40 protein-coding genes, 3 tRNA genes and 1 pseudogene (1 of these 44 only partly in view) are annotated in these 54,464 nt (G+C 74.7%); 18 read left to right on the plus strand and 26 right to left on the minus strand.

The genetic code is table 11. The features are described 5' to 3' along the window. Positions 1-2,446, minus strand: the 5' portion of a protein-coding gene (locus AMK13_RS31595; protein ID WP_241853112.1) for a S41 family peptidase. The gene continues 773 nt to the left of window position 1, outside the view; only the first 2,446 of its 3,219 coding nucleotides appear in the window; its start codon is at positions 2,444-2,446; the stop codon falls past the left edge of the window. A gap of 244 nt (positions 2,447-2,690) precedes the next feature. Between AMK13_RS31595 and AMK13_RS31600 the strand changes: the two genes are divergently transcribed. Next, positions 2,691-4,382: a chitinase gene (locus AMK13_RS31600; protein ID WP_074005106.1), complete on the plus strand. Its 1,692-nt coding sequence runs from the start codon at positions 2,691-2,693 to the stop codon at positions 4,380-4,382. 94 nt (positions 4,383-4,476) lie between these two features. Next, positions 4,477-5,667: an MFS transporter gene (locus AMK13_RS31605; RefSeq protein ID WP_079272666.1), complete on the plus strand. Its 1,191-nt coding sequence runs from the start codon at positions 4,477-4,479 to the stop codon at positions 5,665-5,667. On the opposite strand, the gene AMK13_RS31610 is transcribed toward AMK13_RS31605, so the two are convergent. The 4 genes from AMK13_RS31610 to AMK13_RS31625 form a co-directional block, all read right to left on the minus strand. After that, positions 5,664-6,293: a DJ-1/PfpI family protein gene (locus AMK13_RS31610; protein WP_049651943.1), complete on the minus strand. Its 630-nt coding sequence runs from the start codon at positions 6,291-6,293 to the stop codon at positions 5,664-5,666. The genes AMK13_RS31605 and AMK13_RS31610 overlap by 4 nt on opposite strands. After that, positions 6,293-7,264: a GlxA family transcriptional regulator gene (locus AMK13_RS31615; RefSeq protein WP_049651944.1), complete on the minus strand. Its 972-nt coding sequence runs from the start codon at positions 7,262-7,264 to the stop codon at positions 6,293-6,295. Before AMK13_RS31615 ends, AMK13_RS31610 begins: the two co-directional genes overlap by 1 nt. Positions 7,265-7,479: 215 nt before the next feature. Next, positions 7,480-7,553: transfer RNA gene (locus tag AMK13_RS31620), tRNA-Lys, on the minus strand. A gap of 74 nt (positions 7,554-7,627) precedes the next feature. Further along, positions 7,628-8,536, minus strand: coding sequence for an NADP-dependent oxidoreductase (locus AMK13_RS31625; RefSeq protein ID WP_074005108.1), 909 nt, complete (start codon positions 8,534-8,536; stop codon positions 7,628-7,630). A 190-nt stretch (positions 8,537-8,726) separates the two neighbouring features. On the opposite strand from AMK13_RS31625, the gene AMK13_RS31630 reads away from it, so the two are divergent. Further along, positions 8,727-10,310, plus strand: a complete 1,584-nt coding sequence (locus AMK13_RS31630; protein WP_074005109.1) for a Na+/H+ antiporter — start codon at positions 8,727-8,729, stop codon at positions 10,308-10,310. A gap of 174 nt (positions 10,311-10,484) precedes the next feature. After that, positions 10,485-12,146: a glucose-6-phosphate isomerase gene (gene pgi, locus AMK13_RS31635; protein WP_074005110.1), complete on the plus strand. Its 1,662-nt coding sequence runs from the start codon at positions 10,485-10,487 to the stop codon at positions 12,144-12,146. A 140-nt stretch (positions 12,147-12,286) separates the two neighbouring features. Here pgi and AMK13_RS31640 read toward each other — a convergent pair. The 3 genes from AMK13_RS31640 to AMK13_RS31650 all read right to left on the minus strand — a co-directional run bounded on the left by AMK13_RS31640 (position 12,287) and on the right by AMK13_RS31650 (position 13,513). Then, positions 12,287-12,360, minus strand: a tRNA-Lys gene (locus tag AMK13_RS31640). A gap of 68 nt (positions 12,361-12,428) precedes the next feature. Further along, a complete protein-coding gene (locus AMK13_RS31645; protein WP_380719919.1) occupies positions 12,429-13,031 on the minus strand; it encodes a bifunctional DNA primase/polymerase in 603 nt (200 codons plus the stop codon). Between the two features lie 128 nt (positions 13,032-13,159). Then, a complete protein-coding gene (locus tag AMK13_RS31650; RefSeq protein WP_074005111.1) occupies positions 13,160-13,513 on the minus strand; it encodes a hypothetical protein in 354 nt (117 codons plus the stop codon). A 272-nt stretch (positions 13,514-13,785) separates the two neighbouring features. Here AMK13_RS31650 and AMK13_RS31655 point away from each other — a divergent pair, with 272 nt between their 5' ends. Further along, positions 13,786-14,112 (plus strand): hypothetical protein, encoded by a 327-nt coding sequence (locus tag AMK13_RS31655; protein ID WP_049651948.1) that lies wholly within the window; start codon positions 13,786-13,788, stop codon positions 14,110-14,112. 24 nt (positions 14,113-14,136) lie between these two features. On the opposite strand, the gene AMK13_RS31660 is transcribed toward AMK13_RS31655, so the two are convergent. Genes AMK13_RS31660 through AMK13_RS31670 form a run of 3 tightly spaced genes read right to left on the minus strand, consistent with a single transcriptional unit; the run spans position 14,137 to position 18,322 of the window. Further along, positions 14,137-15,498: an AAA family ATPase gene (locus AMK13_RS31660; RefSeq protein WP_074005112.1), complete on the minus strand. Its 1,362-nt coding sequence runs from the start codon at positions 15,496-15,498 to the stop codon at positions 14,137-14,139. Next, positions 15,498-17,096, minus strand: coding sequence for a hypothetical protein (locus AMK13_RS31665; RefSeq protein ID WP_074005113.1), 1,599 nt, complete (start codon positions 17,094-17,096; stop codon positions 15,498-15,500). Before AMK13_RS31665 ends, AMK13_RS31660 begins: the two co-directional genes overlap by 1 nt. Then, positions 17,093-18,322, minus strand: coding sequence for a hypothetical protein (locus tag AMK13_RS31670; protein WP_074005114.1), 1,230 nt, complete (start codon positions 18,320-18,322; stop codon positions 17,093-17,095). Before AMK13_RS31670 ends, AMK13_RS31665 begins: the two co-directional genes overlap by 4 nt. A 287-nt stretch (positions 18,323-18,609) precedes the next feature. Here AMK13_RS31670 and AMK13_RS31675 point away from each other — a divergent pair, with 287 nt between their 5' ends. Next, complete coding sequence (locus tag AMK13_RS31675; protein WP_074005115.1) at positions 18,610-19,266, plus strand: histidine phosphatase family protein; 657 nt, start codon at positions 18,610-18,612, stop codon at positions 19,264-19,266. A 55-nt stretch (positions 19,267-19,321) separates the two neighbouring features. Here AMK13_RS31675 and AMK13_RS31680 read toward each other — a convergent pair whose 3' ends face one another. Beyond that, complete coding sequence (locus AMK13_RS31680) at positions 19,322-20,944, minus strand: transcriptional regulator (RefSeq protein WP_074005116.1); 1,623 nt, start codon at positions 20,942-20,944, stop codon at positions 19,322-19,324. A 262-nt stretch (positions 20,945-21,206) separates the two neighbouring features. Here AMK13_RS31680 and AMK13_RS45340 point away from each other — a divergent pair, with 262 nt between their 5' ends. From AMK13_RS45340 to AMK13_RS31695, 3 genes are all read left to right on the plus strand, one after another. Further along, positions 21,207-21,722, plus strand: a complete 516-nt coding sequence (locus AMK13_RS45340) for a hypothetical protein (RefSeq protein WP_241853113.1) — start codon at positions 21,207-21,209, stop codon at positions 21,720-21,722. Positions 21,723-21,827: 105 nt separating this feature from the next. Next, positions 21,828-22,733, plus strand: coding sequence for a spermidine synthase (locus tag AMK13_RS31690; protein WP_074005154.1), 906 nt, complete (start codon positions 21,828-21,830; stop codon positions 22,731-22,733). A gap of 155 nt (positions 22,734-22,888) precedes the next feature. Next, positions 22,889-23,347 carry a GNAT family N-acetyltransferase gene (locus tag AMK13_RS31695; protein WP_074005117.1) on the plus strand — a complete coding sequence of 153 codons (459 nt, stop codon included), beginning with the start codon at positions 22,889-22,891 and terminating at the stop codon, positions 23,345-23,347. Positions 23,348-23,465: 118 nt separating this feature from the next. On the opposite strand, the gene AMK13_RS43775 is transcribed toward AMK13_RS31695, so the two are convergent. The 5 genes and pseudogenes from AMK13_RS43775 to AMK13_RS31720 all read right to left on the minus strand — a co-directional run. After that, positions 23,466-24,374, minus strand: coding sequence for a hypothetical protein (locus AMK13_RS43775; protein ID WP_158077767.1), 909 nt, complete (start codon positions 24,372-24,374; stop codon positions 23,466-23,468). A gap of 109 nt (positions 24,375-24,483) precedes the next feature. Beyond that, positions 24,484-24,930 carry a DUF4442 domain-containing protein gene (locus AMK13_RS31705; RefSeq protein ID WP_074005119.1) on the minus strand — a complete coding sequence of 149 codons (447 nt, stop codon included), beginning with the start codon at positions 24,928-24,930 and terminating at the stop codon, positions 24,484-24,486. Positions 24,931-25,147: 217 nt separating this feature from the next. Further along, positions 25,148-25,223: transfer RNA gene (locus tag AMK13_RS31710), tRNA-His, on the minus strand. 186 nt (positions 25,224-25,409) lie between these two features. Then, on the minus strand, positions 25,410-26,012 hold the full coding sequence (orn, locus tag AMK13_RS31715) for an oligoribonuclease (RefSeq protein WP_049660762.1): 603 nt from the start codon (positions 26,010-26,012) through the stop codon (positions 25,410-25,412). Positions 26,013-26,859: 847 nt separating this feature from the next. Beyond that, positions 26,860-27,865: pseudogene (locus AMK13_RS31720) on the minus strand (helix-turn-helix domain-containing protein); the annotation flags it as partial. Positions 27,866-28,899: 1,034 nt separating this feature from the next. Between AMK13_RS31720 and AMK13_RS43780 the strand changes: the two are divergent. Further along, positions 28,900-29,706, plus strand: a complete 807-nt coding sequence (locus AMK13_RS43780) for a GNAT family N-acetyltransferase (RefSeq protein WP_074005120.1) — start codon at positions 28,900-28,902, stop codon at positions 29,704-29,706. Between the two features lie 159 nt (positions 29,707-29,865). On the opposite strand, the gene AMK13_RS46105 is transcribed toward AMK13_RS43780, so the two are convergent. Next, complete coding sequence (locus AMK13_RS46105) at positions 29,866-31,002, minus strand: HAD family hydrolase (protein WP_158077768.1); 1,137 nt, start codon at positions 31,000-31,002, stop codon at positions 29,866-29,868. 434 nt (positions 31,003-31,436) lie between these two features. After that, positions 31,437-31,757: a hypothetical protein gene (locus tag AMK13_RS43105; RefSeq protein ID WP_143204682.1), complete on the minus strand. Its 321-nt coding sequence runs from the start codon at positions 31,755-31,757 to the stop codon at positions 31,437-31,439. A 456-nt stretch (positions 31,758-32,213) separates the two neighbouring features. Here AMK13_RS43105 and AMK13_RS31735 point away from each other — a divergent pair, with 456 nt between their 5' ends. After that, complete coding sequence (locus AMK13_RS31735) at positions 32,214-32,690, plus strand: universal stress protein (protein WP_049653914.1); 477 nt, start codon at positions 32,214-32,216, stop codon at positions 32,688-32,690. Positions 32,691-32,885: 195 nt separating this feature from the next. Here AMK13_RS31735 and AMK13_RS31740 read toward each other — a convergent pair whose 3' ends face one another. The 4 genes from AMK13_RS31740 to AMK13_RS31755 form a co-directional block, all read right to left on the minus strand. Beyond that, positions 32,886-34,076 carry an acyl-CoA dehydrogenase family protein gene (locus tag AMK13_RS31740; protein ID WP_074005122.1) on the minus strand — a complete coding sequence of 397 codons (1,191 nt, stop codon included), beginning with the start codon at positions 34,074-34,076 and terminating at the stop codon, positions 32,886-32,888. Positions 34,077-34,306: 230 nt separating this feature from the next. Continuing rightward, entirely contained in the window at positions 34,307-35,305 is a 999-nt protein-coding gene (locus tag AMK13_RS31745) for a hydroxymethylglutaryl-CoA lyase (protein WP_049653905.1), read from the minus strand. After that, positions 35,302-37,581: an ATP-binding protein gene (locus AMK13_RS31750; protein WP_074005123.1), complete on the minus strand. Its 2,280-nt coding sequence runs from the start codon at positions 37,579-37,581 to the stop codon at positions 35,302-35,304. Before AMK13_RS31750 ends, AMK13_RS31745 begins: the two co-directional genes overlap by 4 nt. A 142-nt stretch (positions 37,582-37,723) precedes the next feature. Beyond that, positions 37,724-39,436 carry a carboxyl transferase domain-containing protein gene (locus tag AMK13_RS31755; RefSeq protein ID WP_241853114.1) on the minus strand — a complete coding sequence of 571 codons (1,713 nt, stop codon included), beginning with the start codon at positions 39,434-39,436 and terminating at the stop codon, positions 37,724-37,726. 131 nt (positions 39,437-39,567) lie between these two features. Between AMK13_RS31755 and AMK13_RS31760 the strand changes: the two genes are divergently transcribed. Both AMK13_RS31760 and AMK13_RS31765 read left to right on the plus strand, forming a co-directional pair. Next, complete coding sequence (locus AMK13_RS31760; RefSeq protein ID WP_074005156.1) at positions 39,568-40,269, plus strand: SACE_7040 family transcriptional regulator; 702 nt, start codon at positions 39,568-39,570, stop codon at positions 40,267-40,269. A gap of 463 nt (positions 40,270-40,732) precedes the next feature. Further along, positions 40,733-44,791, plus strand: a complete 4,059-nt coding sequence (locus AMK13_RS31765; protein WP_079272667.1) for an ABC transporter ATP-binding protein — start codon at positions 40,733-40,735, stop codon at positions 44,789-44,791. A 99-nt stretch (positions 44,792-44,890) separates the two neighbouring features. Here the strand turns inward: AMK13_RS31765 and AMK13_RS43785 are convergent, their stop codons facing one another. Next, complete coding sequence (locus AMK13_RS43785) at positions 44,891-45,898, minus strand: ATP-grasp domain-containing protein (protein ID WP_074005124.1); 1,008 nt, start codon at positions 45,896-45,898, stop codon at positions 44,891-44,893. Between the two features lie 124 nt (positions 45,899-46,022). Here AMK13_RS43785 and AMK13_RS31775 point away from each other — a divergent pair, with 124 nt between their 5' ends. Further along, on the plus strand, positions 46,023-46,556 hold the full coding sequence (locus AMK13_RS31775) for an NUDIX hydrolase (RefSeq protein ID WP_049660777.1): 534 nt from the start codon (positions 46,023-46,025) through the stop codon (positions 46,554-46,556). Positions 46,557-46,667: 111 nt separating this feature from the next. On the opposite strand, the gene AMK13_RS31780 is transcribed toward AMK13_RS31775, so the two are convergent. Beyond that, positions 46,668-47,840, minus strand: a complete 1,173-nt coding sequence (locus tag AMK13_RS31780) for a hypothetical protein (protein WP_074005125.1) — start codon at positions 47,838-47,840, stop codon at positions 46,668-46,670. Positions 47,841-48,160: 320 nt separating this feature from the next. Then, positions 48,161-49,276, minus strand: coding sequence for an ABC transporter substrate-binding protein (locus AMK13_RS31785; RefSeq protein ID WP_074005126.1), 1,116 nt, complete (start codon positions 49,274-49,276; stop codon positions 48,161-48,163). Between the two features lie 325 nt (positions 49,277-49,601). On the opposite strand from AMK13_RS31785, the gene AMK13_RS31790 reads away from it, so the two are divergent. From AMK13_RS31790 to AMK13_RS31805, 4 genes are all read left to right on the plus strand, one after another. After that, positions 49,602-51,176 (plus strand): APC family permease, encoded by a 1,575-nt coding sequence (locus AMK13_RS31790; RefSeq protein ID WP_049657998.1) that lies wholly within the window; start codon positions 49,602-49,604, stop codon positions 51,174-51,176. Between the two features lie 266 nt (positions 51,177-51,442). Next, a complete protein-coding gene (gene trpS, locus AMK13_RS31795) occupies positions 51,443-52,459 on the plus strand; it encodes a tryptophan--tRNA ligase (RefSeq protein WP_074005158.1) in 1,017 nt (338 codons plus the stop codon). Between the two features lie 122 nt (positions 52,460-52,581). Further along, positions 52,582-53,538: a S66 peptidase family protein gene (locus tag AMK13_RS31800; RefSeq protein WP_074005127.1), complete on the plus strand. Its 957-nt coding sequence runs from the start codon at positions 52,582-52,584 to the stop codon at positions 53,536-53,538. 99 nt (positions 53,539-53,637) lie between these two features. Next, positions 53,638-54,312, plus strand: a complete 675-nt coding sequence (locus tag AMK13_RS31805; protein WP_074005128.1) for a nucleoside/nucleotide kinase family protein — start codon at positions 53,638-53,640, stop codon at positions 54,310-54,312. Positions 54,313-54,464: the final 152 nt, after the last annotated feature.

Below are 54,464 nucleotides of genomic sequence, written 5' to 3' on the forward strand. Positions count from 1 at the left end.
GCGTCGTGCCGCCGGTGCCGGCCAGCAGCGGCAGCGGTCCGCGCAGCGGGTCCACCGGGCGGCCGCCGACCTCCAGGAACTCGTCGCCGTCCCGCACGCCCTGGGCGGCGAGCGGGGCGCGGGCGCGCGGGTCGGAGGTCTCGCCGGGCAGCACCCGGTCGACCAGCCAGCGGCCGTCGGGGGAGCGGTGGGCGTTGGCGCCGAGCAGGCCGAGCGGCTGCTGGGCGAGCACCGGGCCCTCGGCGCGCCGGGAGGGGGTGACGTAGGCGTGCGAGGTGCCGAGTTCGCCGAGGAGTTCGCGCAGCAGGTCGGCGAAGTCGTCGGGGGAGCAGACCCGGTCCAGCAGCGGCTCGTACTGGGCGACCAGCGCGGGCCAGTCCAGGCCGGACATCCGCTCGTCCCAGAACTGGTCCCGGACGATCCGGGCCGCCTCGTGGTAGGCCTGGCGCCACTCGGCGGCCGGGTGCACGGTGTGGGTGATCCGGCGCAGGTCGACGGTGGTGCCGGCGGCGGGGGCGGCGACCGGGACCACCCGCAGCGTCCCGGCCGAGTACACCGCGATCGAGCCGCCGTCCCCGGAGACCGCGTAGCCGTCCAGCTTGTCGACCAGCGTGCTGCGGGTGCCCCGGGCCAGGTCGAAGTGCTCCAGCGAGGGGCGCCCCGAGGTGTCCTCCGGGCTGGCGAAGGTCTGCCCGAGGGTGCCGGAGATCGGCCAGCGCAGCCAGACCAGGCCGCCGCGCACCGCGTCGGTGGCCGAGTACTTGGAGGCGATCACCGGGAACTGGAGCAGCCGCTCGCCGATGCCCTCCGGGTCGACCCGGACGGTGCCGTCGCCGCCTTCGCCGTGCGCGGCGCCGTCCTCGGGCGGGGCGGTGAACGGTGAGGGGGTGTCGGCGGCGAGCGGGACGAGGTACGGGCGGCAGCCGACCGGGAAGGAGAGGTCGCCGGTGTGCACGTCGTGGACCGGGTCGAAGCCGCGCCAGGACAGGAAGGCCAGGTAGCGGCCGTCCCGGGTGAACACCGGCTGCTCGTCCTCGAACCGGCCGTCGGTGACGTCGGTGGTCGCCGCGGACGCGTCGGCGCGGGTGAGCCGGATGCGGCGCAGCGAGCGCCCGGCGACCGGCTCGGACCAGGCGGTCCAGTGCGAGTCGGGGGAGAAGCGGGCGCCGGTGACCGGCCCGTAGCCGGAGGCGGCCAGTTCGCGCACCCCGCCGTCGGCGGCGGAGACCAGCAGCAGCCGCCCGTCCGAGGTGGTGGCGGCGAGCCGGCTGCCGTCGGGGGAGGCGGTGAGCTCCAGGACGCGGCCGATCCGCCCGGCGGCGAGCACCCGGTGGCGGTGCTGCTCCGAGCGGGGGTGCCCCGGCAGCGGCACCACCTCGATCGCGTCGGCGCCCTCGGCGTCGGTGACCCAGGCCGCCTCACCGGTGTGCCCGAGCACCACCGGCAGCCGGGTGCGCACCCCGGGGGTGTCGGCGAGCGCCCGGGCCGGGCCGTCCTTGTGGGTGAGCCAGTACTGGCTGCCGCGCACGGTGACCACCCCGGCCCGGCCGGTCTGGTCGCAGGCGAGGTCCTTGACCTGGCCGGCGGCGCTGACCTGGTACGGGCGGCGGCCGGCCCGGGCGCCGCCGAGCGGGACGTGCAGCCGGCGCGGGGCGGGGGCGGCCAGGTCGTCCAGCAGCCAGAGGTCGCCGGCGTGCTGGTAGACGATCCGGGTGCCGTCGGTGGCGGCCTCACGGGCGTAGTAGGAGGCGTGGTCGGTGTGCCGGCGCAGGTCGGTGCCGTCCGGGCGGCAGGAGTAGACGTTGCCGATGCCCTCGTGGTCGGAGAGGAAGGCGATCCGGTCGCCGAGCGGGCCGCCGACCGGCATCGGCGCGGCGAGGTGCCCGGTGTGCCCGGGAAGGATCCGGTCGCCGTCCACCCAGAGCCGGCCGGTGGCGCCGCCCCGGTAGCGCTTCCAGGCGGCCGGCCCGTGCGGGGCGGCGCCGGTGAGCAGCACGGTCCGCTCGCGGCTCATCTGGGCGTCGCCGACCGGCCCCCAGGGCATCCGGCGGCCGGGGGAGCCGTCCGGCGGCAGGGCGTGCGCCCAGGTGTAGTGGCCGAAGGGCTCGTGGTAGGAGGTGACGGCCAGCACCTCGCCGTCCGGCAGCCAGCCGCGCACCCGGGTGTCCTGGCTGCCCCAGAAGCTGAGCCGGTCCGCCGGGCCGCCCTCGACCGGGGCGGTCCACACCTCGGGGGTCAGGGCGAGCCAGCTGGTCCAGGCGAGGGTGGTGCCGTCGGGGGAGAAGCGGGGGTGGCTGACCCGGGTGCGGTCGCAGCCGACCCGCCAGGCCCGGCCGGTGCCGCCGCCGTCGGCGTCCAGCGGGGCGATCCAGACGTCGTCCTCGGCGGTGAAGGTGAGCAGGCCGCCGTGCAGGTGGGGGTGGCGGAGGTAGCCGGGCGGGGTCACGCCTCCATCCTTCGACGGGGTGTCACCTCCGGCAACCGGAGGCAACCGGGGGTGGCCGGGGGCGGCCGGGCGCCGGTGGGCCGGGGCCGTCCGAACCGGTCTGGACCATTGACACCTCACGGCCGGATCCACTTCAGTGGTCTAGTCCAACTTGGGTGCCAGGCCGGGCCGTTCCCCCCACTGGCCCGTGCTCCGGCGTGCCCTCGGACGTCCCCCACGACCGCGCCATCGCAGGAGCACCCGCATGCGCAGAACCCTTCCCGGACAACGCCGCGCCACCATCGCGGCCGGCACCGCCTCCGCCGTCGCCGCGGCCACGCTGGTCGGCGTCACACTCGGCCTGGCGCCCACCGCCTCGGCCGGCGAGTTCCTGGTCAACGGCGGCTTCGAGTCCGGCTCACTCGGCCCCTGGAGCTGCTCCGGCAACTCCGGCAGCGTCGTCACCAGCCCGGTGCACGGCGGCAGTCGCGCGCTCGCCGCGGCCGCCACGGCCGGCGACACCGCCCAGTGCGGCCAGACCGTCACCGTCGCCCCGAACACCACCTACACGCTCAGCGCCTACGTCAACGGCTCGTACGTCTACCTGGGCGTGGACGGCGGCGGCCCGAGCACCTGGACCCCGGGCACCGGCGGCTCGTACCAGAAGCTCAGCCTCAGCTTCACCACCGGCGCCACCCAGACCAGTGCCACCGTCTACACCCACGGCTGGTACGGCCAGGGCACCTACTACGCGGACGACATCTCGCTGGACGGGCCGGGCGCGCCCAGCCCGACGCCCACGCCGACGCCCACCGGGACGGCCTCGCCGACCGCCTCGCCGACCGCGACCCCGACGGGCACACCGACCGGAACGCCCACCGGCACCCCGACCGGCACGCCCACGGGCACCCCCACGGGGACGCCCACCAGCCCGCCCGCCGGCAGCCACGCCCTGGTCGGCTACCTGCACGCGAGCTTCGCCAACGGCGCCGGCTACACCCGGATGGCCGACGTCCCGAACTCCTGGGACTTCATCAACCTGTCCTTCGGCGAGCCCACCTCCGTCACCTCCGGCGACATCCGCTTCAACCGCTGCCCGGCCACCGAGTGCCCGACCGTCGAGTCGGACGACGAGTTCAAGGCCGCCATCGCCGCCAAGCGGGCCCAGGGCAAGAAGGTGCTGATCTCGATCGGCGGCCAGAACGGCCAGGTCCAGCTGACCAGCACCGCCGCCCGGGACACCTTCGTCAGCTCGGTCTCGGCGATCATCGACAAGTGGGGCCTGGACGGCCTGGACATCGACTTCGAGGGCCACTCGCTCTCCCTCAACACCGGTGACACCGACTTCAGGAACCCGACCAGCCCGGTCATCGTCAACCTGATCTCCGCGGTGAAGACCCTCAAGGCCAAGTACGGCCCGGGCTTCGTGCTGACCATGGCGCCGGAGACCTTCTTCGTCCAACTCGGCTACCAGTACTACGGATCCGGCCCCTGGGGCGGCCAGGACCCGCGCGCCGGGGCGTACCTGCCGGTCATCCACGCGCTGCGCGACGACCTCACCCTGCTGCACGTCCAGGACTACAACTCCGGCTCCATCATGGGCCTGGACAACCAGTACCACTCGATGGGCGGCGCCGACTTCCACGTCGCGATGACCGACATGCTGCTCAAGGGCTTCCCGGTGGCGGGCAACGCGAACAACGTGTTCCCGGCGCTGCCGGCCTCCAAGGTCGCCATCGGCATGCCGGCCACCACCAACGCGGGCAACGGCTACGTCGCCCCGGCCGAGGTGAACAAGGCGCTCGACTGCCTCACCAAGCTGGCCAACTGCGGGACCTACGTGCCGCGTTCGGGCGCGCAGTCGAACCTGCGCGGGCTGATGACCTGGTCGATCAACTGGGACCGGTTCGGCGGCCAGGAGTTCTCCAAGAACTTCAACGGCTACTTCGGCCGCTGAGCAGCCGAGTCCCGGGCCGGCTGATCAGCTGACCCGACCGCCCGTGGGACCGTGCTTGAACCTGACACCGGTGTGAGGTCCAAGCATGGTCCCCATGGCGACCACACAGCTCACCACCCCGGTACCCCCCAAGCCCTTCCCGCTCCCCGCCCTGCTCGCCCTGGCCACCGCCGTCTTCGTCACCGGTCTCACCGAGAACCTGCCGGCCGGGGTGCTGCCCGGGATGAGCGAGGCACTCGGGGTCAGCGAGTCCGCGGCCGGGCAGACCGTCACCGTCTACGCGATCGGCTCCGCCGTCACCGCGATCCCGCTCAGCGCGGCCACCGCCGGCTGGGGCCGCAAGCGGCTGCTGCTCACCGCGATGGCGGGCTTCGCGGTGGCCAACACCGTCACCGCGGTCTCCACCAACTACCCGCTCACGCTCGCCGCCCGCTTCCTCGCGGGCGTCGCGGCCGGCCTCGCCTGGGCCCTGCTGGCGGGGTACGCGCGCCGGCTGGTGCCGGTCGACCAGCAGGGCCGGGCCATGGCGGTGGCGATGGCGGGCGTGCCGGTCGCGCTGTCGCTGGGAGTGCCGGTCGGCACCTTCCTCGGGCAGGTGCTCGCCTGGTGGGTGCCCTTCCTGGCCATGACGGCACTGGCGGTCGCCGTGATCGGCTGGATCGCGGCACTGCTGCCGGACCAGCCCGGGCAGCCGGCCGGTGAGCGCGTTCCGGTCCGGGACGCGCTCACCGTGCCCGGCGTCCGGCCGGTGCTCACCGTGACGGTGCTCTGGGTGCTCGCGCACACCATCCTGTTCACCTACATCGCGCCCTTCCTGGACCGGGCCGGCCTCGGCGGCGCCACCGGCACCGTGCTGCTGGTCTTCGGGCTGGCCTCGCTGGCGAGCGTCTGGCTGGTCGGCGCCCACATCCACCGCCGGCTGCGGCAGCTGACGATCGGCGGCGCGCTGCTGGTCGCCGTGACCGCGGCCGTCCTCGCGGTGGCGTCCGGCAGCACGCCGCTGGTGTACGCCGCGGCGCTGTTCTGGGGCCTCGGCTGGGGCGGCGCCCCGACCCTGCTCCAGACCGCCCTCGGCGACGCGGGCGGGGAGCGGGCGGACGCCGCCCAGGCCGTCCTGGTGACCCTGTGGAACGCCGCGATGGCGGGCGGCGGCGTGCTCGGCGGCCTGGTCCTGAGCGGCCTGGGCACCGGCGCCCTGCCCTGGACGGTGCTCGCGCTGATGCTCCCCGTCCTCGCCGTGGCCACCGCCGCCCGCCGGCACGCCTTCCCGTCGGTGCGGGGTTAGCCCCGCATCAGCCGGTTCACCTCCTCGACCACCTCGGGGGACGCCTTCGCGAGCGCGCCGGAGTCGTACGGCGGCTGGGGGTCGTACTCGATCAGCAGCTGGATCGCCTGGGCGACGGTGTCCCCGGCGATCCGGCCGGCCAGCGTCAGCGCGAGGTCGATCCCGGCCGAGACCCCGGCGGCGATGGCGTACTTGCCGTCGATGACGACCCGCTCCGTCCCGGTCGGCTCCGCCCCGTACCCGGGCAGCCGGTCGAGGACGCCCCAGTGGGAGGTGGCCCGGCGGCCCTCCAGCAGCCCGGCGGCGCCCAGGATCAGCGAGCCGGAGCAGACCGAGGTGGTCCAGGTGGTGGTCGCGTCGATCCGGCGCACCCAGTCGAGCACGGCCCGGTCCTTCAGCTGGGCCTCCGTCCCGGGCCCGCCGGGCACCAGCAGCAGGTCGGCCGAGTCCACCTCGTCCAGGGCGGCGTCCGCGGTGAGCGCCAGGCTGTGCACGTCGTTGCGGACCGGCCCCCGTTCGGCGGCGGCGAACACCACCTCGGCGCCGGGGAGCCGGGACAGCACCTCGTACGGGCCGACCGCGTCCAGGGTGGTGAACTCGGGGTAGAGCAGGATGGCGATGCGCATCAGTGACCTCCAGTGGGTTCGGGTCGGAAGCGGCGTCGGTACTCGGCGGGCGGGGCGGCCAGGGCCCGGACGAAGGCGCGCCGCATCGCCTCCGGGGTGCCGTAGCCGCAGGAGCGCGCGATCTCCTCGATGCCGTGGTCGGTGTCCTCCAGCAGCCGCCGGGCGGCCTCCAGCCGGACCCCGTCCACGTACCGGCCCGGGGTCACCCCCACCTCGGCGGCGAAGGCCCGGGCGAAGTGCCGCGGCGACAGCGCCGACCGGTCGGCCAGCGCCTCGACCGAGAGGTCGGCCTCCGGGTGCTCGGCGATCCACCGCTGCACCTCGCGCAGCGGCTGCCGGGCCGCCACCTGGGCGGCCAGCTGGGTGCTGAACTGGGCCTGGTTGCCCGGCCGGCGCAGGAAGACCACCAGGTGGCGGGCGACCAGCAGGGCCGTCTCGCGCCCGAGGTCCTCCTCGACCAGGGCCAGCGCCAGGTCGATCCCGGCGGTGACCCCGGCCGAGGTGGCGATCCGGCCGTCCCGGACGTGGATCGGGTCCGGGTCCACCTCGACGTCCGGGAACCGCCGGGCCAGCTCCTCGCCGTAGGCCCAGTGGGTGGTCGCCCGGCGCCCGGCCAGCAGTCCGGCCTCGGCGAGCAGGAAGGCCCCGGTGCACACCGACACCACCCGCTCGGCCGCTCCGGCCAGCTCCCGGATCCGCTCCACCAGGGCCGGGTCCGGGCGCCCGGTGTCCATCCCGCCGGGAACCAGCAGGGTGTCCACCGGCCCGACCCCGGCCAGGTCCGCGTCCGGCAGCAGCCGCAGTCCGCTGTGGCTGCGCACCGGCCCGCCGCCGGGGGAGGCGGTGGTGACCCGGTAGGCCGCGGGCTGCCCGGCGGCCCGGCCCGCCCCCGCGAACACCTCCAGGGGGCCGGTCACATCGAGGCTCTGCACGCCCTCGAAGAGGACGATGACCACGCTGTGCGCTCTCATACGGCCAGCCTCCCAACGGGGAGCGGTGGCAGCAATGACCTGCTTCCCACCTTTCCTGCCATCCGGCGCGTGCGGGGGCGCGTGCGGCGGCGCGGGACCGGAGGGGCGCGCGGGCGGACGGCGGGACCCGTACGGGCGTACGGCGGAAACCGCGCGGGCGTACGCCGAAACGCCGGAAGGCCCCCCGCTCTCGCGAAGGGCCTTCCGGCTGTCTGTGCGCCGCCAGGGACTCGAACCCCGGACCCGCTGATTAAGAGTCAGCTGCTCTAACCAACTGAGCTAGCGGCGCCTGCTGACGTGGAGAACATTACCTGGTCAGCGGCTGAAACTCACAATCGGCCCGGGGCGGGGAGCCCGGCGCGCTCACATGGTCAGCACCACCTTGCCCCGGACGTGCCCGGAGCCGACCAGCCGGTGGGCCTGGGCGACCCGCTCGATCGGGAACGACTCCTCGACCTCCAGCCGCAGTGCGCCGGCCTCCCAGAGCTTCACCAGCTCGGCCAGCCGCCCGGCCGTCCGCTCGCCCCGCAGCTGCCGGACGCCCAGCCGCTCGGCGCCCGGGTAGTCGACCACGGTGCCGATCCGGTCCCGGTCGGCGACCAGTTCGACGGAGGCCTCCAGGGCGCCCCGCCCGGCGGCGTCGAAGGCCGCGGTCACCCCCTGCGGCGCCGCCGCCCGGACCCGCTCCACCAGCCCCTCGCCGTACGTGACCGGTACCGCGCCCAGTTCCCGCAGGTACGCGTGGTTGCGCTCGCTCGCGGTGCCGACCACGGTGGCGCCCCAGGCGCGGGCCAGCTGGACGGCGACCGTGCCGACCCCGCCCGCGGCGCCGTGCACCAGCACGGTGTCGCCCGGGCCGACGCCCAGCTCGGTGAGCGCCAGGTGCGCGGTCTGGCCGGAGGCGGAGAGCGAGCCGGCCTGCTCCCACGGCATCCCGGCGGGCTTGGCGACCAGCCGGCCGGCGTCGACCACGACCCGGTCGGCCTGGCAGCCCAGCACCCGGAAGCCCAGCACCTCGTCCCCGACCCGCCAGTCGCCGGCGTCCGGACCGAGGGCGTCCACCACCCCGGCGAACTCGTTGCCGAGGACGAACGGCGGCTCGACCGCCAGGCCCGGCGGACGGAACCCCTCCCGGATCGCGAGGTCCACCGGCTGCACCCCGGCCGTGTACACCCGTACCCGTACCTCGCCCGGCCCGGGCTCCGGGTCGGGCACCTCGGCGACCCGTAGGACCTCAGGACCGCCGCTCCCTGTCACGGTGACCGCTTTCATGCCTTTTCCCGCCCCTTCTCGATCCTTCTCGAACCTTCGTGAGCCTTCTTGATCCATCCGTTGTCGACGATCCTCGGGCCTGAAGTGCGCTTGAGGTCAAGCTTTTGTTCAGCGTGTCGACACTGATGGGCGCATTGTCAGATTTATCCTGGACGGCGCTCAGCCGTCCGTCGTCGAGAGGAACCTCCCCGTGGGCCAGCTGCCCCTGTTCTTCCTGGTGCTGCTCGCCTCCGTGGTGACCATGCCGCTCGGTCGGAAGACCGGAGTGCCACAACCGGTGCTGATGACCCTGCTCGGCATCGTCATGGCGCTCGTCCCGCAGATCCCGGACGTCAGCATCGAACCCGAGCTGATCCTCCCGCTGGTCCTGCCGCCGCTGATCTTCGCGGTGGCCCGGCGCTCCTCGGTGCGCTACTTCAAGGCCAACGCCCGCTCGATCCTGCTGCTGGCGATCGGCCTGGTGGTGGTCACCACGGTCGCCGTGGCCGGTGCCGTGCACTGGCTGCTGCCCGCCCTGCCGCTGGCCGCCGCCATCGCGGTCGGCGCGCTGGTCTCCCCGCCCGACCCGGTCGCCGCCGTCGCGGTGGCCGGCAGCGTGGGGCTGCCCCGCCGCTTGGTGGCGATCCTGGAGAGCGAGGGGCTGTTCAACGACGTCACCGCGATCGTCATCTACTCGCTGTCCATCGAGGCCATGGTCAGCGGCGACTTCTCGGGCGGCGACGCGGTGCTGCGCTTCGTGCTGTCCGCGGTGCTGGCCGTGGTGGTCGGCGTCGCGCTCGGCTGGGTCAACACCAAGCTCGCCGAGCGCCTGGACGACCCGACCCAGCAGGTCGCGCTCAACCTGCTGGTGCCCTTCGCCGCCTACACCCTGGCCGAGGAGATCCACGGCTCCGGCGTGCTCGCCGTCGTGGTCTGCGCGCTCTACCTCGCCGAGCGCGCCTCCGACGCGGACGCCGTCGCCTACCGGCTGGTCGGCAACGCCTTCTGGGAGGTGGTCGAGATCCTGATCACCGGCGTCGCCTTCGGACTGATCGGCCTGGAGCTGGCCACCGTGCTCAAGGAGGCCGGCCGCGGCTGGACCGGCTTCATCGGCGACGCCGCCGTGGTCATCGCGGTGGTCGTGGCGGTCCGGCTGCTCTGGCTGCTGCCGGCCGGCTGGCTGTCGAAGCGGCTGCGCTCCGGCGACGAGGAGGACACGCCGTTCAGCTGGAAGGAGAGCGTGATCCTCTGGTGGTCCGGCATGCGCGGCGTGGCCACCGTCGCCCTGGCGCTCGCCATCCCGCTCACCCTGCACTCCGGCGAGGACTTCCCCGAGCGCGGCCGGCTGGTCTTCATCGCCTTCAGCGTGGTGCTCTTCACCCTGTTGGTGCAGGGCCTCACCCTGCCCTGGCTGGCCAAGCGGTTCGAGCTGGACATCGACCAGGACAAGCACGAGCAGGCGGTGCGCCAGCTCTGGTGGCGGGCCGCCAAGGCCGGGCTCAACCGGCTCGGCGAACTGGAGGAGCAGGACCGGCTGCCCGCCGAGGTCGCCGACCGCCTGCGGGACCGTCAGCACGACCGGCTGGCCCGGCTCTGCCCGGAGAACTACGCCGAGGAGGAGGCCGCCGAGGCCAAGCTGCGGATGGCCCAGTGGCGGGCCGCCCGGGACGTCGAGCAGGAGATGATCGCCGCCTCCCGCCGCGAGATGCTCGCCGCCCGCAGCGAGCCCGGCGCCGATCCGGAGCTGGTCGACGAGGTGCTGCGCGGACTCGACCTGCGCTCCGAACGGAAGTGACGGGGCGGCAGCCGGGGCCGGGCGGAATGCGCACGACCGGCCCCGGGGTTGCATAGGCTGAACCCGGGCAGGCCGTCAACGGAGTCGGCGCACCACCAGTACCCGCACGACCTCGGCGAACCCTCACGCCTGGCCCTGCCGGTTTCTGCACCCAGATGAATCGAGGACCCACCGATGTCGGAGACCCGCGCCGACGCCCGCACCCCGCTCGACCGCACCCCGCAGTGGGCCGCCCTGGCCAAGCACCGGACCGAACTGGGCGCCACCCACCTGCGCGAGCTGTTCGCCGCCGACCCGGAGCGCGGCCGCCGCTACACCCTCCAGGTCGGCGACCTGCACGTGGACTACGCCAAGCACCTGGTCACCGACGAGACGCTGGGGCTGCTGCGCGAGCTGGCCGCCGCCACCGGTGTCGCCGAGCTGCGGGACGCGATGTTCCGCGGCGAGAAGATCAACAACACCGAGCACCGGGCGGTCCTGCACACGGCGCTGCGCGCCCCGCGCGGCGCCGTGGTCGAGGTCGACGGCGAGAACGTGGTGCCCGCGGTGCACGCCGTCCTCGACAAGATGGCCGCCTTCGCCGACCGGGTCCGCAGCGGCGAGTGGAAGGGCCACACCGGCAAGCCGATCCGCACCGTCGTCAACATCGGCATCGGCGGCTCCGACCTCGGCCCGGCGATGGCCTACGAGGTGCTCCGCTCGTACAGCAAGCGCGACCTCGACGTCCGCTTCGTCTCCAACGTGGACGGCGCCGACCTGCACGAGGCGGTCCGCGACCTCGACCCGGCCGAGACGCTGTTCATCGTCGCCTCGAAGACCTTCACCACCATCGAGACCATCACCAACGCGGTCTCCGCCCGGGACTGGCTGCTCGGCGGCCTGGGCGCCGGCACCGAGGCGGTGGCCAAGCACTTCGTCGCGCTGTCCACCAACGCCCGGGGCGTGCAGGACTTCGGCATCGACACGGCCAACATGTTCGAGTTCTGGGACTGGGTGGGCGGCCGCTACTCCTACGACTCGGCGATCGGCCTCTCGCTGATGACCGCCATCGGCCCGGACGCCTTCCGCGAGATGCTGGACGGCTTCCACCTGGTCGACGAGCACTTCCGCACCGCCCCGCCGGAGCAGAACGTCCCGCTGCTGCTCGGCCTGCTCGGCGTCTGGTACGGCGCGTTCTTCGACGCCCAGGCGCACGCGGTGCTGCCGTACTCGCACTACCTGTCCAAGTTCACCGCCTACCTCCAGCAGCTGGACATGGAGTCCAACGGCAAGTCGGTGACCCGCGACGGCACCCCGGTGGACTGGCAGACCGGCCCGGTGGTCTGGGGCACCCCCGGCACCAACGGCCAGCACGCCTACTACCAGCTGCTGCACCAGGGCACCAAGGTCATCCCGGCCGACTTCATCGGCTTCGCCAAGCCGGTCGCCGACCTGCCCGCAGGCCTGGTCGCCCAGCACGACCTGCTGCTGGCCAACTTCTTCGCCCAGACCCAGGCGCTGGCCTTCGGCAAGACCCCGGAGGAGGTCGCGGCCGAGGGCGTGCCCGCCGAGCTCGTCCCGCACAAGACCTTCCAGGGCAACCACCCGACCACCACCCTCCTGGCCGGCGAGCTCACGCCCTCGGTGCTCGGCCAGCTGGTCGCCCTCTACGAGCACAAGGTGTTCGTCCAGGGCGCGATCTGGAACATCGACTCCTTCGACCAGTGGGGCGTCGAGCTGGGCAAGGTGCTCGCCAAGCGGATCGAGCCGGTGCTGCTCACCGGCGAGGGCACCGAGCAGCTGGACAGCTCCACCGCCGAGCTGGTCGCCCGCTACCGCGCGCTGCGCGGCCGCTGAGCCCGCGTCGTCCCGGGCCGTCCGCTCCGGCGGGCGGCCCGGGACGCTCCTCCGGCCGTGGAAACCCGGAACGCCGGAGCGTTGAGACGCCGAAACGCCGGAAGGCCCTTCGCTCTCGCGAAGGGCCTTCCGGCTGTCTGTGCGCCGCCAGGGACTCGAACCCCGGACCCGCTGATTAAGAGTCAGCTGCTCTAACCAACTGAGCTAGCGGCGCCTGCTGACAGAGAAGACTCTAGCAGCGCCGTGCGGCCGAGCCAAAATCGAATAACGGACGCCCCGCGTTCACCCCCCGGTCACGACGGCCGCCCCGGCGGGAACCGGCGCGCCCGGCTCGCGCGCCGCCCGGACGCAGGCCCACAGCACCACCGCGGCGCCGGGCAGCCGGGGGTCGCGCCGCTCCGGCGCGACGATCCACCGGCCGGCGCCCTGCCCGGGGGAGTCCGGGCTGTTCACCATCCGCTGCAGGGGCGGCACGGTCACCGCGTCGCCCTTGCCGTGGCACAGCAGCGGCGGAACGTCCCGGGCCCACTCCTCCCAGGCCAGCAGCCGGCGCAGCCGGGGCGCCGCGCCCGGCTGGACGAACAGCAGCAGCCGCCCCCGGTGGACGGCCACCGGCCCGCAGCCCGGCCCGGACGCCCACAGCTCGTCCAGCACCCGGCGGCCGAACAGCGCCGGCATGCTGATCACGTCGAAGGCGCGCCCGCAGGGCAGTACCGAGGGCGCCCAGGGGCGGCTCTCCCACAGGGCGCGCATGCTGCGCGGGTACTCGCTGGCGGAAGCGAGCCAGGCCTCCCCGGCCGCGCCGACGCACTCCACCGACGGGTGCATCACCGACGGGTACGACACCGACTGCTGCGTCACCGATTGCTGCGTCCAGATCTCCACGGAGAGCAGCCTGTGCGGCGCACGCCCCCGGTGCGACGGAAAGCACGGTTCGCCGGACAGCGCGGCGGGGGACGGCGTACCCTTCCCCGTCGCGCATATGCCAGGGGCCCGTGTCCGGCCGCGGGCGCTCAGTCCTCGTGCCGGCGCGGCTGGAGCAGGGTGCGGCCGTACTCGATCATCTTCGCGGCGTAGTCCGGGGTCCAGTCCGCCCGCCGGGCGACCTCGGCGTCGGACAGCGCGTCGAACCGGCGCGGGTCGGCGAGCTGCGCGGCGGCGACCGCCTGGAAGTCCGTGGCCCGCTCGGCGGCGGCCCGGAAGGCCAGGGCCAGCTCCGTGGAGCGGCGCAGCAGCTCCGCCGGGTCCTCGATCGACTCCAGGTCGAAGAATCGTTCCGGCTCGGGTTCGGCGGACTGCGGCTCGAACAGCAGCTGCACCGGACGCAGGCGCCTGGTGGGCTCGGACGACTCTGGGGAGTCGGGCATGGACGGACACCTCCGGGTTTCGGGTGGGGGTGGGGGAAATCTGCTCCGGGCTGCGCCGCCCGGTCGTGGCCGCCGTCCATTGTCTCGCGGCGGGGGCCCGTAGCGGAACGGTGCGCACGCGAGCGCTATTCCCCGGCGCACGCCGGGCGCGCGACTCGTGCGCCGCGCTTCCGGATCGCATGCGAACCGGTTGTCCGGGTGCGCCCGGTGCGCCCGGTGCGCCCGGGCTGCCCGACGAAGCCGATGAAGCCGACGAACCGGAGAGAACCCCCATGCGTGTGAGAAGAGGCCTGACGGCCCTCGCCCTGTCCGTCCTGTCCCTGCTGGGCGCCCTGCTCGCGGTCGCCGCCTCCGTCGCCCCGCCCGCCGCGGCCGCCGAGACGGCGCTGGTGGTCACCGGGGAACCGAGCGCCCCCGGCGGCGCCTCGACGGCGACCTGCCCGGCCGGCACCCACCTGACCGGCGGCGGCTACCGGCTCCAGCCGGACGCGGACGGTCCGGTGCGCGCCGACGGCCCCACCGCCGACGCGCGCGGCTGGAGCGCGCAGGCGGAGCGGGGGTCGGTGGTGGCCTACGCCGTCTGCGAGACCGAGGACTGACCCCGGCGGCCGGCCGGACGGGCCTCAGCGCAGGTGGACCCGGTGGCGGCTCAGGTGCTCCAGCACCTCGTGGTTGGCCTCCCAGCCGTCCGGAAAGGCCACCGGGACGCCCAGCTGCACCGGCTCGGTCGCGGGGTGCTCGTCCAGCAGCTCGGCGATCCCGGCCCGGGCCACCACGATGCAGGCGTGCCGGTGCCGGGAGGCGAGCACGCAGAGCCGGCCGGTCTCCAGGTGGAAGGCGGTCGCGTCGGGGCGCCCGGAGAGCGGGTGCAGCACCACGGTGACGTCGTACTCGCGGCCCTGCAGGCGGTTGGCGGTGTCCACGGTGACGGCCGGACCGGCCGCGCCGTCCACCGGCACGCCCGCCTTGAGCAGGGCCGCGCGCACGGCCGCCGCCTGGTCCCGGTGGGCGGTGCCGACGGCGACCCGGTCCGCGGTGAGCGGGGCCTCGCCCTGCTCGGAGTGGGCGGTCAGCCCCCGCTCCAGCAGCCGGCGGACGGTGGCCGCGACGGCCGCCACGGCCTGCGGGTCGGTCCGTACGGTGTGCCGGGCGGGCAGTTCCAGCAGGGCCCAGCCGTGCTCGGCGGCCCGGTCGATCACCGCGTCCAGCGCCGAGCCGTCCGGGCGGACGGCGGCCGTCAGCCGGCGGTCGTCCGGGCCGGTGCCGGAGCGGAACGGCGTGTACGGGTAGAAGGCCCGCGAGATCAGCGGCGCGGCGCTGGCGGGCAGCCGCCAGGAGACCGGCAGCCGGTGCGGCTCGATCTCCGGGTTGTGCGCCAGCATGGTGACCACCGCACTGCCGGACGGGTCGTACGACAGCCCGGCCCACTGCTCGGTGCCGACCACGGTGAACGGGTCCAGCTGGCCCGGGTCGCCGACGAACAGCGCCCGCTCGAACAGCCGGGCCACCGCGAGCAGGGCGTCCGAGCGCATCTGGTACGCCTCGTCGACGATCGCGTGCCGCCAGGGCGCCTCCGTCCGCACCCACTGCCACTTGGCCGAGGTGGAGATCACCACGTCGTGCTCGACCAGGTCGGCGACCTTGTCGGAGGGCGTGACGTTGGCGTGCTTCAGCACCTCCGGGCCGGGCCGGGAGTCCGCGGCGTGCAGCCGGCCGATCGTCAACTCCGGCGCCTTCTCGGCCAGTCGGCCCACCAGGTCGTCCACCTGGCCGTTGGTCTGGGCGACGATCATCAGCCGCTCGCCGGCGCCGACCAGCTCGCGGGCCGCCCGCACCACGAGCGTCGACTTCCCGGCGCCGGGCGGGGAGTCCACCACCACGCCGCGCGGGGCGCCGGCCGGCGGACGGACGGTGGCCGCCAGGATTCGGGCCACCGCGGCGTCGGCGGCCGCGCCCGGGGCCTGCTCGGGGATCGAAGTGGTCATCACTCCCACTCCTCGGAGACGGACGGGGCGGGTACGGGCGCGGCGCCGGGCGGGCCGCCGTGGGTCCAGGGGGTGTCGTCCGGCTCGGGCAGCGGCGCGGACTGGCGCACCGTCAGCTCGAACAGGGTGAAGGTGACCGGCTCGCCGGGCTCGGGCAGGCTGCCCGGCTCCGGCTCCTTCCTGCGGCCCATGCCGGAGAGCACCCGCAGGGTGAGGGTGCCCTCGGCGGTGTCCACCGCGACGATCTCGGCCTTCTGCGGGCTCGGGCCGTGCACCCGGTGCACCTCCCGGCCGAGGTCCGCGTGCGGGCGGTCGGCGGTGCGCAGGGTGACCAGCGGGCGCGGCTTGGGGGAGCGGCCGGTGGTGTCCCAGTCCGGCACCACCTCCGTCACCACACCGCTGAACGCCTCGCCGGACAGCCGGTGCTCGGCCATCGCCAGCGGGTCGTCCAGCGCCTCCTGGACGTCCAGGCGGGCCTGCTCGCGCTCGCGCTGGGCGAGCTTGCGGGCGGCGGTGACGGCGTCGTCCTGCCGGGGCTGCGGCGGCTCGCCGGCCGCCAGCCGGTCCCGGTGGCCGGTGTAGGACCAGCGGTCGCCCGTCCAGCGCTCCGCCAGGTGACCGGCCGGCGGCAGGGCGCGCAGCAGGTCCAGGCCCTGCCAGACGTCCCGCCAGGTGGGCAGCAGGACCGACGCCAGCGCCTCCTCCAGCGCCGTCACCGCCGCCCGCACGGCCGCCCGGGCGCGCGCGGCGGCGGCCTCGTCGCGCTGCTCGGCGCTGTGCTGCAGGGCGCCCACGGCGGAGTCGTAGCGGGTGATCGCCGGGGCCAGCACGAACTCGTCGAAGCGCGGGTCGGTGGCCGGGCCGGCCGGCGGGTGCAGCAGCTGCCCCCGGTCGTCCCGGGCGGACTCGGCCAGCTCGGCCGCCTGCGCGCCGGTCAGGCCGTCCGGCGGGCGGTGCCAGGCGAGCCGGGCCGCCAGGTGCTGGTCCTCCAGGTGGCTCTGGCCGGTCGCCCAGTGCCGGGCCAGCAGGCCGGTCATCGGCAGCAGCAGCGAGGAGCCGGGCACCTGGGCGCGGTCGGTGAGGTGGGTCAGCCAGCGGCCGAGCAGCGGCACCCGGACCGGCGCCGGGTACGGGCCCGGCTCCTCGTCCTCGGCGGTGCGGCGGAAGCGGGTCGAACGGCCGATCAGGGCGAGGTGGTGCACGCCCGCGCCGTTCGGCACCACCAGCTGCGGGGCGTCCGCGCACAGCTCGCGGAACACCTGGGTCTTCTCGCCGGTCTCCGGGTCCTTCTCGGAGCCCTCGATCTGCTCGACGTCCTCGGCGAAGGACTCCAGGTACGGCAGCAGGTCGGCGGCGAGCTCGGCCAGGAAGTCGAACCGCAGGGTGCGGTTGAGCGGCTGCGGCACCAGGTGCAGCCGGGGCGCGTCCCGGTCGGTGCCGAGCATCACCGCGAGCGGCGCGCCGGACTCGCCGGCGGCCGTCAGCGGGACCAGCACCATCGGGCGGTCGGACAGGTGCCGGTGCCGGACGGTGGCCAGCGGCTCGGCCCGGCCGCTGCGGACGGCCTCCAGCCGGGCGAGGGTGGTGAGCAGGCTCATGCGCGAGCCCCTTGGGTTTCCGCCCCCACGGCGCCGGCGCCCAGGGCTTCGGCGCGCAGGGCGGCCGCGTAGGCCAGGCGCTCGGCGGCGTCGTCCGCGCCGTCCAGATCCTCGCTCTTGGTGCCGGCGGCGGCCAGCGCCTCGGCGACCGTACGGATGCTGCCCAGCTCGCCGCGCACGCCCCGGCCGAGCTGCTCGACCCGGTCGTCGCAGCGGGCCCGGGCGCGGCAGTGGAAGCCGAGTTCGCAGGTGGAGAGGCAGTCCGGGCTGTAGGCGGCGGGCACCGCCTCGACCGAGGCGGCCAGCTGTTCGGTGGTCCGGGCCGGCGCGCCGTCCTCGTCGGCGGCCAGGTCGAAGTCGGCGTCCGCCGGCAGCGCCGCCAGCAGCCGGCCGATGCCGGTCATCCGGCCCAGCTGGCGGCGGGTGGTGGCCAGTTCGCGGCGGACGTCCACGGCGACCGCGGTCGGCCGGTTGCCGAAGTCCTTCGGGCAGACCAGCAGCACGCTGGTGCGCGGGCTGCCCGGCAGCCGCTGCTCGGTGTACGGGTCCTCGGCGAGCGGCTGCCCGGCCGCCGCGGCGGCGAGCCGCTGGAGCGCCAGCACGTACACGGCGGCCTGCCGGGCGGCGGCGCCCACCTTGGCCGGGTCGGCGCCGCCGTCCAGCACCGGGAAGGACTTGATCTCGACCACGGTGCACCGCCCGCCGTGCACCACCAGCGCGTCCGGCTCCAGGTAGGCGGTGCTGCCGGCCACCCCCAGGCGCAGCATCGGGTGGTCCAGCAGCGTCCAGGCCTCCGGGTCGGCGGCGGCCAGGGCCAGCGCCTCGGCCGTCCGGTCGGCGCGCACGGCCGGGCCCGAGCGGTGCAGCAGGTCCGGCACCAGGAGCGGGGCGTGGCCGTCCACCGGGAGGCCCAGGTGGTGGCGGAGCGGCTCCAGCAGCGGGGCGTAGCCGTCGGCCTTCAGCCGGGACTCGAAGATCACGCCGCGGGCGATGGCGAAGGGGGACTGGCCGAAGGGGGCCGGGCGGCCGAGCCGGGCCGCCAGCACCGACTTGTCCACCCCGGCCGCGTCGAGCACGGCGCGGCGGTGGCAGCCCGGGTTGGCGGCCAGCGCGGCGAGGGAGCGGGCGTTCAGACTGCGCTGCGGGGCCGGTCCGCGCAGCTCCGCGAGCCGCTGGGCGAGCGGCTCAGCGGGCCCGCGCGGCGGGACGTTCGTCGAGACGTTCATGGTGCGGCCCAGTGTCGCATCCGGGTCCGACAACGCGGTGCGGACCGGCCGTTGGAGAGGCGGTCCGCGGCCGGAACCGGACGTCCGCCGCCCCCGGGCCGCAGCCGGAACCGGACGTCCGCCCCCGCCGGTCCGCGGCCGGAACCGGACACCTGCCGCCCCCGGTCCCGCGGCCGCCGGGACGGGCCCCTCGATCGTGGTCGCCGCCCGGGTGGGGGATCATGGAGCCCGGTGCTCAATGGTGAGACCGACCGACCGTTGCCACCGCCCCGTCGCTAGGAGTCCCCATGCCCGCCCGCATCGTGCTGGTCCGCCACGGCGAGACCGAGTGGTCCGCCACCGGCCGCCACACCGGCCGCACCGACATCCCGCTGACCGAGGAGGGCCGGGCGATGGCCCGGGCCCTCGGCGCCCGCCTCGCCAAGGCCCCCTGGAACGGGCTGCCGGACGCGCTCGTCTACACCAGCCCGCTCGGCCGGGCCAAGGAGACCTGCGAGCTGGCCGGCTTCGGCGACCGCGCGGTGGAGCGTCCGGAGCTGATGGAGTGGGACTACGGCCGGTACGAGGGCCGCACCGGCGCGGACATCCGCTCCAGCGACCAGCCCGGCTGGCTGATCTGGCGCGACGGGGTGCCCGGCGGCGAGAAGCTCTCCGAGGTGGCCGCCCGGGTGGACGCCTTCCTGGCCGGCCTCAACGAGGAGCACGGCGTCCCCGCCCCGGACACCACCGTGATGCACTGCGCCGACCGGGACGTGATCCTGTTCGCCCACGGCCACCTGCTGCGCATCCTCACCGCCCGCTGGCTGGGCCTGCCGCCCGAGTACGCCCAGCGGTTCAAGCTCGGTACGGCCGCGCTGTGCGTGCTGTCCTGGGAGTACGGCGCCCCGGCGGTGGAGGTCTGGAACGACCTGTCCCACCTGGAGGGCCTGGCCGCCGGGCACTGAGCCGGCTGTGCCGGGCGGCTCCGGGGCCCGTCGAGGCTAGGCCGGGCGGCGGGGCTCAGGCGGCCGCCGCCCGGTCGTAGTCGGTCAGGAACCGGCGCACCTCGGGCACCGCGACGTGCGGGCGCAGCCGCCCGGCGGTGTCCGCGAGCATGCTCCGGATCCGGGCCGAGCGGACGGCGCCGAACAGCGCGACGGCGGCCGAGCCGTGGTGCGCCGCCCCCGCCAGGTCCCCGCGGCCGAGCCGGTCGTGGGCCAGCTCGGCGGTGTACAGCACCCGGTTGCGGACGAAGTGCGGCTTCTGGAGCGCTATCGCCAGCCCGGCCTGCTCGCTCGCGCGGTCCCAGTCGCCGAGCGCCGACCAGCACTGCGACTGGAGGCCGGCGATCTCGGCCTCGCCGAAGAAGGACATCCACTCCGGGTCCCGCCCGCCGGGGCCCCGGTCGAAGAGGGCGTACGCCCGGCCGAGCGCGCGCTCGCAGGAGACGCGGTCCTGGAGCAGCGCCCAGGCGCCGGCCTCGCGCATGGCCAGCAGGGCGAGCAGCCGCTCGGAGCCCAGGCCCCGGGCGGCGACCTGCCCGGCCTGGGCGGCGCGCAGCGCCTCGCGCGGGCGGCCGGCGTCCCGGGCCAGGAAGGCGCTGTTGCAGAAGACGTGCGCCTCCAGGGCGGAGTCCCCGGCCATCCGGGCGGTGGCGAGCGCCTCGGAGTAGAACGAGCGGGCGTCCGCGAGCCGGTTCGAGTCGTGGGCCAACCAGCCGACGGAGATGGCGAGTTCGCCCGCCCCGGTCTGCAGCCGGCGTTCCGTCTCCGGGCTGTACTCGCACTCGTTGAGCAGCACGTACGCGTTGCGCAGCGACCGCCCGGCGAGCTCGTACAGGGCGTCGGCGCCGTGCGCGTCGTCGGCCAGCCGGATCTCCCGGACGGCCTGTTCCACGCCGAGCACCTCGGCGGCGCCGACCCGGCGCAGCGGCCCCACCGGCCCGGGCCGGCCGGGCACCAGCGGTTCGCCGCCGAGCAGCGACGGCGCGGTGAACTCCGCACCGGGGAAGGCGCCTTGGCCGGCGAGCGCACCGGGGGCGCCGTCGGCGCCGGCCTGCCGGCCGGCCGCCGAGGCCGGTCGGTCGATGCCGATCACGGAGGCCAGCGCGGTGGTGCCGCCGGCCAGGAACGTACGGCGACGCACGTCGTCGTTCTCCTCGTCGAGATTGGGCGATCCATCGGGCCCCCTGGGCACCGTCCCGCGGCTCGGCCACGGGGGCCCGTCCGGTGCGGCTGGATCCGTGTACGGCGAGGCAGCGTACGGGAGTTGAGTGGAGAGAGGTGAGCGCGGGGCGGGCGGGGGCGGGAACGTCGGGTGGAGCGGAGGGGGTTCGCTCCGCCCGACGGACCGGTCCGTCGGGCGGCGGCGGACGGAGGTCCGGGGGGCGAAGCCGAGGTCGGTGAGCGCGCGGTCTGGCCACATGTGCCGGAACACCCGCTCGTAGGCGTAGTTGGGGCAGCGGATCTCACCGGACTCGACCCGCCCGACGTACCGGGCGTCGCAGGACACGTGCTCGCCGATCTCGCGGGCGGCCCTGCGGACGGCCGTGGCGAACTCGCCGGGAGAGCGGTCGCCGCGCAGTGCGCGCATCACGGCGTTGGGGGACGGACGGTTCGGCTCGGCCGGTGGGGTGGCTGCCATGGCGCCGAGAGTACTCGGAGTCACCGAGCGGACACATTCGGTTGGTGGGACATATCGTGTCAATCCCGGGTAAAAAGGGCGATGTTGCGGGGTATCCGCCATGAAATGCCATGCCTTGCTGTAATGCGCCCCGTGGCCTGCGCCACGACCCCCGCGTTGTCCTGGTACGAGGAAGAAGCCCACGCCGTCGCCCGGCCCGTCCCAGCCGGGTGGCCCCTCCCAACGGCTGTGCTTCCGGACCCGACGAGGTACAGGAGAGCCCATGATGGCCACCGGACTGCCGCAGTACCGACCCGTCCCCGGGGGAGTGCTCGCCGGCGCGGCCCCCGCCCTGCTCCCCGAACCCGCCGACGACCGGCTCTCCGGCCGGGGACCGGTCGAAGGCGGCCGCCTCCCCCGCGGCGGCCACCGGCGCGAGCGCACCGTCCCCGAGGAGGGCGCCGTCGTCAGCGCCTGCGACACCGTGACCGTCGCCCTGCGGCACGGCCTGGAGGCCGTCGACATCCTGAGACTGCGCCGCGCCTGCGGAGTCGTCCTGCAGAGCCGCAACGGCAGCACCGTCTCCTTCCTCGTCCCGGCCGGCACCTGGGAGACCTGGCACCTGCCCGGCAGCTCCTGTACGGCGGGCGCCCTGCTGCCCGCCACCACCGACCCGCGCTGGGTGATCCCGCCCTCCGGCACCGGCCGCACCGCCCGCCCCACCGACGCCTGGGTCCTCCGATCCGCCCTCTGCGAGGCCGCCTGCACACTCACCGCGGGCGGCCTCGGCCCGTTCTAGCGGGCGTGCCGCGCGGACCCCGCCGGGCCAGTCGACCTCCGGCCGGGCCCCCGTGGCACGCCCCTGACCAGCGGACGTCCCCCGGCGGCGGCGATAATGGCCGCCATGGGACGAAGCAGCAGAGCCGCACGCGGACCGGAACCCGAGGCCACCACCGGACCGGGCGGACGCACCCACGCCCAGGGCCCGCTCAGCCGCCCCGTCGGCTCCGGCCTCGCCGAGCTGCGCCCCGACCGCGACCGCCCCGCCGCCTGGTCGCTGCTGATCGACGGCGCCCCGCAGTCCCTCGTCGACCTCGCCGACCCCACCCGCCTCGGCTTCGAGTACCAGCGCCGGCTCGGCCACCTGATCGACCTGGTCGCCCCGCCCGGCCGCCCGCTCACCGTCCTGCACCTCGGCGGCGGCGCCCTCACCCTCGCCCGCTACACCGCCGCGACCCGGCCGCGCTCCCGCCAGCAGGTCGCCGAGATCGACACCGCGCTCACCGAACTCGTCCGCGCCGAACTCCCCCTGGAACGCGGCTGGCAGATCAAGGTGCGCGGTGCGGACGCCCGCGGCGTGCTGGAACGCACCCCCGAGGACAGCGTCGACCTGGTGATCACCGACGTCTTCTCCGGGGCCCGCACCCCGGCCCACTGCACCACCGTCGAGTTCACCACCCTCGCCGCCCGCGCCCTCGCCCCCGGCGGCTGGTACGCCGCCAACATCGCCGACGGCGGCGCCCTGCCCTTCGCCCGCTCCCAGGTCGCCACCCTCGCCGCGGTCTTCCCCGAGCTCTGCCTGATCGCCGACCCCGCCGTGCTGCGCGGCAAGCGCTTCGGCAACCTCGTCCTGGCCGCCGCCCACACCCCGCTGCCGATCGCCGAACTCACCCGCCGCGCCGCCTCCGACTCCGCCCATGCCCGGGTCGAACACGGCCGCGCCCTCACCGACTTCGCGGCCGGCGCCGTCCCGGCGACGGACGCCACGGCGGCCCCGTCCCCGGAACCGCCGCCGGGGGTGTTCCGCTGACGGGCCGCTCGTCGGCGTAGGGGCCCGGCGGTCCTGCGGGTGCTTCTCCGCACCGCTTCTCCGCGCCCGCTCCGCCGGCCGTAAAACCGTTTGCCGACGACCGAGTCGCGGCCGACAATGGCGCTGCCGTCCGGCCAGCGACCCGAGGGGGCGTCATGGAGATCAGACCGGCCCGGCCGGAGGAGGCCGCGCTGCTCACCGGCATCGCGCTGCGGTCCAAGGCGTACTGGGGCTACGACGAGGCGTTCATGGCCGCCTGCCGGGCGGAGCTGACGGTGGACGCCGGTGTGATCGAGCGGGCGGCCACGGCGGTGGCCGAGGACGACGGGCGGGTCCTGGGCTTCGTCTCGCTCTCCGGGGCGCCGCCGACCGGGTCGCTGGACCTGCTCTTCATCGAGCCCGAGTCGATCGGCCGTGGCGTCGGCCGCGCGCTGTTCGAGCGGGCGAGGGGCCTGGCCGTGGCACTCGGCCTGTCTCGGCTCATCATCGAATCCGACCCGAACGCCGAGCCGTTCTACCTCGTGATGGGCGCCATCCGGATCGGCGCCGTCCCGTCCGGTTCGATCCCGGGGCGCGAACTCCCGCTGCTGGCCGTGGATCTGGCCACGCCTTAGGCGGGGGCGGAGCGCTGCCGTCTGGCCCTGGGCCCGGTGATCGGAGGCGTCCCGCCGCCTTCTCGCGGCTGCGCAGCGTCCCCATGCCCACGGGGCGGTCCGCCGCGGCCGGGGCCGCTCAGTGGCCGCGCGGCAGTCCGCGGTGCTTGCACATGGCCGCTCCGGTGAGCAGGAGTCCGGCGGCGATGGGGACGAGGACGGCGGTCGCGGTGGCGGAGCCGTCTCCGGAGCCGGCCGCCGTGGCGGTGTCGGCGATGGCCGTCGTCTCGGGCGTGCTGCCATGGTCCGGCGAGGGGGTGGCGGTGGAGTCCGCCGTGCTGCCGGCTTCGGTGGTGGGTCCGCCCTCGTCGACGGCGGTGGCCGCCTCCTGGAGCAGGGGTTCCGTCGCGGCCTCGCGCTGCCGGGGGACGGCGGAGAGGGCGCCGCCGCGGTGCCGGGTGGCGGAGGGCGGGTCGGCGGGTTCGCCCTCGCGGGAGGCGCGGGGGCCGTCGGGCCGGGCCTGGGCGGGGACGGTGCCGAGCAGGCCGGAGGCGAGCGCGAAGGCGTCGGGGACGGCCGCCCGCTGGCCGGGCAGGGGCAGGCCGCCGGCCCGGATGCGTTCCTGGAGGGTGCCGCCGACGGCTCCGGCGACGCCGGTGATCCCGCTGGTGGGGCCGTTGCCGGTCGGCTCCCCGGCGGGCCCGGGGGAGCGGCCCGGCGGTCCGGACCCGACGGGACGTTCGGCTGACTGCCCGTCGAGGGCGGGTCCGTCGAGCACCGGCCTGTCGAGCACCGGCCTGTCGAGTGCCGGTGCGGCCTGCAGCGCGCGGCGGACGGTGGGCCGGGCCGGGTCCGGTACCGGGTCGGCGGTGGCCGCGTACGCCCCGGGGGCGCCGAATCCCCAGAGCTGTGCGAGCAGGGCCCCGGCGGCCGCGAGGACCCGGGGGCGGGGCAGCCGCCGGGCGATCCCGCGGCGGGCGCCGGCGACGCCGCGCGGGGCGCCGCGGGGGACGGGTTCCTGGGGCTTGGTCGCGTGATTGGCTCGCACGTGAATCGAGAACGAGCGGCCGGGCGGTGAGGTCACGCCCGCCGTCACGGACAGTCATCGTACGGGTGGCCCCGGGCCTGTTCTCCCGGGGCCACCGACCGGGTGGCGGTCAGGAGTTGGGGCGCAGGGTCCAGGTGACCGTCATCATGCCGGTGACGGCGCCGTCGGCGCGGGTGATCTCGACGGTGACCGGGAACTCGGGGCGGCCGCCGGCGTCCAGCTCGGCGACGACCTCGGCGGCCGGGCGGCCGAGCAGCGCGGTGGCGGTGACCTCGCCCATGGCCAGCTTCTTGTACGCGATCTCGGCGTTCACGGCGAGCGGCACGGCCCGGGACAGCTGGTCGCCGAAGGCGGCGAGCACGATGCAGCCGCTGGCGGACTCGGCCAGCGTGAACATCGCGCCGGCGTGCGGGCCGCCGACGTGGTTGTGGTACGCGGGCTGGTCCGGGAGGCGGAGCACGGCGCGCTCCGGGGTGGTCTCCAGGTACTCCAGCTTGAGGGTGTGCGCCATCGGCACGGTGGAGTCGAGCATCTGGCCGATCGTGGGAGTGGTCATGGCGACGATGTTACTAGTCGGTAGCTTCTGGGGGCAGGGGTCGCCGCAAAGCCGACCCGGCGGGCGCGTGTGAGGGAGCGCACACGCGGACGAGGGGGCGCGTGCGCAGCTGAGACCGTGTCCGGCTGAGGCGGTGTTCGACCGAGGCCGTGTTTGGCCGAGGGAGGCGAAAACGCCTGAGGGGCCGATCTCTTGAAGAGATCGGCCCCTCAGGCTCTGGGGTGAGTGACGGGACTCGAACCCGCGGCCACCTGGACCACAACCAGGTGCTCTACCAACTGAGCTACACCCACCATCTGTCCGGCCCGTTCCCGCTCTCGCGTTCCCGTTCCGACAGGAAGAACTCTACAGGATCCGAGAGGGTGCTCGCGCCAGGGTTTCGCTCCGGCGAACGCGGGCACCTTCCCGGTCCCTCCGACAGGGGTCCGCCGGGCGGTTCCGGGCGGTTCCGGGGTGGGCCGCCCGGGGCGGGCCCGGGCTCAGCCCGCCGGGGCCTGGTACTTCCCGGCGATCGCCCGCGCGGTGTCGGCGTCCGGGCCGGGCTGCGGGACGAACACCGCCTCGCGGTAGTACCGCAGTTCGTCGATGCTCTCCCGGATGTCGGCGAGCGCCCGGTGGTTGCCGCCCTTCTGCGGGCTGTTGTAGTACGCCTTCGGGTACCAGCGGCGGGCCAGCTCCTTGATCGAGGAGACGTCCACGATCCGGTAGTGCAGGTGCTTCTCCAGGGCCGGCATGTCCCGGGCCAGGAAGCCGCGGTCGGTGGCCACCGAGTTGCCGCACAGCGGGGTCTTCCCGGCCTCCGGCACGTGCTCGCGCACGTAGGCGAGCACCCGCTCCTCGGCCTCGGCCAGGGTCACGCCCTGCTCCAGCTCCTCCAGCAGCCCGGAGGCGGTGTGCATCTCGCGCACCACCTCGGGCATGTTCGCCAGCGCCTCGGCCGGCGGCCGGATGATGACGTCCACGCCCTCGCCGAGGATGTTCAGCTCGGAGTCCGTCACCAGCACCGCGACCTCGACCAGGGCGTCCTGGTCGAGGTCGAGGCCGGTCATCTCACAGTCGATCCATACCAAACGGTCATTCACACAACTCACCCTACGGCGCGATCACGCGCCGCGGGGACCGGTGGAGCCGAGCGGGGTGCCTCGGCCTGGTGCTCCTCCGGCCCGTCGTGCGTGCCGTGGCCGTCCGGGTGCTCGCCCTCCCGGCCGGTCAGGACCGTGTGGCCGTCCCGTCCGGTCCGGACCTCGCGCGCCGCCCGGGCGCCCTCGGGCGCGGGCCGGCCGGCCTGGCCGCGGACCTGCGGAGCCCGGGCCTGGCGGCCGCGGAGCTCGCCCGGGCCGGAGCCCGGCTGCCCGGCGGGCGCCGGCATCCGTCCGGTGGCCGCGCCGTGGCCGCGCCCGGCCGAACCGGGGTCGTCCGCGGGCCGCTCGGCCGCGCTCCGGTGCCCCTGGCCCTGACCGCGCACCCCCGGCTGGGGGAGGCCGTCCTCCGCCGCCGCGTGCTCGGCGGTGCGCGGCGGACGACCGGTCCCCGACCCGGCCTGCGGCGGAACCACCGGCGGCCGCAGCGGACCGCGCCCAGCCGCACCCTGCTGCCCGGGGTGCGACTGCTGCGAGGCCTGCTGGTGCGGGTACGGCTGACCGCCGCGGGCGTGGAAGGCCTGGCCGGTCGGCGTCCCGACCTGGCCCGGACCGAACCCGCCGGGCTGGCCGTGGCCGCCCGGCTGCCCGTGCTGGCCGTGCGGCACCGGCTGTCCGTGCGAGCCGACCGGGAGCGGCGCGCCCGGACCGGCCGGGAACGGCTGCCCCGACGGCATGCCGTGGGCCCCGCCGAACAGCGGACCGCCCGCCGGGACGACCGCGCCCGCCGGGTGCGGGATCGCTCCGGACAGCCGCAGGTCGCCGAGCGCACCGGCCGGCGCGGTCGGCTGCTGACCGGGACGGCGGGCCCGGTAGCTGGTCCGGTACGCGGCCGGGGAGACCCCGAGCTGGCGGCGGAAGTGCCCGCGCAGCGCCACCGGCGAACGGAACCCGCACCGGCGCGCGACGTCGTCCACCGACAGTTCCGAGGTCTCCAGCAGCCGCTGCGCCTGGAGCACCCGCTGGGTGATCAGCCACTGCAACGGCGCGCTGCCGGTGAGCGTGCGGAACCGCCGGTCGAAGGTGCGCCGGCTCATGTACGCGCGAGCCGCCAGCACCTCGACGTCGAACTGCTGGTTGAGGTTCTCCAGCGCCCAGGTGACCACCTCGGCCAGCGGGTCGTTGCCGATCTCTTCAGGTAAAGACTGATCGATGTACTGGGCCTGTCCTCCGCCGCCGCGGCGGCTCGGCACCACCAGGCGGCGGGCCAGCGCGTTGGCCGCCTCGGCGCCGTGGTCGCTGCGCACCACGTGCAGGCACAGGTCGATGCCGGCGGCGGTGCCGGCCGAGGTGAGCACATCGCCGTCGTCGACGAACAGCTCGCGCGGGTCGACGTGGACCCGCGGGTAGCGCTTGGCCAGCGTCGGCGCGTACATCCAGTGGGTGGTCGCCGGGCGGCCGTCGAGCAGGCCGGCGGCGGCCAGTACGAAGGCACCGGTGCAGAGCCCGATGATCCGGGCGCCCTCGTGGTGGGCCTTGCGCAGGGCGGTGATCGCCTCGACCGGCGGGGGCTGGGAGATCGAGCGCCAGGCCGGTACGACGATCGTGCCGGCCCGGGCGAGCGCCTCCAGGCCGTACGGCGCGGAGAGGGTCAGTCCGCCGGTGGTGGCCAGCGGGCCCTCCTCGCCGGCGCAGACCAGCAGGCGGTAGCGGGGCACCCCGGCGTCCTGGCGGTCCACGCCGAAGACGGAGAGCGGGATGGAGCTCTCGAAGATCGGGGCGCCGCCGAAGATCAGTACCGCGACGGTCTCCCGGCGGCGCCGGCCGGACAGCTTGCGCGGGGCGGAGGCCGTCACCGGGGTCGGGGAGCCGTTCGCTCCGGGCCCGCCGTGGCCCAGCGGGCCGTGGCCGGAGCCGAGCGCGAGGCCGCCGAGCGGACCGCCGCCCGGCCCGGCGGCGACGGTGCCGCCGCCGTTCGGGCCCGGGGTGCCGCCGCCGTAGCCGGGGTGGCCGGAATGACCGGGGTGACCGAGCTGGCCGCCGTAGCCGGGGTGGCCGGAATGGCCGGGGTGGGCGGGGTGGGCGGGATGTCCCGGGTGGCTGGAATGGCCCGGGTGCTCGCCGCCGTAGGTCTGGCCGGGACTGACGGGTCCTCGGCTGACGGGTTGTCCGCCGAAGGACTGTCCGCCGAAGGCCGGCTGGCCCCCGTAGGCAGGCTGTCCTCCGTAGGATGCCGCCGCGCCGTGGTCCGCCGTGGCCGGCGCCGCGCCGGGGCCGATGCCGGTGCCGGTGCCCGCCCCGGGGGAAGGCACCGCGGAGTACGAGGAGTGCGAGGCGGCGCCCGGGGTGCCGGAGGTGCGGGTGGTGGCGATCGCGGCGGTGCCAGTGCTTCTCGCGGACCGACCCGAGCTGCCGGCCGCCGCCTGGCCGCTGTCAGGACCCGCGTCGCTCCTGCTCACCCTGCTCAAGGCGCTCAAGCCCCCTCGGTGGTGTGGTGTGGGTGGTGCGGCACTGCTGGCCAAGATCGAAATCTATCGGGTGGACCATTGCCGTTGTGACAAGTTCACCATCCGACGCTATGTCGACATGGCAATTTGGCGTGATGCATTCGATCACGAAGCGTGGCACCCGTCGACCTTTCTGGGAAGAGGGCCGGGGCAACGGTGGCTGGTTGTCGCGGGACGGTTCCTGGGGCGTCCGGCTCCGGTGCGCCCGGCCGGCTGGTCTGGGCTGCGGATTTGCCCAAGCGGGAGGGATCGGCGCGAAATTGACCGAAAATCGGCGGTGCACGAGGGGGCGCACGGGGAGAAGTCGTGCGCCTCCCAGGCTTCATCCGGCCAAGCCTGGGACGGCGGAACCGGGAACCGGAGCACCGGGTTACGGTCCTGCCGTGAACACCAACAGCCGGCTCGAACGGGCCAACGACAACGCCGCCGCCTTCTGGCTCGCCCAAGCCCGCGTCCACGGCTGGCAGTCCCGCACCCGCCCGGGGCTGACCGCGGTCCGGTGCGCCCGGACCCCGGACGACGCGCACCGCATCGTGGTGACCCGCCCCTACGACGAACCGGCGGCTGTGGAGCAGGAGTTGGCGGAGCTGATGGCCGATTGGTCGACCATACGCTGCACCGTGGAGGACCCGTACGACGGGCTCGACCTCACCGGCCTCGGCGCCACCCGGATGCCGCTCATGCCGGTGATGGTCCGGGACCCGGGACCGGTCGAGGGAGCGACCACCGACCTGCCCGTGGTCTCGGAGGCGCACGGGGGCGGTGTCCTGACGGTCGATGAGGCGCGGGACGGCGACAGCTTCGCCCTGGTCGAGCGGACGATCGTGGAGGGCTTCCCGCTGCCCGCCCGACAGCCCTGGGTCCGGGGCGAGGCCCTCCCGGAGCGACTGCTGGACGTACCCGGCTGGCGGGGCTGGCTCGGCCGCGTCGACGGCGCGGTGGCGGGCACCTGCCTCACCTATGACGACGGCCAGGCAACCGGCGTGTACTGGGTCGCCACCCTGCCCGACCGGCGCGGCCGGGGCGCGGCCCGCGCCGTCCTCCGGACCGCCCTGGCCCACGCGCACCCGGACCGCCCGGCCACCCTGGTCGCCACCGCGCTCGGCGAACCGCTCTACCGCAAGCTCGGGTTCGTCGAGCAGGCCCGCACCTGCTGGTGGACCCGTACGGCGGTGGCGGCGACGGCGTAGCCGGGGCGGCGGGTGGAGTCGGTGGGGCGGGCGAACGGCTGACGGCGGCGCGGGGGCGGGCAGGGGGCGGCAGGGGCGGTGGGGGAGCGGGGCCGGAGCGGGGCAGGGAAGTAGGGGGCGGGGAAGCGGAGGGGGCTCGGGCGGGGTGTGGCCGAGGCGTTACCGGGCGGCCGCCACGGCGGCCGCGGACGAGGCCGCAGGGGGCACGGCGGCGAAGGAGGTCCGGGCGGGGACGGCGCCGTCGGGCCCGCTGCCGAGGGGCTTCGGACGGACGGCTCCGGCCGTGACGGTGGCCGCGGCGCCGGCCGCGGTCGGTGCGGGGCGGAGGCCGTCCGCGGCCGGACCCGGTCTGCTCCCCGCCCTGGTCCCGGAGCCCGGGCCGGTCTCCGGACGGGCCTCGGCGATCAGGGCAAACCCGCCGGATCGGTTTCGGACACCCGGCCCACCTGCGGCGGTGGCCTGGCCGGCGGTCCCGGCGGTCGCGGGAACGGATGCACTCGGGCCGTCCACGGCGGCCACCGCGGGACGTGCGCCGGACCGTGCGCCGACCAGCGCCGTCGCGTGAACCGGTGCTCCTGCCGCGGCCTTCCGGAGCGGCCCGCCGGAGCGGACGTCCGGCCGCGGCGAGGGCGCGTTCCGCGCGGCGAGGACCTGGCCGACGGCCTCCGGCAGACCGGCCGCCTTCAGCGTCGGCCGGTAGCCGCTCTCCGCCCACGGTCGGCCGTGGTGCAGCCAGACGCTGCGCAGTCCGGTGAGTTCGGCACCGGCGATGTCGGCGGGCGCGTGGTCCCCGATCATCCAGGTGTGCTCGGCCCAGTCCCCGGTGGGGGCGATGCCGCACCGCTGGGCCGCCATCTCGAAGATCAGCGGGTCCGGTTTGACGCAGTCGGCCTCCTCGGAGATGACCCAGCCGTCGACCAGGGGGCCGAGCCCGGTCCGCCGGATCTTCTCCAACTGCGGCCGGGTGCCGCCGTTGCTGACGATCCCCAGCGTCCACCCGGCGGCCCGGGCGACCCGGAGCGCCTCGATGTGCCGGGGCGGGCAGTGGATGTGGGAGTTGATGCCGCGTCGGTAGTGGGCGGTCAGGAAGTCGGCGGAGACGTCCAGCCCGTAGCGCCGCCGGACCGCCGACAGTACGGTGCTGCGCGGTACGTAGCCGCCGCCGTCGAGGGTGACGAACCAGTCGAGGTCGACCGGCGGGAGGTCGTGCTCGGACAGGAAGTCCTGCGCCCAGGCCCGGTAGGCGGCGTCCCGGGGCAGCAGGGTGTTGTCGAGGTCGAACAGGAGCAGGGACATGCCGAGCATGGTGCCAGCGGCCGCGCCTATGCATATGGCAAATGCCAGACGGCGTCGCGAAGCCGTACGCGTTGGCTGAAACGGCCTCCGCACCCCCGTGGCGGGCGGTGAGGCACGGGTTCACCGGGACTGTCGGGGCAGGTCGGACGTCACGGTTCGCGACGCGCCGCAACGGATCGTCGCCGATCCATGACAGTCCGGTCACGGTGTCCCGTGGGGCTGTTGCGCCGCCCGGTCCGCTCAGTCAAGCTCCAGGGAACCTCCTTTCCGGAGGGGGCGCGATCGCCTGTGGGCGGGGCGCACAGCCTCGGCGGGCGCATCCCCCTTTCGCGGGAAGAACGTCGCTCCGGGGCTTCCTCGCTGGGCGGGGCCCCAAGCCCGTCGTACTCTGAAAGGAACAGGTCACATACGGTGCTGCGCGGCGCAGACCGACGTCATCCCGTGGGCGGGCCTGCTGCCCGGGCAGCGTTGTCCTCCTCTCCTGTCGGCCCCTCTCCATCGAAGAGCCGTGAGCCATGGCTGGTTTTGAGCCTCCCCGACCGGTTGAACCGGACACGTCCCGCAGCGTGGACCCGGCCCGCGGGCCTGCCGCCGATCGTTCCGACGGCCGCGCCGAGCTGTGCGCCGACCAGCGCGGCGAGGACGTCCGTGACCACCACAGTGACCACCTCGGCGACGACCACGACGATCACGACGACCAGGACGGCAGTCACGGTAGTTACGGCAGCCACGGCGACGAACGCGACCGTGGCCATGGCGGCGAACGCGACGGAGGCCGCGGGGACGACAGCGCGGGCGGGTCTGTCGACGGGCCTGCCGACACTGCCGGCGAACGAGCCGACGCGCGCGCCGAGGCCTCGGGCCGCATCCCGGGCGTGCGGACGGGCCACGAGCGGGTCGACGACGACAGCGGCGTCGCCGACGACGCGGAAGGGTTCGAGGCGGCCGGAGCGGCCCGCGCGGCCCGGCCGGCGGCCGACGTGCCACAGCCTGCGGAGCCAGGGGAGCCCGGCCCCGGGCGCGACGGCCCGCTGGGCTTCGCACGCGCTCTGCGCGGCCTCGCCCGCCGGGGCAGCCTCGCCCGCCGTGACCGCCCGGGGCCCCGCCAGCGGCGTGGCGAGCCTCCGGCCGACCCCGCCGGGGTTCCGGTGACGGGCCGCCTGGGCCCGGGTGCCGAGTACCCGGAGGCGGCTTCCGGCGCGGCCGGCCCGCTGGGCGGGCCCACCGAGCCGTCCGGGCAGGACACCCCGGCGCCGTCCCTCGACCCGGTGTTCCAGCACGGTGTGGTGGTCGGCTTCGACGGCTCGCTGTCGAGCGAGCGCGCCCTCGCCTACGCCGTCGGCATGGCGCGCCGCTCGCAGTGCGGCCTGGTGATCGTGCACGTCGCCAACCGCCTGCCCGCCACGGTCTGGGCGGGCTGCGAGCCGCCCGTCTTCGTCGACCTCCCTGACCACCGGACCGAGGTCCTCGGCCTGGAGCTCGCCTGCGCGGACTTCCTCACCGGGGTGCCGTGGATCCTGGTCGAGCGCGGAGGGGACATCTGCCACGAGATCGAGGAGGTCGGCCGTGAGTACGCCGCCGACGCGATCGTCGTCGGCACGACGCACGGCCTTCTCGGCAAGATCTTCGGCTCGGTCTCCGGACGGCTGGCGCGGCGGGCCAACCGCCCGGTGATCGTGATCCCCTGAGGCCCTGTTCCGGCGGCTTCTCCCGAAGCCGCCGCGACACCTCCTCCTACGCCTCCTCCTGCTGTTTCCTCCTGACGCCTTCCCCTGACGCCTCCTTCGCCGTGGCGCTCCCCAACTCTCGTCGCGGAGCGGTGTGTTGACCGGTGTGCCGGCCCGGTGGGCGTGGCTCAGGAGGCGACCGTCAGGATGCGGTCGTCACGAACCGACGCCGAGCTCCCGGGCGATGAGCATGCGCTGGACCTCAGACGTGCCCTCCCCGATTTCCAGGATCTTGCAGTCGCGCCAGAAGCGGGCGACCGGGAATTCGTTCATGAAGCCGTACCCGCCGTGGATCTGGGTCGCCTCGCGGGCGTTGTCGACGGCGGCCTCGGACGAGTACAGCTTCGCGATCGCGGCCTCCTTCTTGAACGGTTCGCCGTGCAGCAGCCGGGAAGCAGCGTCCCGCCAGGCCAGGCGGGAGGTGTGGGCGCGCAGCTCCATGTCGGCAAGCTTGAACTGGATGGCCTGGTTGGCGCCGATCGGCCGGCCGAAGGCCCGGCGCTCGCCGGAGTACTTCACGGACTCGTCGACGCAGCCCTGGGCCAGGCCGGTGGCCAGGGCCGCGATCGCGATGCGGCCCTCGTCGAGGATCCGCAGGAACTGGGCGTAGCCTCGGCCACGCTCGCCCAGCAGGTTGGCCGCGGGAACGCGGCAGTCGGTAAAGGACAGTTCGCGGGTGTCGGATGCGTTCCACCCGACCTTCGAGTACTTCTTCGAGACCTGGAAGCCGGGGGTCCCGGTGGGCACGATGATGGAGGAGATCTCCCGTGCAGGCGAGCGGAATTCGCCCTCTTCACTCGAACGAGCGATCGGTTCGGTGAGCGCGGTGACGGTGACCAGGCCGGTGATGTCGGTGCCGGAGTTGGTGATGAAGCACTTGGTCCCGTTGATGACCCACTCGTCGGTGGCCTCGTCGTACCGCGCCGTGGTCCGGGTGGCCCCCGCGTCCGACCCGCCCTCCGGCTCGGTGAGGCCGAAGGCGCCGAGGAGTTCGCCCGAGGTCAGCCGGGGCAGCCACTCGCGCTTCTGCTCCTCGGTGCCGAACCGGTAGATCGGCATCGCGCCGAGCGAGACGGCGGCCTCCAGGGTGATCGCCACCGAGGAGTCCACGCGGGCGAGTTCCTCCAGGGCGAGGCCGAGGGCGAAGTAGTCGCCGCCCATGCCGCCGTACTCCTCCGGGAAGGGCAGGCCGAAGAGGCCCATCCGCCCCATCTCCCGGACGATCTCGTACGGGAACTCCTCCCGCTCGTAGAACCCGCCGATCTTCGGCGCCACCACGTCCTGGGCGAATTCGGCGACGGTGCGCCGCAGTTCCTCGTACTCGCTGCTGAGCCTGTGGTCGAGCATGGTGATCCTCCTGGCGCCCGGCCGGGTCGGCTGCGGACGTGAGCGGGGTGACCGGCGTCCGTCGGACGGTGTGACGGTCGCACGGTGCGATTGAGGGATGGACTGTCGATCGGTGTGGGTGGTGCGGGGCGCCGGCCGGATGGTGCGGGCGGCCGGCGCCGGGGACGGGAGCGGGCGGCCGGCGCCGGGGACGGGAGCGGGCGGCCGGCGCCGGGGACGGGAGCGGGCGGTCAGCCCCCGGCGGAGCCGAGCAGGGCCTGGACGGTGCGGGACGGGCTCGGGCGGCCGAGGCGCCCGGCCATCCACCCGCTGGTCGCGACGAGGGAGCGCAGGTCGACGCCGGTCCGGATGCCGAGCCCGTGCAGCATCCAGACCAGGTCCTCGGTGGCCAGGTTGCCGGTGGCGCTCTTCGCGTACGGGCAGCCGCCCAGGCCGCCCGCCGAGGCGTCCACCGTGGTGACGCCCTCGCGCAGGGCCGCCAGGGTGTTGCTGAGCGCCTGGCCGTAGGTGTCGTGGAAGTGCACGGCGAGCCGGTCGACCGGGACGCCGGCCCGCGCGAAACCCGCCAGCAGGGCGGTGACCTGGCCCGGGGTGGCGACCCCGATGGTGTCGCCGAGGCTCAGCTCCGCGCAGCCCAGCTCCAGCAGCCGCACGCCGTACCGGACCACCTGGTCGACCGGGACGGGGCCCTCCCACGGGTCGCCGAAGCACATCGAGAGGTAGCCGCGGACCGCGACCCCGGCCTCGGTGGCCCGGCCCACGACCGGGCGGAACATCGCCATGGCCTCGTCCGCCGAGCGGTTGAGGTTGCGGCGGGCGAAGGTCTCGGTGGCGCTGGCGAACACCGCGATGTCGGCGGCGTGGTGGGCGAGCGCGCGGTCCAGGCCGCGCTCGTTGGGCACCAGCACCGGCAGCCGCAGGCCGGGGTGGCGCTCCGGCAGACCGGCGAGCCGGGGGACCAGCTCCTCGGCGTCGGCCAGCTGCGGTACCCATTTCGGGTGAACGAAGCTGGTGGCCTCGACGGTGCGCAGCCCGGCGGCCGCGAGCCGGGCGATGAACTCGGCCTTGACCTCGACCGGTACCAGCGACTTCTCGTTCTGCAGGCCGTCGCGCGGCCCGACTTCGTGGATCCGGACCTCCTCGGGCAGGCCGGGGGCGCGGACCGGATCGGGCAGGCCCAGGTCGAGCGCGTCGGGCTCGCGGGCGGGGGTGGGGGCGGGGGTGGTCACGACCGCACCTCCGCGGGCCCGGCGGGGACGGTGGCGGCGGCCGGCCCGGCCGGGGCGCCCTCGACCGACGCGTCCTCGACCGGGGTGACCACGACCAGCAGGTCCTCCATCGCGACGGTGGCGCCGGCGGTGGCCCGCAGCTCGGCCACCACGCCGTCGTGCGGTGCGGCGATCACGTGTTCCATCTTCATGGCCTCCAGCACGAGCAGGGGCTGTCCCTTGCGGACCGTCTCGCCCGCCGTGGTCTTGACGACGGTGACGGTGCCGGGCATCGGGGCGGTCAGGGCGCCGTGGTGCGCGCCGGCCCCGGTGGCGCTCTCGACGACCGGGTCGTAGGCGTGCAGCGGCCAGGCGTCGCCCTCGACGCCGAGCCAGGTCGCCGGTCCGGCGGCGGGGCCGGGGGTGGCGTCGGTGGCCAGCGAGAACGTGGTCCGGAGGCCGTCGACGGTCAGGTGCAGCCGGTCGCCGGCCAGGCTCGCGCGGGCGCGGTGCGCGGGGCCCCCGTCCAGCCGGAGCTCCAGCTCGCGGACGGGCCCGGCGGAATTGTCAGTGGCATCGGCTACGTTGCCCGCAGTGATCGGACGGATGCTCACCGCTACCGGGTCCTGGCCGGGGGTGCGGAGTCGGTGGGTGGTCCAGGCAGGGGTGCCGCCCAGGCGCCAGCCGGAGGGAAGGGAGAACGGGTCGGTCCAGCCGCCGGGATCGGCGGGCGGAGTGAGTTCCAGGTGCCGTGCCAGCGCGGCCGCGTAGTAGAGGAGGTGAGCGGGCGACGGCGGTTCGGCCGCCGAGGCCGCGTCGGGGTCGGCCGCGTCCGGGTCGGTCGCGTTCGTGGGGGAGTACGGCGAGGTGAGCAGGGCCGGCTGCTCCTGGGCCGTCCGCTCCACGAGGCCGGTGTCCAGCCGGCCGGCGGCGACCTCGGGGTGGGCGAGCAGTCGGCGCAGGAAGCCGGTGTTGGTGGTGACACCCAGGATGCGGGTGTCGGCCAGCGCCGCGCGGAGCCGGCGCAGCGCGGTCGGGCGGTCGGGCCCGTACGCGATGACCTTGGCGAGCATGGGGTCGTAGGCGCTGGTGACGACGGTTCCGGGGGCGACCCCGGAGTCGACGCGGATGCCCTCGCCCCGGGGCTCGTCCAGGGTGAGGATGCGGCCGCCGGTGGGCAGGAAGTCCCGTTCCGGGTCCTCGGCGCAGATGCGGGCCTCGATGGCGTGGCCCAGGAAGGAGATGTCGGACTGGGCGAAGGAGAGCGCTTCGCCGGCGGCGACGCGCACCTGCCACTCGACCAGGTCGAGCCGGGCCGCGTCCGCGCCGACGGCGACGGCGAGCTCGGTGACGGGGTGTTCCACCTGGAGGCGGGTGTTCATCTCCATGAAGAAGAAGTCCCGCACCCCCTCGGCGGCGGAGGCGGGGGCGTCCGGGTCGATGCCGGGAACGATGAACTCCACGGTGCCGGCACCGGTGTAGCCGCAGGACTCCGCGGCGCGGACGGCCGCGGCGCCCATCGCGGCACGGGTCTCGGCATTGAGGAGAACGGAGGGAGCCTCTTCGATCAGCTTCTGGTGGCGGCGCTGCAGGCTGCACTCGCGCTCGCCGAGGTGGACGGTGGTGCCGTGGGCGTCGGCGAGCACCTGCACCTCGATGTGGCGCGGCCGGTCGACCCAGCGCTCCAGCAGCAGGGTGTCGTCGCCGAAGGCTGTGCGGGCGACGCGGCGGGCGGCGGCGATCTCGGTGGGCAGGTCGGCGCGGTCCCGCACGAGGCGCATGCCCTTGCCGCCACCGCCGGCGGACGGCTTGAGCAGCACCGGGTAGCCGATCTCGTCGGCGGCGGCGACGAGGTCCTCGTCGGTGGGCGCGGTGGCCTGGCTGCCGGGGACCACCGGGACGCCGGCGGCCCGGACGGCCTCCTTGGCGTTGATCTTGTCGCCCATCAGCTCGACCGCACCGGGAGGTGGTCCGATGAAGACGAGGCCCGCGTCGGCGCAGGCGCGGGCGAAGCCGGCGTTCTCGGCGAGGAAGCCGTAGCCGGGGTGGACGGCCTGGGCGCCGGTGCGGCGGGCGGCGGCCAGGATCTGGTCGGTCCGCAGGTACGTCTCGGTCGCCGAGCTGTCGCTGCGGTCGGCCGGGCCGAGCCGGACCGCGACGTCGGCCTCGCGGACGTGCGGCGCGTCGGCGTCCGCGTCGCTGAACACGGCGACCGAACGGACGCCGAGCCGTCGCAGGGTGCGGATCACCCGCAGGGCGATCTCGCCGCGGTTGGCGACCAGAACTGTGTCGAACATGGGAGGCGTTCCTCCGGGTCGAGGGGAGCCGTACGAAGGAGGTGGCGGTGGGCGGTCGGGCGCCGGCCCGGGTGGGCCGGCGCCGCGGGGAGTCACACCCGGAAGGGAGGAATCACGGACGCGGGGGTGACACGAGGAGGCGTCACATGCGGAAGACGCCGTACGGAGCGGGCGGCGCCAGCGGGGCGTTGGCGCAGGCGGTGAGGGCGAGACCGACGACGGTGCGGGTGTCCATCGGGTCGATCACGCCGTCGTCCCAGAGCCGGGCGGTGGCGTAGTAGGCGTTGCCCTGGCGCTCGTACTGCTCGCGGACGGGGCGCTTGAACTCCTCCTCCGCCTCGGTCGGCCACTGCTCGCCGTGCGCCTCCAACTGGTCGCGGCGGACGGTGGCGAGGACGGAGGCCGCCTGCTCGCCGCCCATCACGGAGATCTTGGCGCCCGGCCACATCCACAGGAAGCGGGGTGAGTAGGCCCGGCCGCACATCGAGTAGTTGCCGGCTCCGTACGATCCGCCGATCACCACGGTCAGCTTCGGGACGCGGGTGCAGGCGACGGCGTTGACCATCTTGGCGCCGTGCTTGGCGATGCCGCCCGCCTCGTACTGCCGGCCGACCATGAACCCAGTGATGTTCTGGAGGAAGAGGAGGGGGATGCCGCGCTGGTCGCACAACTCGATGAAGTGGGCGCCCTTGAGGGCGGACTCGGCGAACAGCACGCCGTTGTTGGCGACGATGCCGACCGGGTGGCCGTGGATCCGGGCGAAGCCGGTGACCAGGGTGGCACCGTACTCGGCCTTGAACTCGGCGAACCGGCTGCCGTCCACCAGCCGGGCGATCACCTCGCGCACGTCGTAGGGCGTGCGCGGGTCGACCGGCACGGCGCCGTACAGGCCGGCCGGGTCGACGGCCGGCGGCTCGACCGGGGTGAGCGGCCACGGCCTGGCCTCGCGCGGGCCGAGCCCGGCCACGATCGTGCGGACGATGGAGAGGGCATGGGTGTCGTCCTCGGCCAGGTGGTCCGTCACGCCCGAGGTGCGGGAGTGCAGCTCGCCGCCGCCCAGCTCCTCGGCGGTGACCACCTCGCCGGTGGCGGCCTTCACCAGCGGCGGACCGCCCAGGAAGATCGTGCCCTGGTTGCGGACGATCACGGCCTGGTCGCTCATCGCCGGGACGTACGCGCCGCCGGCCGTGCACGAGCCGAGCACGGCGGCGATCTGCGGGATGCCCGCGGCGGAGAGCCTGGCCTGGTTGTAGAAGATCCGGCCGAAGTGGTCGCGGTCCGGGAAGACCTCGTCCTGCATCGGGAGGAAGGCGCCGCCGGAGTCCACCAGGTAGACGCAGGGCAGCCGGTTCTCCAGCGCGACCTCCTGGGCGCGCAGGTGCTTCTTCACCGTCATCGGGTAGTAGGTGCCGCCCTTGACGGTGGCGTCGTTGGCGACCACCACCACCTCGCGCCCGGCGACCCGGCCGATGCCGGCGATCACTCCGGCCGCGGGGGCCGCGCCGTCGTACATCCCGTCGGCGGCCAGCGGGGCCAGCTCCAGGAAGGGGGAGGCCGGGTCGAGCAGGGTGTCCACACGGTCGCGGGGCAGCAGCTTGCCGCGTGAGGTGTGCCGGGCGCGGGCCTTGGCGCCGCCGCCCAGGGCGGCCGCGTCGAGCTTCGCGCGCAGCTCGGCGACCAGGGCGCGGTGCGCCTCGGTGTTGGCGCGGTACGCCTCGGAGCCCGGGTCGGCGGAGCTGCCGAGCCGGGGTGCCGGTGCGGCTGCCGCGGACGGGGCGGCGCCGGGCGCCACCGCCGTGCCGGTCGCTGCGACGAGCCGGACGCCGGTGGGTGTGCCGGCGGTTGAGTTGACCATTCCCAAGAGCTCCCTTGCCCTCGGACCAGGTGGGCAGCCGGGTGCGGTCCGCCCGTGATCGCCACGTTAATTAACGTTAACTTACGCGCCCAGGTTAACGGCCGATAACCCGACTGTCTACGATGGACGGCATGCCCAACGTCCCCGCCGCCTCCGCGCTCCCCCGCCGTGACCAGATCCGCCGGGAGGCCGCGAGGCTGTTCGCCGCCCGGGGCTTCCTCGGCGTGGGCGTGGACGAGATCGGCAAGGCCGTCGGCATCAGCGGCCCCGCGCTCTACCGCCACTTCGCCGGCAAGGACGCGATGCTCGCGGACCTGCTGATCGGCATCAGCGAGCGCCTGCTGGACGAGGGGCGCCGCCGCGCGGGCGGCGGCGAGGGCCCGGCCGCCACGCTGGACGCGCTGATCAGCGGCCACGTCGACTTCGCGCTGGGCGACCGGGACCTGATCACCCTGCACGACCGCGAGCTGCTGAACCTCAAGGAGGAGGACCGGCGCACCGTCCGCCGGCTCCAGCGCGGCTACGTCGAACTGTGGGTGGACGTGGTCCGGCAGGCCTACCCGCCGCTGGCCGACCCCGCCGCCGAGCCGGTGGCCCGGGCCGCCGTGCACGCCGTCTTCGGCCTGATCAACTCTACCCCGCACAGCCTCGGCCCGAACCCCGACCAGGGCGAGCGCGCCGCCCTCCAGCGCGACGGCATGGCCGCCCTGCTCCACGCCCTCGCCCACGGCGCGTTCGCGGCGGCCGCGGGCTCGGCCGGCGGCCCCGGCAGCCCTGCCGTCCCCGGCGCCGCTGTCGCTCCCGTCGGCGGCTCGACTGCCGCGGAGGCCTGAGCCCGCATCCCCGGCTCCAGCTCCGGCTCCGGCTCCGACCACGGTTCCGGTTGCGCCCTCGGCTCCGTTCCCGGCTTCGTTTTCGACGAAGAGCGGCCCGGCGGAGAATGGTCGGGAGCGAAGGTCTGCCGGTGAACGTCCCCGTCGATGGCCCGCCCGGAGCCCGCCCGGAGCCCGCCCGGAGCCCGCCCGGAGCCCGCCGTTGGCCCGTCCGGAGGCCTAGTCCCAAAGGACGGCGCCCGTCCGCCCGTGGCCGCTGGGTGTCGCGAGGGTCGTCGGCGACTCTGGAAATGGCCCGGGCGGAGTGGGCCATGCGAGTGTTCGGCCGGGAATCACCGCAGGCCATCGACTGTTGGCGAGTCCGCCGGACCGGATGATCCGGGCTGTCAGGGCCCGTTCCGAACCCGCCCGGGGCGGAAAACGCCGTGGCGACCACCCGACGAAATGGTTAGCATCCCTAAATATGCCTGAGACTCACGGATCCACGGTGGAGCAATCCCCGAGCGGCCCCCCGGCCCCCGGCACGACCCCGGAGGCCCCCGTCGACAGCCCGCAGGCCGCCGTCGGGAACACCGGGCCGGCCGCCGAAGACGCCGAGCCCGCCCCCGACAACGTCCGGCCCGCCGCCAAGCGCGCCGAGGCGCCTGAGCCCGCCCCCGAGCCCGCCCCCGAGAGCGCCGCCGAGTCGGCCGGCTGGCTCAGCCGCCTGGTCGGCTACAGCTGGCGGTCCCGCCGCAGCCTGCTCTTCGCCTTCGGAGCCTCGCTCCTCGGCATGGCCGTCACCGCGCTGGTGCCGCTGGTCACCAAGCTGATCATCGACGACGTCATCGTCGCCCGCACCCGTTCGCTGGCCCCCTGGGCGGTGGTGCTGCTGCTCGCGGCCCTCGTGGTCTTCGGCTGTACCCAGGTCCGCCGCTACTACGGCGGCCAGCTCGCGGTGGACGTCCAGCACGAGATGCGCAGCGACCTGTTCCGCTCGCTCGGACGGCTGGACGGCCACCGCCAGGACCGGCTGGACACCGGGCAGGTGGTGGGGCGCGCGACCTCCGACCTCCAACTGGTCAACGGCCTGCTCTCGATGCTGCCGATGATGACCGGCTACCTGCTGATGTTCGTCATGTCGCTGGTCGTGATGGTCTGGCTGTCCCCGCCGCTCACCCTGATCACCGTGGTCATGGCCCCCGCGCTGTGGTGGGTCTCGGCGTTCAGCCGCAAGCGCCTCTTCCCCGCCACCTGGGCCGCCCAGCAGGAGGCGGCGGCCGTCGCGGGCGTGGTGGACGGCGCGATCGGCGGCGTCCGCGTCGTCAAGGGCTTCGGCCAGGAGGCCCAGGAGCTCGACAAGCTGGAGACGGCCTCCCGCAACCTCTTCGCGGCCCGGCTCCGGTCGATCCGGCTCAACGCCCGCTACAACCCGGCGATGCAGGCGATCCCGGCGCTCGCCCAGGTCGGCGTCCTGGCCTTCGGCGGCTGGCTGGCCGTCGACGGCAGGGTCACCCTCGGGACCTTCGTCGCCTTCTCCACGTACGTCGCCCAGATGACCGGCCCGGTGCGGATGCTGACCATGGTCATCACCGTCGGCCAGCAGGCCCGGGCCGGGGTGGAGCGCGTCCTTCAGCTGATCGACGAGCGCCCGCTGGTCCAGGAGCGCCCGGACGCCCGCACCCTGGACCTCGCGCACGGCGAGAGCCCGGAGAGCGCGCCGCAGAGCACTCCGGGAGGAGCGCTCGTCGGCCCGCGGACCCCCGACATCGCCCTGGAGTTCGACCGGGTCGAGTTCCGCTACGACCCCGACCACCCCGCCCCCGTCCTGCACGGCCTCAGCCTGAAGCTGGCCCCCGGCGAGACCCTCGCCCTGGTAGGCGCCTCCGGCTCCGGCAAGTCGACGGTGGCCCAGCTGGTGCCCCGCTTCTACGACCCGGCCGCCGGCACCGTCCGCCTGTACGGCCACGACCTGCGCGACCTCACCCTGGACTCGGTCCGCGCGACGGTCGGCATCGTCCCCGAGGAAAGCTTCCTCTTCTCCGAGACGGTCCGCACCAACATCGCCTACGGCCGCCCGGACGCGACGGACGAGCAGGTGGTCGCCGCCGCCCGCGCCGCCCAGGCCGACGAGTTCGTCCGCGCGCTGCCGGACGGCTACGACACCAAGGTCGGCGAGCAGGGCCTGACGCTCTCCGGCGGCCAGCGCCAGCGCATCGCGCTGGCCCGGGCGATCCTCACCGACCCCCGGATCCTGCTGCTGGACGACGCCACCTCGGCGGTCGACCCGCAGATCGAGGCGGAGATCCACGACGCGCTGCGCTCGGTGATGACCGGCCGCACCACGCTGCTGATCGCCCACCGCCGCTCGACCCTCCAACTCGCCGACCGGATCGCCGTGCTGGAGCGCGGCCGGCTGCTGGACCTCGGAACGCACGAGGAACTCGAAGCCCGATGTCCCCAGTACCGGGCCCTGATCACCGATCCCGAGGCCGGTCACGCCGACCGGCAGTCCGCTCCCGAACCATCGTCCGACGAACCGGCGTCCGCAGAGGCACCCGGAACCCCCGTAGCCGCCGCAACCAGCGCAACCGCCGCAACCCCCGGAGCCGGCGCAACCCCCGGAACCCCGGCGACCCCGGCCGCCCCCGTCCTCCCCACCCCCGCCCTGGCCAAGGCCGCCCGCACCGCCGACCCCGACCTGCTGGACAAGGTCGCGGCCCTCCCGCCCGCCTCCGACGTCCCGGCCGTCCCCCGCGCCGTGGCCGAGGCCGGTGACCCCGACTTCAGCCTGAGCCGCCTGCTGCGCCCCTTCCGCACCCCGCTGCTCATCGCCCTCCTGCTGGTCGCCCTGGACGCGGCGGCCGGGCTGGTGCTGCCGGTGCTGATCCGGCACGGCATCGACGAAGGCGTCCGCAAGGGCCTGATGTCCGGCGTCGCGGTGGCCTCGCTCGCCGCTCTCGTCGTGGTCCTGTTGGACTGGGTGGTGCAGAGCGCCGAGAACCGGGTCAGCGGCCGTACCGGCGAGCGGGTCCTCTACACGCTCCGACTCAAGATCTTCGCCCACCTCAACCGGCTCGGCCTGGACTACTACGAGCGCGAGCTGACCGGCCGGATCATGACCCGGATGACCACCGACCTGGACTCGCTGACCTCCTTCCTCCAGACCGGCATGGTCACCGCCGTGGTCAGCCTGCTGACCTTCGCCGGGATCTTCGCCGCCCTGCTGATCATCGACGCCGGCCTGGCCCTGGTGGTCTTCGCGGTCCTGCCGCTGCTGGTGATCGCCACCCTGGTGTTCCGCAAGAAGTCCAAGGACCAGTACGAGCGCTCCCGCGACCTGATCAGCACCGTCAACGCCGACCTCCAGGAGAACGTGGCCGGCATGCGGATCGTCCAGGCCTTCCGCCGCCTGGACACCAACACCGACCGCTTCGTGGCCCGCGGCATCGCCTACCGCGAGGCCCGGGTCCGGGCCCAGCTCTACATCTCGCTGTACTTCCCGTTCGTCCAGTTCCTCTCCAGCGTGGCCGCCGCGCTGGTGCTGATCGTCGGCGCTGCCCGGGTCGACGCCGGGACGCTGACGGTCGGTGCGCTGGTCGCGTACCTGCTCTACATCGACCTGTTCTTCGCGCCGGTCAACCAGCTGTCCCAGGTGTTCGACGGGTACCAGCAGGCCTCGGTGGGCCTCGGCCGCATCCGCGAGCTGCTGCGCACCCCGACCGCCACCGCGGAGGCGGCAGACCCGGTCCCGGTGGCCGGGGGCCTGCGCGGCGAGATCTCCTTCGAGGGGGTCGGCTTCGCCTACAACGGCGGCGCGGACGGCGCCCCGACCGTGCTGAGCGGCGTGGACCTGCACATCCCGGCCGGGCAGACGGTGGCGCTGGTCGGCGAGACCGGCGCCGGCAAGTCGACGCTGGTGAAGCTGGTCGCCCGGTTCTACGACGCGACGGAGGGCACCGTCCGGGTGGACGGGGTCGACCTCACCCGCTACGACCTGGCGCAGTACCGCCACCGCCTGGGCGTGGTGCCGCAGGAGGCGTACCTCTTCGCGGGCACGGTCCGCGAGGCGATCGCCTACGGCCGGCCGGGCGCCTCGGCGGCCGAGGTGGAGGCGGCGGCCCGGGCGGTCGGCGCGCACGACATGATCGTCCGGCTCTCGGACGGCTACGACCACGAGGTGGCCGGCCGCGGGCGCAACCTCTCGGCGGGCCAGCGCCAGCTGATCGCGCTGGCCCGGGCCGAGCTGGTCGACCCGGACATCCTGCTGCTCGACGAGGCCACGGCGGCGCTCGACCTGGCCACCGAGGCGGCCGTCAACCAGGCCGCGGACCGGCTCAGCGGCGGCCGGACCACCCTGGTCATCGCCCACCGCCTGACCACCGCCGAGCGCGCCGACCGGGTGGTCGTGCTGGACCACGGCCGGGTGGTCGAGGACGGCACGCACACCGAACTGCTCGCCCGGGGCGGCACCTACAGCCGGCTCTGGCAGGCGTTCATCGCCGACGGCCACCCGGCGGCCGAGGCCGTCGCCGCCGGGTAGGGCGGCCCCGCACCCGGAGGCCCGCACGCGTGGCCCCGAACCCGGAGCCCGAACACTCCGAGCCGCCTGACGGTCCCTCCCGCGCGGACCGTCAGGCAGTCAGGCGGTGATCAGCGAGGCCAGCAGCTCCGAGGCGTCGATCCCGCGCGGCAGGTCGCTCACCTGCCCGTCCCCGACCTCGACCACCCGCCAGCCGGAGCCGTCCGCCCGGCTGGCGAGGTCGGTGGTCACGAAGCGGCAGCCGAGCCGGCGGACCAGCGCCGGGACGTCGGTGAGGTCGGGTTCGACGGCCCGGCGCGGGGCGTCCGGGTGCGGCCCGACCAGGACGGGCCGGCCGTCCAGCCACCACACCCGGGCCTCCACGGCCCGCCCGCCGCTCCCCGGCGCGCCGCCGTCCGCCCGCTCCGGCCCGGCCGCACCAGCCGTACAGGCCGCACCGCCCGTACGGCTCGCGCCGTTCGCGCCGTTCGCGCCGACCGGTCCCGCCGCCGGGAGGTCCGCGCCCTCGAACTCCTCGTACCGCCGCAGCACCACGCCGCCCGCCAGGAACTCGCCCTGCAGTTCGACGAACCGTCCGACCACCCGGCCGACGGCCGCCAGGTCGGCCAACTCGGGTACGTAGCAGGCCTCGTACCACTCGTGCTTGCGCGACTTCACGTAGTCCTTGACGATCGCCGGCCCGCGCCCGCCGAGCCGGGCCGCGGCCTCCGCCAGCTCCGCCGGCCCGGGCGCCACCGGTCCCTCGGACGGGATCCACGCGCTGGCCGGGGTCGCGCCCTCGAACACGCCGTACCAGCCGGGCAGTTCATGGGCGGCCGCGTACCCGGGCGCGCTGGTCAGCAGGGTGCCGCCGCGGGCGGTGAGCGCGGCGGCGAAGTCGGCGTACCGGGCGGAGGGCAGCATCCAACCCCGGTACCAGAGCGGGCCGCTGTCCCGCGGTACCCGCAGCACGGCCTCCTCGGCCCGCCCGGCGAGCAGCCCGTCGTGGTCGACCAGGTGCAGCTCGCCGCCCAACTCCCGCAGGGTCCTGGCCTCCCAGGCGAAGTGCGGGTCGGGCCGGCGCGGGTTGAGCGGATCGGCGGGGAAGATGATCGCGGGTGCGGGCATGGCCGTCAGGGTACGGCGGACCGGTGGGCCCGGCGCCCGCCACGACGGACCGGCCGGCTCGTGCACCCGACCGGAGTGCCGAAACCGCTCGACGGCCCCGGACGGTCGCTGGGAGAGTGACCCGATGCGAAATCTGCTGCGCCCCCGCAAACGCAGGCCGAGGCAGGCCGCCCGCACGGTGGTCCTGGACGGGAACGGCTCGGTCTTCCTGCTCCGTTCGGACAACGACGAGGTCGGCGTGCACTGGACCATGCCGGGAGGCGGCCTGGAACCGGGCGAGACCCCGTGGGACGGCGCCCGGCGCGAGCTGTGGGAGGAGACGGGCTGGAGCGACCTCGAACCCGGCCCGCTGCTCTGCACCTGGGAGCACGACTTCACCTGGCACGGCACCCCGGTCCGCCAGCACGAGCACATCTACCTCACCGGCGGCCCGCACCGCGGTCCGGTCGGCGACGTCAGCGCGGTGCACGCCGTCGACCGGATCCTGGACTGGCGCTGGTGGACCCCGGCCGACCTCGCCGACGAGAACGCCGACGCGCTCTGGCCGCCCGCGCTGCCGGAACTGCTGGACGCGGTCCGTACGGGCTGGGCCGTGGACGGGCGGCCGCCGGTGCCCGTCGACCTCGGGTACATCCCGAACGCCCCGGCCACCCGCTAGGCCCGCCGAGTCCGCCGAGTCCGCCAGACCTGCTCGGCCCACCAGACCCACCAGGCCGGCCAAGCCCGCCAGGCCCGCTCGGCCAGTCGCCGAACGGGCCCGGCGGAGCGGTCAGGTGCGCCCGCCGCGCCGGGGCCGCCCGGCCGGACCGGGTTCCCAGCCGTGCAGCTCCAGCTCCCGGTCGTGCAGTGCGGCGGGGTTCATCAGCACCGTCAGCTGGGCGCCGGCCAGCTGCTCGAGGTCGAGCCCGGTGGTGGACAGCAGTTGCTCGGTCGGCACCGAGACGGCGATGGCGGGCCGCCAGGAGGGCAGTACCACCAGGCAGGTGCCGCGGCCGACCCGGATCGGCTGGGCCGCCACGCGGACCGGTGCGCGCTCCTCCGGTCGGCCGAGGGCCTCGGCGGGCCCGGGGCTGCCGCCGATCAGGATGCCGAGCGGCGGTTCGGCCCACGAGACCGCTGCGGCGGGTCCGACGGCAGCGGCGTCGACGGCACCGGTGTCGACAGCAGAAGGGGCGGCAGCGCCGGCCCCACCCCCGATGCCAGTCCCGAACGACGGCGTCCGCGCCGCCACTTCCGCCGCATCGGCGGGTTCGCCCACCCGTCCGGTGGCCCCCGGCAGGGCCGGCCCGGTCGGGCCGGACGCGGCCGTCTCCCGTGCGGTCGCCTCCTGCCCTGTCCGGGAGGCCTGCGGGTGCATCCGGCGCAGGCGCCGGGAGGGTGACGGCCGCCGGGATCCCAGGATCCGCGGCTCCTCGTGCGCCGGGACGGACGGGCCGCCCTCCGCCGTTGCGGTGGCGGGCCCGAACCGGACGAACCCGTCCTCGGCCTCCGCGTCGAGGCCGAGCAGAGCCCGCACCTCCGCGACCGGTCGGCGGCACGCGGCCGCCAGCTCGGCGACGGAGCGGCCCTGGAAGTGCGCGGCCCGCAGCCGCTCGGCGAACGCCGCCCGCAGCCGTGCCGTGGTCGGATCATCGTCGTGCGGGTCGCCGTCCGTCCGGTCGCCGTCCGCCGGTTCGCCACCGGCCTCCGGAGCGGCCGCGGGCAGGACGGGCGGCGCCTCCGCGTCGTACCGGCTGCGCGGCTGCGGCACCGAGTCGGGGCGGGCCGTCGCCTCCGGGGTGCCGGGCGCGGCCGCACCGGGCTCGGTGGCGGTCGCGATCGAGCACATCGGTACGGCCGAGCCGGGCGAGCCGGTCGGGGCGGGCGGGGGCGAGGATCCGGCGCTGTCCCGGGGCGGGCCGGGCAGGGACGGGTCGGTTGCGGCGGGGTGGAGCGAGGTCATCTGCGGGCCCTTCGGGAAACGGTCCCGACGATCCTCCCGCACCACGCGATCAGCTCCAAGCGTCCAACCCGGTGGTGTGCGCGATACCACCGCGACACCGCCGCGGTACCACCACGGAATCACCCGGGGACCGTCGCGGGCCCACCCGGGGCCCACCCGGGGATCGCCCAAGACGGCGCCGGGCGGGCACTGTTGCCGTACGACCGGAACGCCGCCCCGTTCCGCCCGCCGACGCCGACCAGGCCCGGCCGGCCGGGTTCACTCCGGGCTCACACCCGGGCTCACCCGACGGACTCACCCGGCGGATTCACCTGCCTGGCTCAACTGCCGGGCGCGACAAAGCCCTTGAGGTCGTTGAGCACCACGTTCGCCGCCATGACGCCGAGCCCGAGGAACCAGGTCTCGTCCGAAACCGGCCGGGCCTGACCGGACTTGACCGCACCGAGCGTCTTCCAGAGCGCGCCGCCGAGCACCGCGTCCTGGTTGGTCGAGCTGGGGCTGCCGTACACGCCGTAGAAGATCCAGTCGGCGTCGGCCTTGTCGATCTGCTCCGGGCTGACCTCCACCGCGAGCTCCTTGACCTGCTCGATCCCGGGCTGCGGCAGCGGCACGTCGGTGAGGATGGTGCCGATGAAGGAGAGCTCCGCGTAGAGCCGGGTGCGGCCCGGCATGAAGCGCAGTGGCGTGATGGTGGGCCGCTTGTCGCCGAGCTTCGCGCCGATCGCCGCGGCGGCCGCCTGGTACGCGTCGAGCTGTGTCTTGGCCTCGGCCTCCAGGCCGAACGCGCTCGCGTTGAGCAGGAAGTTCTGCTTCCAGGGGTAGCCGGGGCGCAGCGAGAAGACGGTCGGCGCGATCTTGGAGAGCTGCGCGTACTGGTCCTGGGCGCGCAGCTGGCTGCCGAGGATCAGGTCCGGCTTGAGCGCGGCGATGGCCTCCAGGTTGAGGCTGTTGATGGTGCCGACGGCGGCGGGGCTGCCGGCCTTGTCCTTGAGGTAGGACGGCAGGGACTTGGAGCCGTCGGTGTACACGATGCCGACCGGCTGGATGCCGAGGGCGACGACGTTGTCGAGCTCGCCGGTGTCCAGCACCACGACCCGGGTGGGCCTGGCCGGGAGCACCGTCTCGCCCATCGCGTGCCTGAGGGTGCGCGGGTAGACGCCGGGGGCGGCGTCGGTGCCGAAGCCCTTCATCCTCTCGATCACGGCGGCGTAGTCGTCCCCGCCCTGCTTGACCGACTTCTGGTTCGGGGAGGAGCCGCCGCCGGCCGGGGTCGAACCGCTGCTGCCGCCCGATCCACCGGATCCGCCGGAGCTGCCGCAGGCGGTGAGCAGTCCGCCGAGGCCGAGCACCGCCCCGCCGGCGATCCCGGCGGTGAGGAACCGGCGACGGCCGGAGGTGCGGGGGGAGAGGACCGGGTCGTCGGAGGTGGGGGGCACGCGACGCTCCTTTCACGATCGAAATTAGGTTAGGCAAACCTATCCGACTCGGGGAGCGGTGGGGGGAGCGGCCCGTCCGGGCCAGGGGGCAAACCTGGTCGAACCTTGGCAAAAGGGAGAAATTTTCTTGGCCCAACTCCTTTGAAACAAAGGTACATGGGTTAACAAGCCGTAAATACATCCACCCGAACAGCCGTCACGAGAACGAATCGAAGCAAGTGGTTTAGATCACCAAGGGTTGGTCTACTCAACCTTCCACGCCCGCCTCTAGGGTGCGCTGGTGTTTGATCAGCAGCTCTCAGAGCACACGAGCAGCGGCCGGGCAATGGCGCCCGGCGCTCCGCAGGGTGCCCCGGTCAGTGGCATCAGTGGTGGGGTCCCCGTCGATCAGGGGACCGCTGGGGGAGCGGGGGACAAGGGTCTACGGGGCGGTTCCGTCGGCCTGCTGAGCAGTGTGGTGCTGGGCGTCTCGACGGTCGCCCCGGTCTACTGCCTGACCGCCACACTCGGCCCGACCGTCACCGCGGTCGGGGTGCAGATGCCGGCGGTGTTCCTGGCCGGCTTCCTGCCGATGCTGCTCGTCGCGTTCGCGTACAAGGAGCTGAACAAGGACTTCCCGGACTGCGGCACGTCCTTCACCTGGGGTGTCCGGGCCTTCGGTCCCCGGGTCGGCTGGATGGCCGGGTGGGGCCTGACGGTGGCGACCATCATCGTGCTCTCCAACCTGGCCGGGGTCGCGACCGACTTCCTGTACCTGATGCTCGGGGAGATGACCGGCAGCAGCTGGGTCACCGAACTCGACCAGAACAAGGCCGTCCACCTGCTCACCGTGGTCCTGCTGATCGCCGGCGCCACCGCGATGAGCTACCGGGGGATGACCGCCACCAAGTGGTTCCAGTACAGCCTGGTCGGCCTCCAGCTGGCCGTGCTGCTGCTCTTCTCCGTCATCGCCATCGGGAAGGCCGCCTCGGGCGACCTGCCCGACTCGATCGGCTTCTCCTTCTCCTGGCTCAACCCGCTCGAGGTCAGCTCGTTCAGCGCGTTCACCGCCGGGCTGTCGCTGTCGATCTTCATGTACTGGGGCTGGGACACCTGCCTGACCATGAACGAGGAGACCCAGGGCAGCGCCAAGACCCCCGGTCGCGCCGCGATGATCTCGATGGTCACCCTGGTCGGCTCGTACCTGCTGGTCGCGATCGCCTCCCAGATGTTCGCGGGCGTCGGCAGCACCGGCAACGGCCTCGGCAACCCGGCCACCGCCGACAACGTCTTCTCCGCGCTGGCCCGTCCGGTGCTCGGCTCGCCGTGGAGCATCCTGCTCTTCCTGGCCGTCGTCGCCAGCGCCGCCGCCAGCCTGCAGACCACCTTCATCCCGGTGGCCCGCACCCTGCTCGCGATGAGCGCCTACCGCGCCGTGCCGCCGCGCTTCGGCGCCGTCCACCCGCGCTTCCGCACCCCCGGCTACGCCACCGTCGCGGCGGGCATCGCCACCGCGGTCTTCTACGTCGGGATGAGCCTGATCAGCGAGAACGTCGTCCAGGACACCATCCTGGCGCTCGGTCTGATGATCTGCTTCTACTACGCGCTGACCGCTTTCGCCTGCGTCTGGTACTTCCGCGGTTCGCTGCGCACCGGTGTCCGCGCGCTGCTGCTCAAGGGCGTCGCCCCGTTCGTCGGCGGCGTGCTGCTCACCGCGGTCTTCCTGCAGACCCTCACCGACGCCTGGGCCCCCGACTACGGCAGCGGTTCGGTCTTCGGCATCGGCTCGGTCTTCGTGATCGGCGTCGGCATCCTGCTGCTCGGCGCGGGCCTGATGACCTGGTACGGCTTCATCCGGCCGGAGTTCTTCCGCGGCGAGACGCTGCACAAGGACACCCCGGCACTGGTCGTGGAGGACTGACTGCCGCTACCGTGGGGCGCATGAAGCGCTTCATCGGCCTGTGCTGGTGGCCGTCCTAGGACGGCCACACCACTCGCCTGAGCAGGGCCGTCCGGGATGGACGGCCCTGCTGCGTTTTCCGTAGGACGGGCCCCTCGCCCCGGACGGCCGCCACCACCGCCGTACCGAGGAGAGACACCTTGACCACCGCCACCGCCACCGTCCCTACCGCCACCGTCCCCACCACTGCCGGTCCCGCTGCCGCCGCGGCCACCGCCGTCACCGCCGTGTCCGTCCTGTCCGACGACCCGGCAGCCCACCGCGTCCTCACCGGGGACCGCCCCACCGGACCGCTCCACCTCGGCCACTACTTCGGCACCCTGCGCAACCGGGTCCGGCTCCAGGACCAGGGCGTCGAGATGTTCGTCGTGGTCGCCGACTACCAGGTCATCACCGACCGCGACCTCGCCGACCGGCTCGCCGAGCACACCGAGAACCTCGTCCTCGACTACCTCGCCGCCGGCCTCGACCCCGAGCGGGCGACGATCTTCCCGCACAGCGCCGTCCCCGCCCTCAACCAGCTGCTGCTCCCCTTCCTCAGCCTGGTCAGCGTCGCCGAGCTGGGCCGCAACCCCACCGTCAAGGACGAGATCACCCACTCCCGGCAGTCCGCCGTCAGCGGGCTGATGTTCACCTACCCCGTCCACCAGGCCGCCGACATCCTCTTCTGCAAGGCCGACCTGGTCCCGGTCGGCCAGGACCAGCTGCCCCATCTTGAAGTCGCCCGCACCGTTGCCCGCCGCTTCAACGAGCGCTACCCGCACGCCGACGGCAGCGCCGTCTTCCCCCGCCCGCAGGCCCTGCTCTCCGAAGCCCCGATGCTGCTCGGCACCGACGGCGGAAAGATGAGCAAGAGCCGGGGCAACGCCGTCGCCCTCGGCGCCACCGAGGACGAGACCGCCCGGATCATCCGCGGCGCCAGGACCGACGCCGACCGCCGGATCGGCTACGACCCGGTCGACCGGCCCGAGGTCTCCAGCCTCGTCCTGCTCGCCGCCCTCTGCCAGGACCGGGCCCCCGAGGCCGTCGCCGAGGAGATCGGCGACGGCGGCGCCGCCGCGCTCAAGCGCACCGTGACGGAGTCCGTCAACGAGTTCCTCCGCCCGCTGCGCGCCCGCCGCGCCGAACTCGCCGCCGACCGGGGCCACCTGCGGCAGGTCCTGCGCGACGGCGCCGAGCGGGCCAACGCCGTCGCCGACGCCACCCTCGCCGAGGTGCGGGAGGTGATGGGGGCGGCGATCTGAAGAGCCCTCACGCCGGCCGGCGGACATCGGCCGGTCGGCACGGGGCATATCGTCACCGGGCGGTCGCGGCCACGGCGCGACCGCCCGAACCCCGCTTCCGCGTCCGAAAGGTGGCCCGGCCCATGGACCAGCACCCGACCACACCCGGCCAGGGGCTGACCCGCCCGCCGCACCTGCGCCCCGGCGACCACGTCGCCGTCGTCGCCCCCAGCGGTCCCGTCGACGCCGAACGTCTCACCGCCGGGTGCGCGATCCTCCGCTCCTGGGGGCTCCGCGTGACCGTCGCCCCGCACGTCCTCGACACCCACCCCACCCTCGGCTACCTGGCCGGCACCGACGCCGACCGCGCCGCCGACCTCCAGACCGCCTGGCTCGACCCCACCGTCGACGCCGTCATCTGCGCCCGCGGCGGGTACGGCGTGCACCGCATCGTCGACCTGCTCGACTGGACCGCGATGCGCGCCGCCACCCCCAAGCCCTTCATCGGCTTCAGCGACGTCAGCTCCCTGCACGAGGCCTTCGCCCAGCGGCTCGGCCTTGCCACCCTGTACGGACCGCTGGCCGCCGGCGCCTCCTTCGTCTCCGACGGCCCGACCGCCGAGCACCTGCGTCGCACCCTCTTCGACCCCGCCGCCGTCACCGTCCTCACCTCGCCCACCGCCGCCCCGCTCGTCCCCGGCCGCGCCCGCGGCGTCACGGCCGGCGGCTGCCTCCACGTCCTCACCGCCGAGCGCGGCACGCCCGCCGCCCGTCCCTCGTACGAGGGCGCCGTCCTGCTGCTCGAAGACGTGAACGAGCACCCCTACCAACTCGACCGGCTGCTGACCCAGCTCCTGCGCTCCGGAGCCCTCGACGGCGTGGCCGGCCTGGCCCTCGGCTCCTGGGAGGGCTGCGGACGGCCCCAGCGGGTCCGGGACGTGATGCTCGACCGGCTCGGCGGGCTCGGCGTCCCCGTGCTCTGGGAACTGGGCTTCGGCCACTGCCCCTCCACCCTCACCGTCCCGCTCGGCGTGCCCGCCCTGCTCGACGCCGACGCCGGCACCCTCACCCTGGACCTGCCCGCCCTCGCCGACCGCTGAGCAAAGCCGACCGCTGAGCAAAGAGGTGCACTGAGCAAAGAGGTGCACTGAGCAAAGAGGCGCACTGAACAGGGGGCGCGCGCTGAGTAGGGTGCGGCCATGAACGAGGACCGCCTCACCGCCCTTGCCCTCGGCTTCCTCCGAGGCCCGGGCAGCAACGCCCGTACGATCCTCGGACTTGCCGGCCCGCCCGGCGCCGGCAAGTCCACCCTGGCCCGCCACCTGGTCGCCGAGGTCGAGCGGGCCGAAGGCCCCGGCACCGCCGCCTACGTCCCGCTCGACGGCTTCCACCTCTCCGGCGCCCAGCTCGACCGCCTCGGCCTGACCCACCGCAAGGGCGCCCCGGCGACCTTCGACGCCCACGGCTACGTCGCCCTGCTGCGCCGGATCGCCGGCGACCGGTTCCAGGACATCTACGTCCCGGACTTCGACCGCACCCTGGACGAGCCGGTCGCCGCCCGCCACGTGGTCCGCCCGCGGACCCGGCTCGTCATCACCGAGGGCAACTACCTCGCCTCCGCCGAAACCCCCTGGCCCGACGCCCGCCGCCTGCTGCACGAGCTCTGGTACGTCCACGCCGAGGACGAGGTCCGCGAGGAGCGCCTGCTCCGGCGGCACCGCGACGGCGGCCGTGACGAGGCCACCGCCCGCCACTGGGTCACCGGCAACGACCACCCCAACGGCGAGTACGTGAAGCCGGGCCGGGCGCTCTGCACCCGCACCGTCTCCGGGACGGGTTTGCCTCCGACGCCGGACAGGGGTAGTGTTTCCTAGTCGCTCGGCAGGGAGCACCGGACACGCGTCTGCGCGGACGGTCCCGGAGCGGCCAATCCTCTGAAACACCACTTCCGGTTCGTGCCGGTCGTTTGCGCTTTTCGGCGCTGTGACCTGGTGCTTATTCGGCATGCTCGTTTTATCGGGTTGCG

The organism is Streptomyces sp. CB02056, from assembly GCF_001905545.1.
Lineage (GTDB): Bacteria > Actinomycetota > Actinomycetes > Streptomycetales > Streptomycetaceae > Kitasatospora.

Excerpts from the sequence above, each read along its gene's own strand:
- AMK13_RS31600 (WP_074005106.1), top strand. The coding sequence starts at position 2,691 with ATGCGCAGAACCCTTCCCGGACAACGCCGCGCCACCATCGCGGCCGGC.
- AMK13_RS31605 (WP_079272666.1), top strand. The coding sequence starts at position 4,477 with ATGGCGACCACACAGCTCACCACCCCGGTACCCCCCAAGCCCTTCCCG.
- AMK13_RS31610 (WP_049651943.1), bottom strand. The coding sequence starts at position 6,293 with ATGCGCATCGCCATCCTGCTCTACCCCGAGTTCACCACCCTGGACGCG.
- AMK13_RS31615 (WP_049651944.1), bottom strand. The coding sequence starts at position 7,264 with ATGAGAGCGCACAGCGTGGTCATCGTCCTCTTCGAGGGCGTGCAGAGC.
- AMK13_RS31625 (WP_074005108.1), bottom strand. The coding sequence starts at position 8,536 with ATGAAAGCGGTCACCGTGACAGGGAGCGGCGGTCCTGAGGTCCTACGG.
- pgi (WP_074005110.1), top strand. The coding sequence starts at position 10,485 with ATGTCGGAGACCCGCGCCGACGCCCGCACCCCGCTCGACCGCACCCCG.
- AMK13_RS31650 (WP_074005111.1), bottom strand. The coding sequence starts at position 13,513 with ATGCCCGACTCCCCAGAGTCGTCCGAGCCCACCAGGCGCCTGCGTCCG.
- AMK13_RS31655 (WP_049651948.1), top strand. The coding sequence starts at position 13,786 with ATGCGTGTGAGAAGAGGCCTGACGGCCCTCGCCCTGTCCGTCCTGTCC.
- AMK13_RS31660 (WP_074005112.1), bottom strand. The coding sequence starts at position 15,498 with ATGACCACTTCGATCCCCGAGCAGGCCCCGGGCGCGGCCGCCGACGCC.
- AMK13_RS31665 (WP_074005113.1), bottom strand. The coding sequence starts at position 17,096 with ATGAGCCTGCTCACCACCCTCGCCCGGCTGGAGGCCGTCCGCAGCGGC.
- AMK13_RS31670 (WP_074005114.1), bottom strand. The coding sequence starts at position 18,322 with ATGAACGTCTCGACGAACGTCCCGCCGCGCGGGCCCGCTGAGCCGCTC.
- AMK13_RS31675 (WP_074005115.1), top strand. The coding sequence starts at position 18,610 with ATGCCCGCCCGCATCGTGCTGGTCCGCCACGGCGAGACCGAGTGGTCC.
- AMK13_RS31680 (WP_074005116.1), bottom strand. The coding sequence starts at position 20,944 with ATGGCAGCCACCCCACCGGCCGAGCCGAACCGTCCGTCCCCCAACGCC.
- AMK13_RS45340 (WP_241853113.1), top strand. The coding sequence starts at position 21,207 with ATGATGGCCACCGGACTGCCGCAGTACCGACCCGTCCCCGGGGGAGTG.
- AMK13_RS31690 (WP_074005154.1), top strand. The coding sequence starts at position 21,828 with ATGGGACGAAGCAGCAGAGCCGCACGCGGACCGGAACCCGAGGCCACC.
- AMK13_RS31695 (WP_074005117.1), top strand. The coding sequence starts at position 22,889 with ATGGAGATCAGACCGGCCCGGCCGGAGGAGGCCGCGCTGCTCACCGGC.
- AMK13_RS31705 (WP_074005119.1), bottom strand. The coding sequence starts at position 24,930 with ATGACCACTCCCACGATCGGCCAGATGCTCGACTCCACCGTGCCGATG.
- AMK13_RS46105 (WP_158077768.1), bottom strand. The coding sequence starts at position 31,002 with ATGTCCCTGCTCCTGTTCGACCTCGACAACACCCTGCTGCCCCGGGAC.
- AMK13_RS43105 (WP_143204682.1), bottom strand. The coding sequence starts at position 31,757 with ATGGCCACGGTCGCGTTCGTCGCCGTGGCTGCCGTAACTACCGTGACT.
- AMK13_RS31740 (WP_074005122.1), bottom strand. The coding sequence starts at position 34,076 with ATGCTCGACCACAGGCTCAGCAGCGAGTACGAGGAACTGCGGCGCACC.
- AMK13_RS31750 (WP_074005123.1), bottom strand. The coding sequence starts at position 37,581 with ATGTTCGACACAGTTCTGGTCGCCAACCGCGGCGAGATCGCCCTGCGG.
- AMK13_RS31755 (WP_241853114.1), bottom strand. The coding sequence starts at position 39,436 with ATGGTCAACTCAACCGCCGGCACACCCACCGGCGTCCGGCTCGTCGCA.
- AMK13_RS31760 (WP_074005156.1), top strand. The coding sequence starts at position 39,568 with ATGCCCAACGTCCCCGCCGCCTCCGCGCTCCCCCGCCGTGACCAGATC.
- AMK13_RS31765 (WP_079272667.1), top strand. The coding sequence starts at position 40,733 with ATGCCTGAGACTCACGGATCCACGGTGGAGCAATCCCCGAGCGGCCCC.
- AMK13_RS43785 (WP_074005124.1), bottom strand. The coding sequence starts at position 45,898 with ATGCCCGCACCCGCGATCATCTTCCCCGCCGATCCGCTCAACCCGCGC.
- AMK13_RS31775 (WP_049660777.1), top strand. The coding sequence starts at position 46,023 with ATGCGAAATCTGCTGCGCCCCCGCAAACGCAGGCCGAGGCAGGCCGCC.
- AMK13_RS31780 (WP_074005125.1), bottom strand. The coding sequence starts at position 47,840 with ATGACCTCGCTCCACCCCGCCGCAACCGACCCGTCCCTGCCCGGCCCG.
- AMK13_RS31790 (WP_049657998.1), top strand. The coding sequence starts at position 49,602 with ATGGCGCCCGGCGCTCCGCAGGGTGCCCCGGTCAGTGGCATCAGTGGT.
- AMK13_RS31800 (WP_074005127.1), top strand. The coding sequence starts at position 52,582 with ATGGACCAGCACCCGACCACACCCGGCCAGGGGCTGACCCGCCCGCCG.
- AMK13_RS31805 (WP_074005128.1), top strand. The coding sequence starts at position 53,638 with ATGAACGAGGACCGCCTCACCGCCCTTGCCCTCGGCTTCCTCCGAGGC.